Origin of the sequence: Siminovitchia fordii DSM 16014 = CIP 108821 (assembly GCF_000374565.1) — a bacterium.
GTDB classification, from domain to species: domain Bacteria; phylum Bacillota; class Bacilli; order Bacillales; family Bacillaceae_C; genus Siminovitchia; species Siminovitchia fordii.
The window spans coordinates 56,739-114,409 of sequence record NZ_KB894695.1; the positions used below are offsets into that span (position 1 = coordinate 56,739).

Annotated in this window: 52 protein-coding genes and 1 pseudogene (2 of these 53 cut by a window edge); 12 read left to right on the top strand and 41 right to left on the bottom strand. The window is 41.7% G+C overall.

From position 1 onward, the window contains the following. A protein-coding gene (locus tag C509_RS27245; RefSeq protein ID WP_018707698.1) for a tyrosine-type recombinase/integrase crosses the window boundary here: on the top strand, positions 1-232 show its 3' portion. Its footprint begins 5 nt before the window's first position; only the last 232 of its 237 coding nucleotides appear in the window; its start codon lies off the left edge, out of view; its stop codon occupies positions 230-232. Positions 233-314: 82 nt separating this feature from the next. Here C509_RS27245 and sufB read toward each other — a convergent pair whose 3' ends face one another. From sufB to C509_RS0114830, 16 genes are all read right to left on the bottom strand, one after another. Then, positions 315-1,715 carry a Fe-S cluster assembly protein SufB gene (gene sufB, locus C509_RS0114760; RefSeq protein WP_018707699.1) on the bottom strand — a complete coding sequence of 467 codons (1,401 nt, stop codon included), beginning with the start codon at positions 1,713-1,715 and terminating at the stop codon, positions 315-317. Positions 1,716-1,735: 20 nt separating this feature from the next. Then, on the bottom strand, positions 1,736-2,173 hold the full coding sequence (sufU, locus tag C509_RS0114765; RefSeq protein ID WP_018707700.1) for a Fe-S cluster assembly sulfur transfer protein SufU: 438 nt from the start codon (positions 2,171-2,173) through the stop codon (positions 1,736-1,738). Continuing rightward, a complete protein-coding gene (locus C509_RS0114770; protein WP_018707701.1) occupies positions 2,163-3,392 on the bottom strand; it encodes a cysteine desulfurase in 1,230 nt (409 codons plus the stop codon). The genes sufU and C509_RS0114770 overlap by 11 nt, the downstream gene beginning before the upstream one ends. Then, positions 3,392-4,702 carry a Fe-S cluster assembly protein SufD gene (gene sufD / locus C509_RS0114775; RefSeq protein ID WP_018707702.1) on the bottom strand — a complete coding sequence of 437 codons (1,311 nt, stop codon included), beginning with the start codon at positions 4,700-4,702 and terminating at the stop codon, positions 3,392-3,394. Before sufD ends, C509_RS0114770 begins: the two co-directional genes overlap by 1 nt. Positions 4,703-4,719: 17 nt before the next feature. Continuing rightward, on the bottom strand, positions 4,720-5,502 hold the full coding sequence (sufC, locus tag C509_RS0114780; RefSeq protein WP_018707703.1) for a Fe-S cluster assembly ATPase SufC: 783 nt from the start codon (positions 5,500-5,502) through the stop codon (positions 4,720-4,722). A gap of 506 nt (positions 5,503-6,008) precedes the next feature. Then, positions 6,009-6,167 carry a YuzK family famiily protein gene (locus C509_RS26535; RefSeq protein ID WP_169509219.1) on the bottom strand — a complete coding sequence of 53 codons (159 nt, stop codon included), beginning with the start codon at positions 6,165-6,167 and terminating at the stop codon, positions 6,009-6,011. Positions 6,168-6,292: 125 nt separating this feature from the next. Beyond that, entirely contained in the window at positions 6,293-6,616 is a 324-nt protein-coding gene (locus tag C509_RS0114785) for a thioredoxin family protein (RefSeq protein WP_018707704.1), read from the bottom strand. Between the two features lie 8 nt (positions 6,617-6,624). Beyond that, positions 6,625-6,978: a toprim domain-containing protein gene (locus C509_RS0114790; RefSeq protein ID WP_018707705.1), complete on the bottom strand. Its 354-nt coding sequence runs from the start codon at positions 6,976-6,978 to the stop codon at positions 6,625-6,627. A 270-nt stretch (positions 6,979-7,248) separates the two neighbouring features. Further along, positions 7,249-7,632 (bottom strand): glycine cleavage system protein GcvH, encoded by a 384-nt coding sequence (gene gcvH, locus C509_RS0114795; protein ID WP_018707706.1) that lies wholly within the window; start codon positions 7,630-7,632, stop codon positions 7,249-7,251. A gap of 70 nt (positions 7,633-7,702) precedes the next feature. Beyond that, positions 7,703-8,068, bottom strand: a complete 366-nt coding sequence (locus C509_RS0114800; protein WP_018707707.1) for an arsenate reductase family protein — start codon at positions 8,066-8,068, stop codon at positions 7,703-7,705. A gap of 85 nt (positions 8,069-8,153) precedes the next feature. Beyond that, on the bottom strand, positions 8,154-8,918 hold the full coding sequence (locus C509_RS0114805) for an OmpA family protein (protein ID WP_018707708.1): 765 nt from the start codon (positions 8,916-8,918) through the stop codon (positions 8,154-8,156). Beyond that, positions 8,899-9,792 carry a MotA/TolQ/ExbB proton channel family protein gene (locus tag C509_RS0114810; RefSeq protein ID WP_245542487.1) on the bottom strand — a complete coding sequence of 298 codons (894 nt, stop codon included), beginning with the start codon at positions 9,790-9,792 and terminating at the stop codon, positions 8,899-8,901. Before C509_RS0114810 ends, C509_RS0114805 begins: the two co-directional genes overlap by 20 nt. A gap of 232 nt (positions 9,793-10,024) precedes the next feature. Then, positions 10,025-11,809, bottom strand: a complete 1,785-nt coding sequence (locus C509_RS0114815; RefSeq protein WP_018707710.1) for an acyl-CoA dehydrogenase family protein — start codon at positions 11,807-11,809, stop codon at positions 10,025-10,027. Between the two features lie 25 nt (positions 11,810-11,834). Then, positions 11,835-13,010 carry an acetyl-CoA C-acetyltransferase gene (locus tag C509_RS0114820; RefSeq protein ID WP_018707711.1) on the bottom strand — a complete coding sequence of 392 codons (1,176 nt, stop codon included), beginning with the start codon at positions 13,008-13,010 and terminating at the stop codon, positions 11,835-11,837. Positions 13,011-13,041: 31 nt separating this feature from the next. Further along, positions 13,042-15,426, bottom strand: a complete 2,385-nt coding sequence (locus tag C509_RS0114825) for a 3-hydroxyacyl-CoA dehydrogenase/enoyl-CoA hydratase family protein (protein ID WP_018707712.1) — start codon at positions 15,424-15,426, stop codon at positions 13,042-13,044. Positions 15,427-15,582: 156 nt separating this feature from the next. Beyond that, a complete protein-coding gene (locus C509_RS0114830; RefSeq protein ID WP_018707713.1) occupies positions 15,583-16,500 on the bottom strand; it encodes a proline dehydrogenase family protein in 918 nt (305 codons plus the stop codon). 149 nt (positions 16,501-16,649) lie between these two features. Here C509_RS0114830 and C509_RS0114835 point away from each other — a divergent pair, with 149 nt between their 5' ends. Together C509_RS0114835 and C509_RS0114840 are read left to right on the top strand one after the other, a co-directional pair. Beyond that, positions 16,650-16,928 carry a hypothetical protein gene (locus C509_RS0114835; RefSeq protein WP_018707714.1) on the top strand — a complete coding sequence of 93 codons (279 nt, stop codon included), beginning with the start codon at positions 16,650-16,652 and terminating at the stop codon, positions 16,926-16,928. A gap of 227 nt (positions 16,929-17,155) precedes the next feature. Further along, a complete protein-coding gene (locus tag C509_RS0114840) occupies positions 17,156-17,500 on the top strand; it encodes a spore coat protein (RefSeq protein WP_026319881.1) in 345 nt (114 codons plus the stop codon). Positions 17,501-17,658: 158 nt separating this feature from the next. On the opposite strand, the gene C509_RS0114845 is transcribed toward C509_RS0114840, so the two are convergent. From C509_RS0114845 to C509_RS24035, 3 genes are all read right to left on the bottom strand, one after another. Beyond that, entirely contained in the window at positions 17,659-19,059 is a 1,401-nt protein-coding gene (locus tag C509_RS0114845) for a sodium:solute symporter family protein (RefSeq protein WP_018707716.1), read from the bottom strand. Positions 19,060-19,196: 137 nt separating this feature from the next. Continuing rightward, positions 19,197-20,153, bottom strand: a complete 957-nt coding sequence (gene speB, locus C509_RS0114850; RefSeq protein ID WP_018707717.1) for an agmatinase — start codon at positions 20,151-20,153, stop codon at positions 19,197-19,199. Positions 20,154-20,172: 19 nt separating this feature from the next. Beyond that, positions 20,173-21,210, bottom strand: a complete 1,038-nt coding sequence (locus C509_RS24035) for a D-2-hydroxyacid dehydrogenase (protein WP_018707718.1) — start codon at positions 21,208-21,210, stop codon at positions 20,173-20,175. A gap of 74 nt (positions 21,211-21,284) precedes the next feature. On the opposite strand from C509_RS24035, the gene C509_RS0114860 reads away from it, so the two are divergent. Then, positions 21,285-22,169, top strand: coding sequence for a LysR family transcriptional regulator (locus C509_RS0114860; RefSeq protein WP_018707719.1), 885 nt, complete (start codon positions 21,285-21,287; stop codon positions 22,167-22,169). Positions 22,170-22,376: 207 nt separating this feature from the next. On the opposite strand, the gene C509_RS0114865 is transcribed toward C509_RS0114860, so the two are convergent. From C509_RS0114865 to C509_RS0114930, 13 genes are all read right to left on the bottom strand, one after another. Beyond that, a complete protein-coding gene (locus tag C509_RS0114865) occupies positions 22,377-23,852 on the bottom strand; it encodes an aldehyde dehydrogenase family protein (RefSeq protein ID WP_026319882.1) in 1,476 nt (491 codons plus the stop codon). 14 nt (positions 23,853-23,866) lie between these two features. Beyond that, entirely contained in the window at positions 23,867-24,826 is a 960-nt protein-coding gene (gene speB, locus C509_RS0114870; RefSeq protein ID WP_018707721.1) for an agmatinase, read from the bottom strand. Between the two features lie 44 nt (positions 24,827-24,870). Then, positions 24,871-26,025, bottom strand: coding sequence for an iron-containing alcohol dehydrogenase (locus C509_RS0114875; protein ID WP_018707722.1), 1,155 nt, complete (start codon positions 26,023-26,025; stop codon positions 24,871-24,873). A 22-nt stretch (positions 26,026-26,047) separates the two neighbouring features. Beyond that, entirely contained in the window at positions 26,048-26,695 is a 648-nt protein-coding gene (locus C509_RS0114880; RefSeq protein ID WP_018707723.1) for a cyclase family protein, read from the bottom strand. Beyond that, positions 26,685-27,503 (bottom strand): carbon-nitrogen hydrolase family protein, encoded by an 819-nt coding sequence (locus C509_RS0114885; protein WP_018707724.1) that lies wholly within the window; start codon positions 27,501-27,503, stop codon positions 26,685-26,687. The genes C509_RS0114880 and C509_RS0114885 overlap by 11 nt, the downstream gene beginning before the upstream one ends. Further along, complete coding sequence (locus tag C509_RS0114890; RefSeq protein ID WP_018707725.1) at positions 27,500-28,858, bottom strand: purine-cytosine permease family protein; 1,359 nt, start codon at positions 28,856-28,858, stop codon at positions 27,500-27,502. Before C509_RS0114890 ends, C509_RS0114885 begins: the two co-directional genes overlap by 4 nt. Positions 28,859-29,650: 792 nt before the next feature. Beyond that, a complete protein-coding gene (locus tag C509_RS0114900; protein ID WP_018707727.1) occupies positions 29,651-30,667 on the bottom strand; it encodes a phenylacetaldoxime dehydratase family protein in 1,017 nt (338 codons plus the stop codon). A gap of 189 nt (positions 30,668-30,856) precedes the next feature. Beyond that, complete coding sequence (locus C509_RS24040) at positions 30,857-31,969, bottom strand: carbon-nitrogen hydrolase family protein (protein ID WP_018707728.1); 1,113 nt, start codon at positions 31,967-31,969, stop codon at positions 30,857-30,859. A gap of 79 nt (positions 31,970-32,048) precedes the next feature. Then, positions 32,049-33,470 carry a purine-cytosine permease family protein gene (locus tag C509_RS24045; RefSeq protein ID WP_018707729.1) on the bottom strand — a complete coding sequence of 474 codons (1,422 nt, stop codon included), beginning with the start codon at positions 33,468-33,470 and terminating at the stop codon, positions 32,049-32,051. A gap of 34 nt (positions 33,471-33,504) precedes the next feature. After that, positions 33,505-33,675: a hypothetical protein gene (locus C509_RS26170; protein WP_018707730.1), complete on the bottom strand. Its 171-nt coding sequence runs from the start codon at positions 33,673-33,675 to the stop codon at positions 33,505-33,507. Positions 33,676-33,749: 74 nt separating this feature from the next. Then, a complete protein-coding gene (locus C509_RS26175) occupies positions 33,750-33,896 on the bottom strand; it encodes a hypothetical protein (RefSeq protein ID WP_018707731.1) in 147 nt (48 codons plus the stop codon). Positions 33,897-34,288: 392 nt separating this feature from the next. Next, on the bottom strand, positions 34,289-35,464 hold the full coding sequence (locus C509_RS0114925; protein ID WP_018707732.1) for an FtsW/RodA/SpoVE family cell cycle protein: 1,176 nt from the start codon (positions 35,462-35,464) through the stop codon (positions 34,289-34,291). A 173-nt stretch (positions 35,465-35,637) separates the two neighbouring features. Then, positions 35,638-36,237, bottom strand: a complete 600-nt coding sequence (locus tag C509_RS0114930; protein ID WP_018707733.1) for a spore coat protein — start codon at positions 36,235-36,237, stop codon at positions 35,638-35,640. Between the two features lie 455 nt (positions 36,238-36,692). Between C509_RS0114930 and C509_RS26180 the strand changes: the two genes are divergently transcribed. Next, positions 36,693-36,842, top strand: coding sequence for a lmo0937 family membrane protein (locus C509_RS26180; RefSeq protein ID WP_018707734.1), 150 nt, complete (start codon positions 36,693-36,695; stop codon positions 36,840-36,842). 309 nt (positions 36,843-37,151) lie between these two features. On the opposite strand, the gene C509_RS0114940 is transcribed toward C509_RS26180, so the two are convergent. After that, the gene (locus C509_RS0114940) at positions 37,152-37,598 is read right to left on the bottom strand and encodes a GNAT family N-acetyltransferase (RefSeq protein WP_018707735.1); all 447 of its coding nucleotides are present in this window, start codon (positions 37,596-37,598) and stop codon (positions 37,152-37,154) included. A 495-nt stretch (positions 37,599-38,093) separates the two neighbouring features. On the opposite strand from C509_RS0114940, the gene C509_RS0114945 reads away from it, so the two are divergent. The 5 genes from C509_RS0114945 to opp4C all read left to right on the top strand — a co-directional run bounded on the left by C509_RS0114945 (position 38,094) and on the right by opp4C (position 43,794). After that, complete coding sequence (locus C509_RS0114945) at positions 38,094-39,077, top strand: ABC transporter ATP-binding protein (RefSeq protein ID WP_018707736.1); 984 nt, start codon at positions 38,094-38,096, stop codon at positions 39,075-39,077. Beyond that, entirely contained in the window at positions 39,074-40,093 is a 1,020-nt protein-coding gene (locus C509_RS0114950) for an ABC transporter ATP-binding protein (RefSeq protein ID WP_018707737.1), read from the top strand. Before C509_RS0114945 ends, C509_RS0114950 begins: the two co-directional genes overlap by 4 nt. A gap of 87 nt (positions 40,094-40,180) precedes the next feature. Further along, complete coding sequence (locus C509_RS0114955) at positions 40,181-41,842, top strand: peptide-binding protein (protein WP_026319884.1); 1,662 nt, start codon at positions 40,181-40,183, stop codon at positions 41,840-41,842. Between the two features lie 78 nt (positions 41,843-41,920). Then, a complete protein-coding gene (locus C509_RS0114960) occupies positions 41,921-42,871 on the top strand; it encodes an ABC transporter permease (RefSeq protein ID WP_018707739.1) in 951 nt (316 codons plus the stop codon). An 11-nt stretch (positions 42,872-42,882) separates the two neighbouring features. After that, positions 42,883-43,794 (top strand): oligopeptide ABC transporter permease, encoded by a 912-nt coding sequence (gene opp4C / locus C509_RS0114965; RefSeq protein WP_018707740.1) that lies wholly within the window; start codon positions 42,883-42,885, stop codon positions 43,792-43,794. Between the two features lie 103 nt (positions 43,795-43,897). On the opposite strand, the gene C509_RS27050 is transcribed toward opp4C, so the two are convergent. The 5 genes and pseudogenes from C509_RS27050 to C509_RS0114990 all read right to left on the bottom strand — a co-directional run bounded on the left by C509_RS27050 (position 43,898) and on the right by C509_RS0114990 (position 52,578). Further along, positions 43,898-46,582, bottom strand: coding sequence for a M14 family metallocarboxypeptidase (locus tag C509_RS27050; protein ID WP_018707741.1), 2,685 nt, complete (start codon positions 46,580-46,582; stop codon positions 43,898-43,900). A gap of 132 nt (positions 46,583-46,714) precedes the next feature. Beyond that, positions 46,715-47,281, bottom strand: coding sequence for a helical membrane plugin domain-containing protein (locus C509_RS0114975; protein WP_018707742.1), 567 nt, complete (start codon positions 47,279-47,281; stop codon positions 46,715-46,717). After that, positions 47,274-50,220 (bottom strand): annotated as a pseudogene (gene fdhF / locus C509_RS24860) (formate dehydrogenase subunit alpha). Before fdhF ends, C509_RS0114975 begins: the two are co-directional and overlap by 8 nt. A gap of 178 nt (positions 50,221-50,398) precedes the next feature. Then, positions 50,399-50,872, bottom strand: coding sequence for a CarD family transcriptional regulator (locus C509_RS0114985; RefSeq protein WP_018707743.1), 474 nt, complete (start codon positions 50,870-50,872; stop codon positions 50,399-50,401). A 131-nt stretch (positions 50,873-51,003) separates the two neighbouring features. Continuing rightward, on the bottom strand, positions 51,004-52,578 hold the full coding sequence (locus tag C509_RS0114990) for an alkaline phosphatase family protein (RefSeq protein WP_018707744.1): 1,575 nt from the start codon (positions 52,576-52,578) through the stop codon (positions 51,004-51,006). A gap of 682 nt (positions 52,579-53,260) precedes the next feature. Here C509_RS0114990 and C509_RS0115000 point away from each other — a divergent pair. Then, positions 53,261-53,989: an endonuclease/exonuclease/phosphatase family protein gene (locus C509_RS0115000; protein WP_018707746.1), complete on the top strand. Its 729-nt coding sequence runs from the start codon at positions 53,261-53,263 to the stop codon at positions 53,987-53,989. A gap of 28 nt (positions 53,990-54,017) precedes the next feature. On the opposite strand, the gene C509_RS0115005 is transcribed toward C509_RS0115000, so the two are convergent. The 3 genes from C509_RS0115005 to C509_RS0115015 all read right to left on the bottom strand — a co-directional run bounded on the left by C509_RS0115005 (position 54,018) and on the right by C509_RS0115015 (position 56,599). Then, entirely contained in the window at positions 54,018-54,944 is a 927-nt protein-coding gene (locus tag C509_RS0115005) for a lysylphosphatidylglycerol synthase domain-containing protein (protein ID WP_083934602.1), read from the bottom strand. 144 nt (positions 54,945-55,088) lie between these two features. Beyond that, on the bottom strand, positions 55,089-55,934 hold the full coding sequence (locus C509_RS0115010) for a metallophosphoesterase (protein WP_018707748.1): 846 nt from the start codon (positions 55,932-55,934) through the stop codon (positions 55,089-55,091). A 95-nt stretch (positions 55,935-56,029) separates the two neighbouring features. Next, entirely contained in the window at positions 56,030-56,599 is a 570-nt protein-coding gene (locus C509_RS0115015) for a YkoP family protein (RefSeq protein WP_018707749.1), read from the bottom strand. 143 nt (positions 56,600-56,742) lie between these two features. Between C509_RS0115015 and C509_RS0115020 the strand changes: the two genes are divergently transcribed. Beyond that, a protein-coding gene (locus C509_RS0115020; RefSeq protein WP_018707750.1) for an MGDG synthase family glycosyltransferase crosses the window boundary here: on the top strand, positions 56,743-57,671 show its 5' portion. Its footprint extends 193 nt past the window's final position; only the first 929 of its 1,122 coding nucleotides appear in the window; the start codon lies at positions 56,743-56,745; its stop codon lies off the right edge, out of view.

Here is a 57,671-nt window from a genome sequence, read left to right on the forward strand (position 1 = left end):
TCAATCCGGGACTATTGCAAAAAGGCAGGAGTGGAAATATAAGGGGACGCACGGATTCAGACATACCCATGCTGTTTTGCTGCTCGAGTCTGGTGCGAGCATCAAATTCATAGCAAACAAATTAGAGCACAAAACGATCAAGACGACGGCGGACACTTACTTGGACATTACCGAAAAAATAGAAGAAGACGAACTCAATAAGTTCGCCTCCTACACTCAAAGAAAAATCTAAACTGGCACAAAACTGGCACGTCGCGTTTATTAGATATTTTCTTTTAACAACAAAGCCTGTATTTACAAGGGTTTTGAAGCTATTAACCGATCGAACCTTCCATCTCGAACTTGATCAAACGGTTCATTTCAACCGCATATTCCATTGGAAGCTCTTTTGTAAATGGTTCAATGAAGCCCATGACGATCATTTCTACCGCTTCCTGCTCGCTGATTCCGCGGCTCATCAGGTAGAAGAGCTGCTCCTCAGAGACTTTGGAAACTTTCGCTTCATGCTCTAGTGAAATGTTGTCATTCAAAATTTCGTTGTAAGGAATTGTATCCGACGTGGATTTGTCATCCAAGATCATTGTGTCACATTCAATGTTTGAACGTGCACCGTCGGCTTTGCGGCCAAAGTGGACGATTCCACGATAAGTCACTTTTCCTCCATGTTGGGACATCGATTTGGAAACGATAGAGGAAGTTGTATTTGGAGCCAAGTGCATCATTTTTGCACCTGAGTCCTGATGCTGTCCTTTACCGGCCATGGCAATGGAAAGCGTCAACCCTCTCGCTCCTTCGCCTTTCAAAATGACAGCAGGATATTTCATCGTCAATTTTGATCCGAAGTTGCCGTCGATCCATTCCATTGTTGCCCGCTCATCGCAAACCGCACGCTTTGTTACGAGATTATATACGTTGTTTGCCCAGTTTTGGATCGTTGTATAGCGGCAGTAGGCATCTTTTTTGACGATGATTTCAACAACTGCACTATGGAGCGAGTTTGTTGTATAAGTTGGAGCTGTACAGCCTTCGACATAGTGTACATGTGCACCTTCGTCTACAATGATGAGCGTACGCTCAAATTGCCCCATGTTTTCAGAGTTGATTCTGAAGTATGCTTGGAGCGGCGTATCCACTTTTACCCCAGGTGGAACATAAATGAATGATCCACCGGACCAAACAGCTGAGTTCAATGCGGCAAATTTGTTGTCTGTAGGCGGAATGACTGTTGCCCAGTGCTCCTTGAATATTTCTTCATTTTCCTGCAGAGCGGAATCAGTATCTTTAAAGACGATTCCCATATTTTCAAGGTCTTCTTTCATGTTGTGGTAGACAACTTCGGATTCGTATTGTGCTGAAACCCCAGCGAGCCATTTTTGTTCAGCCTCAGGTATACCAAGCTTGTCAAAGGTCTGTTTAATTTCTTCCGGCACTTCATCCCATGAACGCTCTGTGTGCTCAGATGGCTTTACATAGTATCTGATTTCATCAAAGTTGAGGGAATTCAAATCCCCACCCCACTGCGGCATCGGCATCTTATAAAAATGCTCCAATGATTTCAGGCGGAAATCAAGCATCCATTGGGGTTCCTTTTTCATCTTTGAGATTTCCTCAACAATCTCACGTGTCAATCCGCGCTCTGAACGGTAAATGGAAACGTCTTTATCCCTAAAGCCATATTTATATTCCCCGCCAATTTGAGGTGCTTTTTTAGCCACTTATCCATTCCTCCATTCTTTTAATGTTGTTCCTTGATCCCTTTTTCCAACGCTTTCCATGCCAATGTAGCACATTTAATGCGTGCCGGAAACTTGGATACTCCCTGCAATGCTTCTATATCGCCTAGATCCAGATCCTCGTCATCAAAGTCTTTTCCTTGGATCATTTCCGAAAAAATTTCCGAAAGCTTTAAAGCTGTTTCCGTATCCTGTCCGATGACCGCTTGAGTCATCATGGAGGCAGATGCCATTGAAATAGAGCAGCCTTCGCCATCAAACTTGGCATCTGTCACTTTTCCGTCTTCCACATTCATCGTCAAATGGATCCTATCCCCACAGGTAGGGTTATTCATATCGACAGTTAAACTACCGTCTTCCAGGCTACCCTTATTTCGAGGATTTTTATAATGGTCCATGATCACTTGCCGATAGAGGGTGTCAAGATTATTAAAAGACATTAGTGAAATACTCCTTTGTTTTAACAAGGCCTTCAACAAGTCTGTCAATGTCTTGTTCGGTGTTATATATATAAAAGCTTGCCCTTGCTGTCGCGGATACATCCAGCCATTTCATGAGCGGCTGTGCACAATGATGCCCCGCACGAACAGCGATTCCTTCTGCATCAAGAACCGTTGCCACATCATGTGGATGAACATCCTCAATATTGAAGGTAATGACACCGGCACGCTTTTCAGCTTCCAGCGGTCCATAAATTGTCAGATTTTCAATTTCGGACATTTTTTCAAGAGCGTAGGCAGCCAGCTTATGTTCATGTTCCAGAATAGCTTCAGAACCGATTTCGTTTAAAAAGTCGATAGCGGCCCCAAGCCCGATAGCTCCAGCAATAATCGGCGTTCCCGCCTCAAATTTCCAAGGAAGTTCCTTCCATGTCGACTCATATAATCCGACGAAATCAATCATTTCACCGCCATATTCGATCGGTTCCATCTTTTCCAAATGCTCTTTCTTACCATATAATACTCCAATGCCTGTTGGAGCACACATTTTATGCCCGGACAAAGCGTAAAAATCGCAGTCAAGATCCCTGACGTCCACCTTCATATGTGGAGCGCCCTGGGCCCCGTCAACGACCATCACTGCCCCGTGGCTATGCGCAATGGCAGCCAACTCCTTGATCGGGTTGATGACACCAAGAACATTGGAAACATGGGATGTTGAAACGATTTTTGTCTTATCTGTAATTGTATTTTTAGCTTCATCCATGTTGATGGAGCCATCTTCACGCAATGGAATAAACTTGAGCTCTGCACCTTTTTCCTTTGCGAGTTGCTGCCAAGGAATGATGTTACTGTGGTGTTCCATATAAGTAATAACTATTTCGTCACCTTGGTTTACATTCGCCCGGCCGTAGCTTGCAGCGACCGTATTGATCGCTGTAGTGGTGCCACGGGTGAAAATGATTTCTTCTGTGGACGATGCATGGATGAATCGTCTTACCTTTTCCCTGGCTCCCTCATATTTATCCGTAGCTCTGGTTCCGAGAGTATGAACTCCCCGGTGAACATTGGAGTTGTATCCTCTATAATATTCATCGATGGCTTCAATGACCTGAACAGGTTTTTGTGAAGTCGCAGCACTGTCCAGGTATACGAGCGGATGTCCATTTACTTCCTGATCAAGGATGGGAAACTGTTTCCGTACGTCGCTCGCTCTCATTATCGCATTTTCCTTTCGATGATTTCTGTCAATTGGCTTTTAACAGCTTCGATAGGCAGCTTTTCTACGACAGGTGCTAGGAAACCATGTATGATAAGACGCTCCGCATCTTTTTTAGAAATACCGCGAGACATCATGTAAAAGAGTTGCATAGGGTCTACACGGCCGACAGATGCCGCATGTCCTGCCATTACATCGTCTTCGTCAATAAGCAAGATCGGATTTGCATCTCCTCTAGCTTTTTCACTTAACATTAATACGCGTGATTCCTGTTCGGCATTCGCTTTGGATGCGCCTTTTTCAATTTTCCCAACTCCGTTAAAAATGGAAGATGCCTCATCTTTCATGACACCGTGGTTTAAAATGAACCCTTCCGTATTCCTGCCAAAGTGAACGACGCTTGTCGTAAAGTTTTGTGTTTGTTTTCCTCTTCCGACGACTACTGTTTTAGCGTCCCCTTTTGAACCTTGTCCAATCAGATTTGTCGTATTCTCGGCAATCGTATTCCCATCGTTCATCATGCCAAGTGCCCAATCCAATTCTGCATCGCGTCCGGTAATGCCTCTGCGGTTCACATAAACAGTAGAACCCTTGGCAATTGTATCCACCGCGCCGTAAGCTACTTTGGCGTTCGCATTGGCAAACACCTCCGACACGATGTTGGCAATGCTATTCACTTCTTCATCCACAGACAAATAGTTCTCCACGTATGTGACAGAACTGTTGTCATCCGCAACGACAATGACATGATTGAACATCGCCGCTTCTTTATCATCAAATATATAAACAGCCTGAATTGGCTCTTTTACTTCCACATTTTTTGGAACATACAAGAATGCTCCACCGTTGACAAGTGCCGCATGAAAAGCGGTCAGCTTATGCTCATCAATTTTCACGACATCAGTCATGAAGTACTTTTTCACAAGGTCTCCATGTTCACGAAGAGCTGTAAACAGGTCAGTGAAAATGACCCCCTGCTTCTTCAACTCATCCGAAAGGGACAAATAAGCCGGTTTCTGATTATGTTGAATATACAAGTTCTGGTCAGCTTCATCCACATGTACAACTGTCTTGGCAACTTCCGGCAAATCAGCCAGTGTTTCAAACTTGCTGCCTTCTGCCTCGTGTTTGGAGAACTCGGTGAAATTCCAATTTGTGATCCTTGTCTTGTCCGGTTTTGGCATTGGCAGGTCTTCAGCCTTTTCCAATGCTTGGATCCTTAATTCTGCAAACCATTCCGGCTCATGGTTTTTACTCGAAAAAGAACGAATGTACTCTTGATCTATAGTCATTTTCGTATCAATTGTCATTTCAATCCCCCTACCACTTATGCTTCTTGGCCAACAGTCTCATCTTCGATTCCAAGCTCTTCCTTAACCCAGTCATAGCCTTCCGCTTCCAGTCGCTGCGCCAGTTCAGGGCCGCCTGATTTTACAATGCGACCTTGCATCATGACATGTACAAAATCCGGTGTGATATAGTTGAGAAGCCGTTGGTAGTGAGTGATTACGAGGCATCCAAAATCGCTGCCTCTCATTTCGTTGATTCCTTTAGAAACTATTTTTAATGCATCTATGTCAAGACCTGAGTCAATTTCATCCAGAATTGCAAATTTCGGTTTAAGCATTAGTAATTGAAGAATTTCATTACGCTTCTTTTCACCGCCTGAGAATCCTTCATTCAAATAGCGCTGTGCCATGTTCGGATCCATTTCAAGCAGTTCCATTTGCTTGTCCATTTGCTTGATAAATTTCATCAAGGAGATTTCTTTGCCTTCTTCGCGGCGTGCGTTGATAGCTGTCCTTAGAAACTCCGCATTCGTTACTCCGCTGATTTCACTTGGGTACTGCATAGCAGAGAACAACCCTGCACGGGCACGCTCATCCACTTCCATTTCAAGTACATCTTGTTCATCAAGTGTAATGCTTCCACTTGTCACTTGATATCTAGGATGTCCCATGATAGCTGAGGCTAAAGTGGACTTCCCTGTTCCATTGGGACCCATGACAGCGTGGATTTCTCCACCATTTATATTTATGTTTACACCCTTTAAGATCTCTTTATCGTCGATAGACACGTTAAGATCTTTTATTGTCAACGTTGAAGCCATCCTCATTACCTCCAAATATAGAAAATATTTGTTCTCTCTTTCTCATTTGTTTCTCAAATATCATCTTATCGCATTTTAAAATAATTATCAACAAGCGCACGCCTGGATTGAATTTTGCTTCATTTTATTTGAGAAAGTTCTCAAATACTTAAACAAAACCGCCTGTTCATCGATTTACAGGCCACCGTAAAGAGGGGCAATAGGGAAATAGGGGGTGAAAGAGGGCCATTGATATCATATCTTGACCAAAGCGCCCGCCTAAAGCTGGACACGAGGGGCTGACGAAATAAAGGAAAAGGGAGTAAGTGAATGCCTGCTTAACGGAGAAAAGTATCAAAGATGAAGACTTATCACCCATTTTGGATTAATCCCCTTTTCACTGATGGATATGGGCGGTTTCAAAACAACTAATCCTGGGGCTTCGGCGTCACTAGGATAACCTGCTCTTCCATCTAGATGATAAAAAGGCCGATCTGTATATTTTGAACAGATCGGCCTGATAATATTTATCTTCCAGACGAAAGGCTCCCACCTATGTTTGCTGCCACTATCCGCGACTCCACGTACTCTTCTTCACGTCTTTTTTCAATCTCGATTCTTTTTTCGCAATCACGCCTGTATGTTTCATAACCGATTCCGTGAGCTCCATGGAGTGCTTTTTCCATATCATTCGTGTACTGAATCTTTAGGGGATTAATAGAAAACCATTCCTTTCGTGTTTACATGACCGTCTTTTACGGCACATCTATCACTTTCCCTAAAGTATTCAGCATTAAACATGAATTTGAATTTATTGGCCTTTGTCTTTGCCAAGATATTTCTGGACAATTCCTAGCATATTGGGAACCGATCGGAATGCGTATACTTTCTCGGCTGGCATGCCATCCTGGAGGACTAATAGGCAAGGAACACTTTCAATTTTCAATTCGTTAGCCAACTCAGGCATATAATTCAAATCAGCTTTTGCAAATGACCCGCCAGTGATTTTTTCTACAATATCCAGCATCCGTCCTGCCACTTGGCAAGTTCCGCACAAGGGGGTATAAAAATATATAAAAGCAGATTTCTTTTTGGTGATCGTGTCATTTATATCTGTCTTATTCCATTCTTCCATCAGTAATTTCATCCTTTTTGAAGATACTGGGCGTGTACATCAATACGGGCCCTTAATAGGATTTGTGCGAGGTGTTCCAATGGGGCAGATGCCACTTCTTTAAATTTGCGGTCAATGTAAAGATTCCGGGCTAAGGGGAATTCGCGCTTTAATTGCTTTCGAAGTTTATCTCCGGAAGAATCGGAATCGACAAGAATAAATATGTCCCTTCCTTCCAGTTCCTCAATTAGTTCATCCAATTTTGACAACCCAATCGTTCCGTTTGTGCAAATAATGTCAATGGGCTCCCTTACTACCTTCATGACTTTTTTCTTATCGGACAAGCCCTCGACGATAATGGCTGTGTTTGATAGTGGATTCATAGTCTGCGACCCCGCTTTTTATCTTTTGAAAAAAATGCACCTTGGGAGTTAAATCCAAGGCGCATTTTATAATTTGTTTCTCTGGCTCCGGGCAACAGCAGCCACTTGACTTGTTAACGGAGCATTTTTGTCCAGCTTTAGGCGCCATTGACTAGCTAACTGAGCCTGACATAACCATAGGATGGGGCGACTTGCTGCGCCGTGCTTCCTTTATCCCTTCAGGAGCCGTCCAGTCCTATATGTCGCTGTTCGCGCACTTCACTTTTCTTTTTATTCCTCGCTGGTCATATTAACGTAGTCTTCCGCAGACATCAAGCTATCAAACTCAGCACGATCGGAAGGTTCGACAACAATCATCCATGCTTTTTCATATGGGGATTCGTTGACAAATTCAGGGCTGTCTTCCAGATCCTCGTTTACTTCAACGACCTTACCGCTGACCGGTGCATACAATTCGGAAACAGTTTTCACTGATTCAACGCTTCCAAAAGGCTCGTCCGCTGTAATTTCATCTCCAACTTCAGGAAGTTCAACGAATACGATATCTCCAAGCTCAGATTGAGCAAAATCGGTAATTCCGATCCGCACTTTTTCCCCTTCTTCTTTTACCCATTCATGTTCTTCTGAATAACGTAATTCTGCCGGTGTGTTCATACAGATCCCTCCATCTTCTTTTTCTCATTTAAATGTACATAAAGAGAATTTTGAAAGCAAGAAAACGCTCTTACTTCTCTTTATTCCATACTTCATCAAACGTTTCTTCTTTAAAACCCACGGTTACTTTCTCTCCATCCGTGACAATCGGACGCTTGATCAACATGCCGTCTGATGAGAGTATTTCAAGCAGTTCTTCTTCTGGGGCCTCTTTGATTTTGTCTTTTAATCCGAGTTCCCGATACTTTTTGCCACTTGTATTGAAGAACTTCTTCAATTCCAATCCACTTTTTTCATATAAATCATTCAACTTATCTTTTGATGGCCGTTCCTCTATGATATGTATCTCATTATAATCCACACCATGGTCATCCAGCCATTTCTTTGCTTTTCGGCAAGTTCCGCATCGCGGGTACAAATATACGTCAAGCGGCATTTAATCACCTTCCTTTCTGCAAAATCGTGCTACACTATAGTCCCTATATTCGACAGCTCTTGCAAAAAACCTTTAAAAAAATAATCTATTTGGAAATATTCTCTTTGGATATGATTAGAACGACGCGCCGGTTTTTGCTTCTTCCTTCATCCGTATCGTTTGAAGAAATTGGCTGGTGTTCACCATAACCTACAGCTTTGAATCGGTCGGGATCAAGGTTATGCTCCTCAGTCAAATAACGAATGACAACATTGGCCCTTGCCGTAGACAGGTCCCAGTTGGAGGGGAAGCGTTCCGTCGATATGGGGCGGTTATCTGTGTGTCCTTCAATTTCAATGATGTTTGAAACCTCAGCCAATAACGGTGCCATATCATCTAAAAAACGAACGGCTTCATCTATTAGATCTGCCTTTCCCGAAGGAAAAAGCATGATTTCCGGCAGTACGACTTCGATACCTTTTTCTGTCGGAGTTACTGTCATTTTATCTTCCAGATTATGTTTGCCTGCATAGTTTTTTATATAATCCAGGATCTCCTTGATATGTTTCTCCAGTTTTATCATCTCTTCCAACTGCTCTTCATATTCCTTTGGAACAGTCTTTTCATCTTTGGTTGAGTCTGTTTCATCATCTGAAGATGTTTCTTCCTCTCCACCTGCTCCTCCACCTCCGGATCCTTCAGGTTCCGAACTACGATTGTGATTTTGAAAGGAATTCGTAACTGATTCAAAATCAGTATCTGAATAGGAATACAATAGAACGAAGAGGATGAGTACGACCATCAATAAATCAGCAAAAGTGACCAACCATGGCTGACTGGTCCTCGGCACTTCAAACTTGTTTCTGTTCATGTGTGCCTTCTCCCTTATAATCATCAATGATAATAGGATCCTGCGTGCTTTCTGTCAGGAACATATGCAACTTATCTTTTAGGATCGTAGGGCCTTCATTGTTGCGTATGCTGATCAGCGCGTCAATGACGACCTCCTTCAAAAAAACTTCCTCTTCCGTCAGAAGAACCAACTTGTTGGCAATTGGAATGAATACAAGATTTGCCGTAAGAACCCCGTAAAATGTGGTGATCAAAGCTACGGCAATAGCCGGACCCAATTCACCGGGATTGTTAAGCTGCTGGAGCATCAAGACAAGCCCCACAATTGTTCCAATCATCCCCCAGGCCGGCGAAAGTTCCCCTGCTTTCGTGATTAACTGCTGACCTCGGGCATGCCTTTTTTCCATAGCCCGGATATCCATTTCCATTATTTTCCGTATCATAGCTTCCTCATATCCATCAATGACAAGACGGAGGCCTTTTTGAATAAAGGGATCAGCAGTCCTTTCCCTTTCCTTTTCAAGCCCTCTGATCATCCCGTCTACTCTCGAAGTTCTTGCCAGATGTACAAGTTTGTTGATGAAATCCTGAATTGGCACTTCCTTGCGCCTGAATGTCGTATGTAAAACTTTAAACATGCTGCCGACTTCTTTTACACCAAAACCAACGAACAAAGAGGCAAAAAGCCCTCCAAAAACTATGATAAAAGAGGAAAGGCTGATAAAGACTAAAAAGCTATCATGCCCCCCAGCAAGATAAATGGCCAAAAATATGACCGCAAAACCCAATATTATACCAATGGGTGTCATTATATCCTTCCTGAACACAGATGATGCACCTTCTTTCTGTAATAGGCCGACTGCCACTATTCTTAATATCGGTTTTTGGAACAAATCTTTAACAAGCGAACAGCACTGCGAAAATGGCAGGAAAAGCGGATGGAAAAAGATTATACTTATTCAATTATCGGAAGGCACCAAGCTTTAATCCAATGTTGGTGTAGACACTATTTTTTGGGGATTACTCGAGTTGCATCCTTTTCAGAGTCGTCCCCTTAATCCAAGTAAATTCACCGAAAACAAGAAAAAACGAGCAAGCCAATCCGGCTCACCCGTTCATCTTCAATTAAACGACATATCTTTCGGCTGAAATCAGTTTTTCGGCAGCCTCCCTTTTTTTCGCAATGACATTGATTGGCGTATGGCGTGTCAATCTGCGAAGAGCGGAGTTCATCATGCGAAAAGTATCTCCCTCTTCTATGGCCGCCAAGCTTTCCCTTGCAAGTTTCTCCACCTCCACAATTGAATCCTGACAGAAAATCTCTGTATAAAGCAGTTTCTGTTTGTTTTTTTCCAAACCATTGCGCTTTATGGCTTTTTCTGTTCTCAGGACCACAGACTCCATTGCATATGCAAGCGATACAATGTCAGCAATCCTGGACAAGATTTCCTGTTCATTTTCCAATGCTTTACCGTACTTCTGCGCTGCCAGCCCAGCAATCATGAGTGCTGCTTTTTTAGTCCCGCCTGTCAATTGTTTTTCCTGGGCGAGCGGTTCGTCGCCAGGCTCCTCCGGCATGAGCATCATCAGTTCTTCCTGAAGGCTTTGAGCTTTTTCAAGGAGCGGCAATTCTCCCTTGAATGCTTTACGCAAATAAGTTCCTGGGACAAGGAGCCGGTTAATTTCATTCGTTCCCTCGAAAATACGGTTGATTCTCGAATCGCGGTACGCTCTTTCTATCTCGTATTCTTCCATATAACCGTATCCGCCGTGGATTTGAACACCTTCATCCACCACAAGGTCGAGGACCTCTGATCCAAAGAATTTGTTCAACGAACATTCGATAGCATACTCAGCAATTGATTTGGACACTTCCGTGCCATTCTTAATCTCTTCCTCACTGAGCCGGCTCATCCTTTCTTCAAACAGGCCGACCGTCCGGTAGACGGAACTTTCGGCAGCATAAATTTGGGATCCCAAAGTCCCGAATTTTTCTTTTGTCAGATTAAATTGGGAAATCGGAGTCTTGAATTGTTTCCGCTGGTTGGCATATTCCAAAGTAATTTCAAGCGCCCGTTTGGATGCACCGACAGCACCGACCCCCAATTTATAACGGCCAATATTTAAAATATTAAAAGCGATCCGATGTCCCTTCCCAACTTCACCGAGCAGATTTTCAACCGGTACTTCGGCATCCTCTAAAATGAGGGTACGGGTCGACGAACTCTTGATTCCCATTTTCTTTTCCTCAGGACCGGTTGATACTCCTTGAAATTCCCTTTCGACAATAAAAGCTGAGAAATGCTCCCCTTCCACTTTTGCATAAACGATGAATATATCCGCAAATGCCGAGTTGGTAATCCATTGCTTTTCACCGTTTAAAACGTAATGGGTTCCGGCTTCATTCATCCTAGCTGTCGTTTTCGCCCCAAGTGCATCCGACCCCGAACCCGGCTCTGTCAAAGCATAAGCGGCAAGCAGTTCTCCGGTTGCCAAAGAAGGTAAATATTTTTGCTTCTGCTCATGGGTCCCGAATAAAACAATAGGAAGGGATCCGATTCCAACATGCGCTCCGTGGGAAATTGAAAAGCCTCCAGCTTTTGCCATCTTTTCTGCAATTAAGGCAGAACTGACTTTATCCAAAGCGAGGCCTCCATACTCCTCTGGTACATCGGCACCCAAAAGTCCAAGCTCTCCTGCTTCTTTTAACAGTTCTACAGAGCGGTCAAATTCATGATTTTCCAGATGTTCCACCTGTGGCATCACTTCGTTCGTTACGAATTCATCCGTTGTTTTCGCAATCATTTTTTGTTCATCAGTGTAATCTTCCGGTGTGAACATTTGATCGGCAGAAATATCCTCGATTAAAAATGCCCCGCCTTTAATCAGTTTTTCCGTTTCTTTAGACATTTCACATGCCTCCCATTCATTTTGATCATATAAGTTCAAACACACCTGCTGCTCCCATTCCTCCGCCAATACACATGGTCACGATTCCAAACTGTACTTGCCTCCTTCTCATTTCATGAGCGAGTGTCAACGTCAGTTTCGCGCCAGTACAGCCGAGTGGATGGCCAAGAGCTATGGCTCCTCCGTTTACATTGACAATCTCTTCATCAAGCCCTAATTCCCGTATGACCTGGATCGATTGGGAAGCAAACGCCTCATTAAGCTCAAACAATCCGATATCCGACAATTCCAACCCGGCTATCTCCAACGCTTTTGGAATAGCCCCAACCGGTCCCACTCCCATGATTTCCGGAGCCACTCCTGCAACTGCAAATGATCGGAATTTCAGCATCGGCTCAAGCCCTATAGAGTATGCTTTCTCTCGCTCCATCACCATTACCGCCGCCGATCCGTCGCTCGTTTGCGAGGAGTTTCCTGCAGTGACAGAACCCGTGACAGAGAACACAGGGCGAAGTTTTGACAGTACTTCAATATTCGTATCTGGACGGACACCCTCATCCTGGGAAAATTGTATATGATTCTCTTTCACTTTATGATCAGGTCCAATTGTTCTTACAACAACATCGACCGGAACGATTTCATCTTTAAATTTTCCTTCCGCAATTGCCTTGGCCGCTTTTTGGTGGCTCCTGACCGCAAAAGCATCCTGGTCTTCCCTGGATACTCCGAATCTTCTTGCGACTTCCTCAGCTGTATGCCCCATACTCATATAATATTCAGGAGCCGATTCCACAAGCTGTAAATTGGGCCTGACGACATGCCCTGTCATCGGTACAAGGCTCATCGATTCAGCTCCCCCCGCAATGATCGTATCCGCCGATCCGACCATGATTCTTTCTGCAGCATACGCAATGGACTGGAGACCTGAGGAACAAAACCGATTGATAGTAATCCCTGGAACATCATCCGGAAGACCTGCAAGCCCTCCGATATTCCGTGCCATATTCAATCCCTGTTCAGCTTCCGGAACAGCGCAGCCAATAATGATATCATCTATATTTCCTTCATAATCTCCTGCCCGCTTTAATGTTTCTTTCACAACCAGCGCCCCAAGATCATCCGGACGCATATGAGCGAGCGTCCCTTTATTCGCTTTACCGACCGGCGTCCTGGCACCAGCCACGATGACCGCTTCACGCATAATGATCCCCTCATTTCCTAGTAAACTTTGATCAGTTTCTCAATGGCTTTCCTTTGACAAGCATATGCTGCATACGCTGCTGTGATTTAGGCTCGGTCGCAAGGCTCAGGAAAGCTTCCCTTTCAAGGTCGAGTAAATATTGCTCATCAACCTCAGTTCCAAATGGCACTTTTCCGCCTGCAATCACATACGCCAATTTTTTTGCTATTTTCATATCATGTTCAGAAATATATCCTGACAATTTCATAGCTTCTGCTCCCAGGAGCAATGCCGCGTACCCTGTTTCTCCTGTAACCGGAATTTTTTCTCTCACAGGTGGTTTATAGCCTCGTTCATACAAGGCCAAAACAGCTTGTTTCGCATCATAAATGAGGTGGTCTCCATTAATGGATATGCCGTCCGCATGACTCAAAAAGTTGTTTTCCTCCGCTTCTTCTGCGGAAGTGGACACCTTAGCCATGGCAACCGTTTCAAACACTTTATTTGCGACTTGCTGCAAATCAAACTCCACTCCATCAGCCATATTCTTTAACGTTTTAATATATAGCTCTTTATTTCCTCCACCTCCTGGAATGAGCCCGACGCCCGTTTCTACAAGCCCCATATAGGTCTCCGTGGAAGCCTGTATATAAGCCGAAGGCAGGCAAACCTCCGCTCCCCCGCCAAGGGTCATGCCAAATGGTGCAGCCACAATCGGTTTTTCGCTGTATTTAATTTTCATCATCGCCTGCTGAAATTGGCGGACGACCATATCGGCCTCGAAAATATCTTCTTCTTGGGCTGCCATTAAAATCAAGGCAATATTCGCTCCCACACAGAAGTTTTTGCCCTGATTCCCGATGACGAGACCTTTGTAATTCTTTTCTGTTTCTTCAATCGCATAATTGAGCATCTGAATAATATCAAAGCCTATTGCATTGTTTTTGGAATGAAATTCGAGAAGTACAACACCATCCCCGATATCTATAAAACTGGCTCCAGTATTTTTCTTTAGTACTTTTCCTTGTTTCTTCAAAAGGTTTAAATCTATCACTTTAGGATTTTTGGGAAGTTCTTTATAGTCGCCGTTCGAATAAAAATATTCAGTTCCGTCTTTTTCTTTATAAAAAGAAGTACAACCGTTTTCAATCATTTCCTCCACCCAGTCAGGAACCTTGATTCCTTCCTGCTCCATCTTGGCTACAGAATCCTCCACTCCTATGGCATCCCAAGTTTCAAAAGGTCCGAGCTCCCAGCCGAATCCCCATTTCATTGCCCGATCAATCGCAACGATATCATCCGCGATTTCTCCGAGGAGTTCTGCGGATATCGCCAGCACAGGAGCTGTCATATTCCAGAGCAGCTTTCCTGCAGGGTCATCCGAATACATAAGCGCTTTCATTTTCCGTTTTGTTCCCTTTTCCTGTTTTGCCATTTCGAGCCCTGGCGTTTTAAATTTCTTCCGCGGTTCATATTCGAAAGTCTCCGGATTGAGCTGAAGGATCTCCTTCTCTTTTTTGATATAAAAACCCTGTCCGGTTTTACTTCCAAGCCAGCCTTTCTCAAGCATTCTGTTCATAAAATCAGGAACCTCGAATACTTCCTTTTCTTCACCCTCAACTAATTCATACACGTTATTGGCCACATGAATGAAAGTATCAAGACCGACAACATCAAGTGTCCTGAACGTCGCGCTTTTTGGTCTTCCGATCAGGGTCCCTGTGATAGAGTCCACCTCTCCGATGCTGTATCTGCCTTTCAACATTTCCCTTACAGCAACCAAAAGGCCGTACGTCCCGATCCGGTTTGCAATGAAGTTAGGAGTATCCTTGGCGATGACAACACCTTTGCCCAACACATCTTCACCGAACGTTTTCATAAACCTGAGCACTTTGGGGTCCGTCTTTTTTGTAGGAATGACTTCCAATAACTTCAAATAGCGAGGCGGATTGAAAAAGTGGGTTCCCAGAAAATGTTTCTGGAAATCTTCTGACCGTCCTTCGGACATTGCTTCCACAGAAATTCCTGAAGTGTTGGAACTGATGATCGAACCTTCTTTCCTATATTGATCAACCTGTTCGAACACTTTCTTTTTCACTTCAAGATTTTCCACGACGACTTCAATGATCCAATCAACATCCACGAGCTTTTCCAGGTCATCTTCCAAGTTTCCTGCTGTGATCAAGTTCAGGTTTTTCTTACTTGTAAGCGGAGCCGGTTTTTGCTTCAGAAGTTTTTTCAAAGCCCCTTCCGTGTTTCGATTTCGCACTTTTTTGTCGTTCAGTGTCAGGCCCATCGCCTTCTCCTTTTCAGTGAGATCCTTTGGAACGATATCCAAAAGAAGGGTAGGAATCCCGACGTTGGCCAAGTGTGCAGCGATCCCGGAGCCCATGACTCCTGAACCAAGGACTGCCGCCTTTCGAATTCGAAATGACAATGCAATTTCCTCCTTCACAACTTTGAATGAACACTCATTCATTTTATTTTTAAAAAAAATCTCATGAATGAAATGAGTCTCGTTAACTAATAATATAACTGAATTATAAAATTTGCGCAATCATTTCTAATTAAAAATTCAAAAAATATAGTTGTATTATTTTTTAAGCATTCCTTTCAAAACAAAGGAGACATTTGCCGGACGCTCTGCAAGCCGTCGCATGAAATAGCCATACCAATCGGTTCCATACGGAACATAGACCCGCATCGTATACCCTTCTTTTGCAAGCTCGAGCTGGCGTTCAGTCCGAATTCCATATAACATTTGAAATTCAAACTGGTCATTGGGTATCTCGTTTTCTTTCACGAACTGCTTTGTGAATTCGATGATCGCATCGTCATGGGTGGCCACTGCCGTATAATGTCCATGTAAAAGATGCATTCGAATGATTTTCTTATAATTCTCATCGACATCCGGTTTGTTAGGAAAAGCCACTTGGGGAGACTCCTTATATGCGCCTTTGACGAGACGTAGACTGGGGGCGTACTCATCCAGGTCCTTCATATCCTGAATCGCTCGGAAAAGATACGCTTGAATGACAGTTCCAATATTGTCGTACTCACTCCTGAATTGTTTGAAAATCCGAAGGGTCTTTTCACACCGTTCATAGTCTTCCATGTCAATAGTGACAAATACATGATTCTCTTTTGCCTTTTCCATGATTCTTTTCATGTTGGCCATGACAATATCATTGGAAAGATCCATGCCCGTGGAAGTCAGCTTAAGAGATACTTGTGAATCGAGCTTTTCTCGTCCGATAACTTCAATTGCCTTAATGCAATTGTTTACCATCTTGTCCGCTTCCCTTTCGTTGTCTACAAATTCCCCCAAATAGTCAACTGTGGCTTTCAACCCCTTTCTATTCAGATCTTTGATAACTGCAACTGCCTGTTCTATTGTTTCACCAGCGACAAATCTGGCTGCCCCGAAGCGGAGACCGTACTTTTTTGCCGACCTTGTAAGGATTTTATTCCTTGATAGAAACAAAAAGAAATTGCGCATTACATTTTCCATTACATATGCCTCCTAAAAACCTGACTAAATGTAATCGTTTTTTACATCTAGTTATTATTTGGTTTTTATTATTTAGCAATCACTTGTCTTATGAATAAAAATTCGTTATGCACACAAGCTATTTTTGTATAGTTCAAGGAGGGAATAATATGAACAACCAGCAAATGAACCCGCAACAAATGCCAAACCAGCAGCAGCCGATCATGCAGCAGCCGCCGCACGTCATTACAACAAAAGATCTGTCTTATATTAATGATATGTTGGCATGGAACCTACTGGCAATGAAAAAGGCACACTTTTTTGCAGAACAGTGCCAGGACCAATCAATTAAAATGGAAATTCAAAAATGCGGACAAATGCATCAGCGGCATTACGAAATGCTGCTTGCCCATTTACAGGAAAAACAGCAGAACAACCAAATCATGTGAATGAAGAAAAGCGCAGAGCGCCCGTTTAGCGCCGTACAAACTGGGGCACTCCGCAATGAGATAAAGGAAACACGGCTACGGAGGAGCTGATGTTGACTTATCGTAGTGTAGGAGTGCGAAGTTTGCTAGTCGCTGAGCGCTGGAGCTGGACAAAGCAACAACACTTTTATATGAATAACCATGAAAAATTTATACTTTCTTTAACTTTGAAAGGAGATCGTTATTACATGAATAACCAAAATCAATCGGGACAGAAGATCCAAAACCCTTCCATGCAAGTTCCAAAGACACCACAGATGAACGACCGGGATTTTATAAATGACATGCTGGCAACGGAAAAATACATGACTAACAGCTATGCGGTCGCTCTTCACGAGGCAAGCCATCAACATCTGTATGACGATCTGCTTACAATATTCAATGAAACGCAACATGCCCAGCGCAGCTTGTTTGAACACATGTTCAAAAACGGCTGGTATTCCTTTGATGCAGAAAGCGAGAAGAAGATCCAGCAATCTTACCAGCAGCACGCCGGATATTCCAACCAGTTCCCTTATGGCGGAACGCAGTAAGACAGATAAAGCAGATCCTGAAGGATCTGCTTTATCTGTCTTAGTCCAAGTGGATTGCACGGACCCAATGTCACGAATATTGATATGGACAATGTACGAGGTTTATCTTTAATTGTATGAATTTATTTCCTATGGGATTGCGCACCTCCAGCTAAATGTTATCCGACCCTTACACTCGCTTCTCCCTTCGCTTTTTTTGACGGTATAAAGGAAAGCAGTACGATTGAGACAAAGCTCACTGCTAACCCGTAAATAATCGGGTCTGTTGCAGTAATTCCCTGAATGCCTAACCCGGCAAGGATCACTGCGGCACTTAGAATGATAGAGTAAAAAGCTGCACGGGCATTGACTTTCTTTGTAAACAATCCAAATATGACCGGGAAGAATAAAGCACCTGATAATACGGCATAGGCTACATCTAATGCAACAAGTATGTCCTGAATCCAAATGGCGCATATGATTGAAAAAATACCAATCCCCACTGTGGTCAGCCTGGAAATAAGCATGAACTGTTTATCATTTATATCGGGTTTGAAGAACCTTTTAACTACATCATTTGAAATCAAGGTAGAGCAAGCTATGATTGTCCCCGAGGCTGTGGACATGACGGCTGAAGCCACACTCGCCAATACAATTCCCAGGATACCCGGGGGCAAAGTAACCATAGCCATCTCAGCAAAAACATTTTGCGTATCACCGATGTTCGGCAACAGGATAAAAGCACACATACCAATGACTGCCAGAGCGATGGCATATATGCAGGCATAGATCCCAGCTGACACCGTACCATATTTTGATATTTTAGGAGTTCTTGCCGTAAATAGCCTCTGCCATATATCCTGTCCAACCATCAGTCCGAGTGTAAACAGGATAAAATATTGAAAAATACGGTCGCCGCCAATATTTGCCAGATTGAAAAAAGCTGGAGGCAAATCCGTATTCAATGTCCCCAAGCCGCCTGCCTTGGAGAGACTGAGCGGCAGCATAAGGAAGAATACCCCTACAGTCATCACAATAAACTGCACAATATCCGTCATTGTAACAGACCACATGCCTCCCAAAGTGGTATATAAAAAAACGATTCCTCCGCCGATAATGATGCAGAGGGGCAAATTCCACCCCAACCATACATTGAGCAGGGAGCCGATCCCGATCATCTGCACAACAGTCAACATCAATGTATATATGGCTGCAACATTCGCACTGACCAGTCTCGTTTCCTTATTGTAGCGTTTCTCAAGCATTTCACTGATTGTCAGTACTTTAAAACGGGATATTTTCTTAGATAAAAAGATTCCCAGACAAACAACTCCAGTACCTATTGCAACAACCATCCATATTCCCGACAATCCGAACTCGTACCCCAGTTTGGCCGTTCCCATTGTCGAGGCTCCACCGAGTATGACGGCAGCCAAGCAACCAAGATACATAAAGAAATTCAAATTGCGGCCAGCCACCATGTACTCCTCCGAGTTGGTCGCCCGCCTGGCTCCATAGATTCCGACACCCGCTATTAAGGTAAAATACAGAATAATGATAATGATATCAAGCTTTCCCATACCGATCCCCTTTTCTAAAATTTGTAAACGTTTACAAACATGACGTTTTATAAAATATAGTATCGAACCCGCTCTAATCGTTTCAATAGCCGGCTTCTATGGATAGGCGAAACCCGGTAACCGAACCGGGTCTCCTACTAAACATCCAGGACTGCCTCTTTCTTATTCAAAGCGGCCAAACACAACATTTCAAACATGACGTTTGCTGCCAGCGCAGAAGTGATGTCGGCATGATCATATGCCGGAAGGACTTCAACAACGTCAAATCCGATAAATGTTATATCAGTCAATTGCCGTAAAATTTGAAAGACTTCCCTTGGGTATATGCCTCCAACTTCCGGAGTACCAGTACCCGGAGCAAATGCCGGATCAATGAAATCTACATCAAAAGAGAGGAAAACTTTACGCCCTTTCACTCTGTTTTTAATGACTGAAATGAGCCCAGGTATTCCCATTTCAATCAATTCATCAGTCGTGACCACTTCGAACCCCAGTTTTCTTGATTCATCATATTCGTGAACACTGTTCATCGATCCTCGCATCCCTATTTGTATAGAACTGAAGGGATCGATCAACCCCTCTTCGACCGCCCTTCTAAAGGGGGTGCCATGCGTATATTTTTGTCCGAAGTAACTGTCCACCGTATCTGTATGAGCATCAAAATGAAGCAGGGAGACTGGTCCATAGGCTTGAGCGGCGGCACGCAATTCTCCTAATGAAATCGAATGGTCCCCTCCCATTACGATAGGTACGATCCCTTTTTGATACATAGGAGCCAATCCATCGACCATATTCTCATATGTTTCATGGATAAATCCGGGAACAACTGGAATATCTCCGTAATCCACAACAGAAACATAGTCAAAAATGTTTATCTTATGATAATTGGACGAACAGCGGACAAGGGATGAAAAGTTTCTAATCGCCTGTGGCCCGAGTCTTGCACCCGTTCGGAATGTCTGCCCAGTATCAAAAGGGACACCGACGACTGCCACGTCCACCTGGTCCAATGTTTTTACATGCGGCAGCCTCATAAATGTACTTATACCGCTAAAACGTGGTTCTTTAAATGTGGGATCTTGTCTATATGTCATCAATCAGCTCTCCTCTCTCCTACACTTGAAAATTTACCTTGTTGACCATATTTTTCAGATCATTATCCTGATAGTATTTAAAATTATCTAAAAAAATGTTAAGGGCGCGCTCCATATACATTTCCGTCCTTGCTGAAGCATGTGGTGTGACCAGTACATTTTCCATTGCCCAAAATGGATGGCATGATTCCAATGGCTCCTCTTCAAATACATCGAGCGCAGCTCCGCTTATTTTCCCTGTTCTTAACGACTCCAACAAATCCTTTTCAACTGCCACATCTCCCCTGCCTGCATTGATAAAAATCACACCATCTTTCATATGGCTGATGGTTCCCCTGTCTATTAAGTGTTTTGTTTCATCTGTAGAAGGCAGAACGCTGCATATATAATCAAATGCCGGAAGAATCTCTTTCAATTTGTGGACTTTATATATTTGATCAAACTCATCCGAATGGTTTCCGCTCCGATTCACTCCAATCACGCTCATTCCAAGAGCCTTCGCTTTTTTGGCAATCTCGCGGCCAATGTAACCGGTTCCCAATATCCCTAAAGTTTTTCCGTAAATTTCTGACATGCCCATGGAATATGACCAGGCCCTCTGCTTTTGAAGCTTACGGAATTCTTCTATTTTTTTAGCAAAATAGAGGATGGAACACACAACATATTCGCTTATCGGAATGGCATGAATCCCTTTGGAGGATGTAACATGGATCTTTCTGCTCCGAATCGCTTCCTGCGGCAGTTGTTCCGTTCCGCTGCTGAGTACATGAATCCACTTTAAATGAATAAGCTGACTGATGTCCTCTGCCGTGATAGCATCATCAAAGTTTCCGTAAGTGATAAGAATTTCGGCCTTGCTTTTGTCTTTTTGATTAAGTTTTGATATTTTATTTTGGACCACTTCGCTTTTCGTCTGATTCGCTATTGCTCTCTGTAATTCACATGAAATATCAGATGTCGTGAAAACAATCACTGTATCCCCCCTTATTTTAAAAGTAGCATGGGAAATTGGCGTTGTGAAATCGACAAAGCCTATCGAAAGCATAGCAAGTTTCAATACTTTAACCTCTTAAAGACAGAAAACTATGATAAAATATTGCTATGTATGTAAGTGAGACGGGAGTGGGCTGAATGGAATTGAGAAATTTGAAGACATTTCAAGTAGTAGCGGAGTGTTTGAATTTTACAAAGGCAGCAGAAATGCTGAATTTTACCCAGCCTACTGTTACAGCCCAGATTCAATCCCTTGAAAAAGAGCTAAATCAATTGCTGTTCTTCCGCGTGGGCCGGAAAAATCATTTAACACCTGCCGGCAAACTGTTAAAAAAATACACAGATCAGCTTTTTCTGATTGTGGATGAAGTGGAATCAACTTTTTTAGAGCTTGGAAAGCCCCAAGGCTATCTTGAAATTGCGGCTTCTGAATACTATTGCACCCATTTTTTCCCCTTTATTGTTTCAGAGTTTTTAAAAACCTTTCCGGATGTACAGATCAATTTGGTTTCCTGCAACAGCGAAGAAGTAATTAAAGGAATTGAATCTAATACTATTGATTTGGGTGTAATTGCTGGAGAAATATCGAAGAGCGGGATAGAAAATATCATTTTGGATGAAGAGGAACTATTATTAGTTGTTTTAAAAGAAATATACAATCACTATTCTTTTGATGACATAGTAAGCCAATTTCCTTTTATAAAATATAGAATTGGCGGTAATTATAAAGCACTCATTGATCAATTCATTGATCAGGCTGATTTTTCTCCGAAAAAAACGATTGAAATTGGAAGTGAGGAAGCAATCAAGCGCGCTATTTTAAACGGAACTGGCTACGGCCTGGTTTCCAGCAATCTGATTAGGAGGGAAATTACAGATGGAAAAGTAATGCATCTTCCATTGACCGACCAACAAATCAGTTTTAAAACCTCTCTTATTTATTTGAAGAAAAAAGAGGAAAAGGAAATTCTGAAATCATTCAGTGAAGTGATTGAATCATTATGGTCAAAAGCTGATGAGTAAGAAAGCGTAAGCGCACCTCAATCAATAAAAATATGCTGAACTCGATGCCTTGTGACAGAAAACTCGCTCGGTAATAATGTTTTTACTTCTTAATACGAGAAGCGTACGATCATTTGAACAATAAAAATCAGGTGAAGGAACATGAATTGTTGATATGATCCTCTTCACCTGTTTTATTTTAGGGACTTTAGATATTCCCCTTCTTCACTAACCTTTGAACCAGCCTGCCATGCCAGGATTCAAATTGATATTAATCTGTTTGACCTCCTGGAAATCCTCCAACCCATATGTTCCTAGGCCTCTCCCGATTCCGCTCTGTTTATATCCGCCCCATGGCGCTTCCACAAATGCCGGATGGTAGGTGTTGATCCACGTAATGCCTGCGCGAAGCTTTTTGATGACACGTAAAGCACGAGCGCCGTCATTCGTAAAGACACCGCCTGCCAGGCCGAAATCTACATCGTTGGCCAGTTCAATGGCTTCTTTTTCATCCTTGAATTTTTGGATCGTCACAACAGGTCCGAAGATTTCTTCCTGTACAATCCGCATGTCCTGCGTTACATCTGTAAATACAGTCGGCTCAATAAAGAATCCTTTATCCAAGCCTCTTTCCGTTATTCGTTTGCCGCCGGCAGCTAGGACAGCGCCCTCTTCCTGGCCGATCTTAATATAGTTCAATATATTATTCATCTGGCTTTCGCTGACAATGGCGCCCATTTCAACGTCCTCTTCGTTTCCTGGTCCTACTTTGATCTTTTTGGCACGTTCAACAAAGCGATCGACGAAACGATCATATAATCCCTCTTGAACAAGAATGCGGCTTCCTGCCACACATACTTGTCCAGCGCCAAAGAATATTCCGAACAAAGCCTGGTCCACAGCAATTTCCAAATCTACATCATCGAATATGATATTAGGAGATTTCCCGCCTAATTCAAGAGAGATTTTCTTTATATTCCCCGTTGCTGCCTGCATGATTTTCCTTCCGGTTTGAGTACTTCCTGTGAAAGAAATGGCATCCACATCATGGCTTTCTGCGATGGTCTGTCCGATTACTCCTCCCTCTCCCAAAACCATGTTGGCGACACCGGCCGGAATTCCGACCTCCTCCATGATTTCAAACACTTTGACTGCTGTTACAGGAGTGATTTCCGCAGGTTTAAACACAATCGTGTTACCAGCCGCCAGAGCAGGGGCAATTTTCCAGACACTCATGAGCATAGGAAAATTCCAAGGGACAACAAGTCCTGCAACACCAACAGGCTCACGTACTACCATTGAATGAATGTTTGGATCAGGCACATCAAATGTTTCACCCGCAGGCTTTGTTATCAATCCCGCATAGTACCGGAAGCAAACCGCCGCATCTTCTATATCAAATTCGGCTTCCCCCCGAGTCTTTCCGTTATCCAACACTTCCAATTCAACGAGTTCTTTATGACGTTCTTCCAATTTATCAGCTATTTTATAAAGATAACTTGCCCGTTCCGCTGCAGGGAGGTCCGACCAAATACCGCTGTCAAAAGCATCTCTTGCCGCTTGAATGGCTGCTTCCGCATCTTCCAATGTTCCTTCTGCTGCCTGGGCAATCACTTCCCCGTTGGCTGGGTTGATAATATCACGGATAGCCTTGCTGCTTGATTCTCTCCATTCACCATTAATGTACATCTTTAATTTCATCAAGTTTGACCCTTCTTTCATTTATTCTTCAGATGGCGTCTTTTTTTCAATGCTATAAGTGTGATCATCTCGTAAATGACGGACGATGCGAGAACAGCAGTGATTTCGTTCGCATCATATGAAGGAAGTACTTCCACCAGATCAAAACCGACAACATCCAAGCCGTCCAGTCCGCGTACGTATTCCAATGCCTCATAACTCGTTGGCCCCCCGACTTCAGGTGTACCTGTACCCGGTGCATAGGCCGGATCAACGAAGTCGATGTCATAGGTAACGAATACTGGACAGTCTTTCACACGCTCATGGATTCTTTTCATAACATTTTCGAATCCTATTTTACGTACTTCCTTCATCGGGATGACTTCAAAGCCGAGATCTCTTGCATCTTGAATATCGCCCGGTCCGTAAAGCGGTCCCCTCATGCCGACCTGGATGGAGTGGTCCATATCGAGCAGCCCCTCTTCAGCTGCACGTCTGAATGGGGTGCCATGCATGTATTTTTCACCGTAATAATGCTCCCACGTATCCCCATGGGAATCGAAATGTACGAGCGCTATTTTGCCATATTTTTTATGGAAAGCGCGCAAGTTTCCTAATGAAATAGAATGGTCCCCACCCATGATGACCGGAATGACATTTTTATCAAGAAGAGGTGTCAGCTCCTCAACCATATTGTCGTACGTACGAAGCGCATTTCCCGGAATAACGTTGATATCTCCGTAATCAACACCTGAACAATATTCGAATATATCAATATCCATATCGGGATTGTATGGACGAAGAAGGACGGAAAAATCACGAATATGTTGAGGACCGAATCGCTGTCCTGTCCGGTTGGATGCTGCCGTATCAAAAGGTACGCCAAGAACGGCAAAGTCTATGTCATCTGTTGTTTTCACTTGTTCCAGTCTCATAAAAGTTCTATTCCCTACAAAGCGAGGTGATTGTGATGAATCTTTCGGTTTATATTTTGGCATCAATAGTCCCCCTTAGCATCTTAGATGTCAAGCCTATAGCAAATTTATTCGCTAAATGCTTCTTCAATAATTTCCAAATATTCCTCTTCAGACATTTCTTTAGCATTACTTTCGTCCATTGGAGTTTCTTTCGCTACTTTCGCTAAATGTTTAAAGTCTTCTGGTGTCACTCTTTCCAATTCATTAAACTTCGGCAGATTTAAACTTTTCCTCAATTCCATGATGATATTGAATCCTTCTAGGGCCGCCTCTTCTTCGGATGAGAAATTCTTCTCAGCTCCTAATAAATAGGCTATTTCCGCATGCCTGGACGGATCAGCTTTAATATTACGCTTGAAAACAAAAGGTAAAAAGATGCTATTTAAAACGCCATGTGGCAAATCGTAATAACCGCCTATCGCTTCGGAGAGACAGTGTACACTCCCTACATTGGAATTGTTAAAGGCGATTCCTGCCATCATGCTTGCATTCAACATCGCTTGACCCGCTTGCTGATTCTTTGAATCACTAACTAGATCCTCAATATTTTCCTTAATCATTACGATAGCCTTATATGCTAAGGCATCTGTCATTGGTGAGGCAAAACGGGAAGTATAAGCTTCTATCGCATGGGTCATGGCATCCATTCCAGTACTCGCGGTAACAGAAGGCGGAAGGGTTCTTATTAAATCAGAATCTAGCAATGCCATTTTTGGTGCTACTTTAGGGTCAACTATCCCCATCTTAAAGTTCCTTGCTGTATCTGTGATAACCGCAATCCATGTCACTTCACTGCCGGTGCCTACCGTTGTAGGAATACAAATTAAAGGAGTGATTTCCCTTTGAAGTGTAAAATCACCTTCCCAATCCTTTATACTGCCTTCATGAGTCAGTAAAACACCTACACCCTTAGCAAAATCCATTACACTTCCACCACCAACAGCAATAAGACCATCTACGGAGTCCTCCAACGCACGAGTGGCAACAGTTTCAACTTCTGTATTTTTCGGATTCGGATTGACATGATCATAAATGGTGATACTAAGGCCTTCCTGTTTTAAACTATTATAAATTCCCTCCAACAGGCCGGCTTTAACAATTGCCTGATCTGTCACAATCAGTACATTTTTTGCACCATATTCTTTTAAATAAAATCCGGCCTTCTTAGCTACACCCGGTTCAGATAATACATTTGTTTGCATCGTAAATTGAAAGTTCATTTATATACAGCTCCTTTTAATGTTAACAATCTATTGCAATGGCCCTCACAGGCGACCCATCCCCGTTTGTAACTTTTAGGGGAAGCGCAATAATCAGCGGGTTGTCAAAGGTGATCTGATCAAAATTAGTAAAGTTCTCTCCGATAATTCCATTTACTGCTGTTATCGCCTCATGAGCCGGGAATTCTTCGCCAGTCGGCGGATCAACATTCAAAGCGTCTATTAAAAAGGTACGGACGCCAAGATCAAGCATCTTTACTACGACTTCAATATCCAGGTAAGGATGATTGAAATATTCATCTTCTCCTAAATACCTTGTCCAGCCAGTGTGGATTAACGCCACTTTTCCCGGTCCAAGCTTATTGAGATAAGGGGCTGCATCTTCGAGCGTGATGGCCTCCCCGTGATCTTTATGGGTGGCGGGAATCAAAACGCCTTCTCCAATAAAGTTTTCCAACGGAAGCCGCTCAATTGTTTTTCCCTCTCCCCTGATATGAAAAGGAGCATCCACGTGCGTCCCTGTATGGGAACCTATATCTAGATAAGCAGTATTGTAGCCATGCTTCTCGATTGTCGTTGCCGGCCGTATATTCGGTTCGGGGTCCCCGGGAAATACAGGGAGATTGTTATCCAACGGTAAGGATAGATCCACTATCTTTTTAATTTTCATGGCGTTCCCCCCTCCATTGAACCGAATACAAATCTGACCGTTCATCTGATCTCATAGAATAGAAGTTTTCTTTAAGCTCCTGCCTTTTTCCAAGATTTATCTCCGCTGTAGCGAAACTGCTTGCTTCTGTCTTGATGCCGCTTATCGTATCTCCATCCGGCCCATAAACGGCAGATCTACCGAAAAATTGAATATCGCCTTCTCCGCTGGTAAAATTGCATGTCGCCAAATAAACGGTATTATCCATTGCCCGTGCCGACGCCATCCGCTCGTACGGCCCCTCATAAGGACTCTCCCAAGCGCTTGGTGCGAGAATGATATCCGCCCCCTGCTTTTCAAGTAAACGGGCCAGTTCTGGAAAGGCCATATCCCAGCAGATCATAAAGCCGAAAGTGCCAAGCTCGGTTTTTACTGTAACTAGCTTGTTACCCGGTGAAAAAAGGTGCTTTTCCAAAGGCGTCAAATGCATTTTCTGATAAGTTGCCAAAAGGTCGCCTTCCGGATTAATCAAATTCAATGAATTAAATAGTTTGCCATCTTTTTTTTCAATAAAACCGTAACATATATACAGTTCGAACTTTTTCGCCAAACCGGACAGGAAACTGAAAGAAGGACCGTCTGCGGACTCCGCTTTGGCCCTCACATGATCTTCGGAAAATATATAGCCGGCAGCAGCAGCTTCCGGAAACAAAATGAGCTTTGTTTCCGGATGCTTTTGCATACAGTCAATGATATGGGATTCCATTAAAGGTAAATTGCCTCCACAATTAAAATCATCCTGTACAACGGTTAGTTTCCAATTTGTCATACCGCTTTCTCACCTTCCAGCTTTTCTATTGAACTCGAACGCATCACTTTTGCGAGTACAACATAAAGGATTCCTGATACAAAGAACGTCAGAACAGTGGATCCAATCGCCAGCGGACTTACATATGTGAAGTAGAGGGCGAAAGCAGCGCTCAATACATAGGCAACATATGCAGCAGGATGAACACCTTTTACATAGCGGTATAAGCCTTTGTTATCAAGAGCAATATCTTCTGCGTCATAGCGTCTCTTTTTCACAATATAATAGTCTGCCAAAACAATGGCGAAAATAGGAATATATAGTGTTGCGATGAAAAGGACAAAATCAAAGAAGTGCGTCATTAACCTCTCCTTGAGCAAAGCACCAGATACTGTAATGATCCCCAGTACAATTGCCGTCTTCCAAAAGGACGTTTTCGGAAACACATTCAAAAATGACATGTTGGCACTATATAGGGCCATCGCATTCGTCGATACGACTGACAGAAATACAACTATCGCAGCAATCAATCCGAATCCGTGAGCCGCAAGCAATACTACTGGATCATAGGTTTGCTCCATTCCAAGCGCCAGACTGAAACCGCCAACGGCTGCCCCTAGGCCGAATGCAACCATCGAAGCCAGTACATATCCTAGATAAGTGGCGATCATTCCTCCTGTTTCCGACTTAGCGCTCCGGTTATAGTCACATACTGAAGACATCCAGGAAAAAGCGGTTGCAATGACGATGTCGAAAGCGATGATAAACGTCGTTTCTGGGTTTTCCGATAATTGAAGTTGGATCAAAGCATGAACATCATATGCCGTGAACAATTTATAAAATACCATGAATGACAATATGAGCATGGCTGTAGAAATGAAACGCTGTGCAGTATCAATTCCGCGTATCCCGTAAATCGTAATCAGAACAACAATTGCCTGGGTTAAAATTGTAAATAAATTGATATTGCTATACCCTGTTAAATAATTTACGGCATAATCAAAACTCATCCCAGCCATATAAGCTTGAATCCAGCTCCAGCCAACAAGAATGATCGTATTTGCAGCAGCTGGCAGTATTGAACCTTTCTGTCCAAAAGCAGCCCGGGTGATAACCATCGTAGGCAGCCCTGTATTGGTTCCGACCCTTCCCATGAGCGCAATTGGAATGGCACCAATGGCCGAGCCTAGAAAAATAACCTTTAATGCATCCATAAAGGAAATGTCTGGTAGTAACAACATTCCAGTTAATATCGTTGTAATAACAAAGTTAGCTGCTACCCAAATTGAAAAAACACCAAAAAACCCTACTGTGCGCTGCTGCATTGACAGCGGGCGTATATTATCATTGCCTAGTGTGGCTTGTAATCGAGCCATCTTAATTTCCCCCTCTTGGTTGTTTCTGTATTTTTTCTCTATCTATATTCATAACTGATGCAAAAAACATGCCAACTAAAAAACCACTTGAATAGAAGGCGTTTTCATCGTTTTAATTCACAATTGAATCGAACAGGGAATTTTTAATGCATAAATGGATTTTAATTTGAATTTGAATCGTTTGTTTTCATACCCACCCGGCCCCATATTGATCCCTTACTTTATTTTACGTAGTGGAGGACTCCACCAAAAATTATCGCAGGAATGGATACTGATAATAATGAAAAACAGCGGAATCTTCAAATGTAATTGGATTTAAAATGAAAAACCAGTGCCATTGCAATTACAAGGGCTGCAATTACCGGCTAATTAAAACATAGCCAATAGTAATAAGGTTTTCCGGAATATGTTAAATAAAGGCTGCGAATATCAAGTCGCCTACTATGCAGAATAAATAATCCACGAGGAACCCGTACAACGGCCCAAAGAAGATTCCACACTGGACAGTCCCTTTTTAACTCTATAGATGATGATAAATATACCTACATACAACATGACTGTTACAAACCGTTGATTTCCGTTACAGGCGGACGCTTTCCGTGGGTGTGGCGCTTCTCCCTTGCGGGGTCTCAAGGTTCACGTTATTCCCGCAAGACCCGGAAAAAGCTTCTTCGAATAAGCATCCCACGAAGGAAATGCGAAGCATTTTCGGGGAGTCGCCGCCTTCCACTACAATCAACTAAGTGCTCTCTTCCTCTTCAATATAAGCCGATGTAATAAAATTAACTCATTCTATAATTTTTTATGGGTAAATGAAGACAGTAGTCCTGTGTCAGGCTGACAATAACAATAATAAGTTTCGACATCTTCACTTTTCAGAACACTCACTTCATGCCACAGGCTGATATCTGATTTCCCTTCTTGCATTTTTAAGATTTTAAAATAAGTACCGTATATAGAAAGATGAGTTGGATGGGAAGCAGCCCATTTTTCAAGAGCTGATAGGGATTTAAAATACGCGAGAACAGAGGTGATTTGCAATTCATCTTTGTTTGGGCTCATTTCAGTTACTTTTTTAATGTCAATACACGAATCTAGTATGTCAGAGAGAAACTTTATTCCGGTATCTAATACAGGCTCCATTACTTCCGCATAAATTTGCCTCTCTTCTTCTGAAACGTTGGATAAGTTTTGCACGGTTCTGATAAAACAAATATAGTCCGGAACAGTTATAGACAATTTCTTAGAGCTTGTTTCATCTCCGTATATTTTTTTCTGTTTGTTTATTTCTTGGGAAAGAAGCTGATCATACGCCGATGCTGGAATTCGGTCGCGCATAGCGCCCCAATACTCATGTACTTCAGATAGTTGCATCTTTAAAAAGTTAGATACCCCTTCCTTCCCACTATTTCCGGAATGACTAGATTCAAAATATTCTACAGGGATCTTTAGCATTTCATACCAAAAGCCGGTAACGCGGGAGCTACATTGTTTATATCCATCTTCCTCTATCCATTTTTTCACTATTAGGGAGTCCTTCCATTGAATATAATCTTCCACATGTAACCAATACACCAAGAAGAGAATGTTTGTGTAATTATTTGATTGGGTATGCCAGGCTATATCTATATGAGAAGGTCCGTACTTTCCTTTAAATACTTCTTGAACACTCTTAAGATCAACACCTTCTAATTCGAGGTTCTTTCCTTGCAGCGAAAATTGTCCAAAGACAAACCGATCGACACCTTCTGGAAACACGGTAATATATGAATCATTTAACGTTTTATGATTCTTGGGCATGTTTTTCATTGGTATGCCCCCCCTCTCTTCGACATATTTTTTACCTGAGTCTTTGTCAAAGTATGTTACCTACTTTTACATCAAAGGCATTCCAATTCAAACTAAATCATAAAAAAGAATCCTTTATAATGGCGGCAAGGTGGTTCCTGCCCAAATCCAATATAAAGGATATCAGCCATGAAAAAGATGGTAAGTTAATTACCTCTCATTGCGTAATTTACTTGTAATTTCCAATAAGTGGGCCTTTATTTCTTGCAATGTTCCTTCATCGTCCGTTGCCCTCGTTGTCTTAATCGTGTCTACCAAATGTCTGTATTCAGTATTGTTATAAGCAAGTTGTACCAAATCAGGGCGTGAATAATGCCCTAAAAGATCAAAGCCATTTTTTGCAGCTTTTATCATTGTTCCATCTAATTCTGCAACGATAAGGGCTTCTTTATCATAAACCGGTTCAACGATGTAGCAACCAAACGGATCAACGATCGAACTGCCGCCATTGGCCCAATCCCAGTTGGTTTTTTCTTTATAAGGGAAGTCATCCGGTACTTCATCAGCCGGCTGGTAACCACACGCACTAATGACAAAAGTTTGCGCTTCAAATGCGTGGGCTCTGATCGCCGGTTCAATATCGCTAGTATTATAAGACTGAGGATTTTTTGATTCTTGATCTACATAAGTCATTTCATCTGTTGGGAGTCCGCTCCATGTACCCGGCCAATTAGCAATGTGAATTTCTTCTCCCTGCAAGGCCATTAGTGCCCTAATCAATATCATATGGTTTTCCCAGCAAACTAAACCGCCAATACGTCCAATATCCGTATCGTATACTTTGAGATTGTCTCCGCCTCCTCCCATGCCGTGAAAACATCTTTCTTGGTTGGTTGGAACTACTTTTCTATGCCTTCCATATAAACTCCCTTTTTTATCAAAATACAGCATCGTATTGTAAAGTGTACGGGAACCCACAGCATCATCCAGCTCCGTACACCCCATGTTAAGATGAATATTTGCTTGACGGGCTGCCTCTCCCAATAAAGCGGTATCTTCCGTCCCAACAACAACTGACTCCTCTTGAAACTTCACATGGACATCAAACCAATCAGTAGACGGATCGTTATATCCCTGTTGCCAGTATGGAAATGCCGGAATAAAAGATTCCGGGAAAACAATAAGGTCTGCTCCTTCTTTGCCTGCCTTATGAATGTAATCTATTGCCTTTTCAATTGTCCTTTTTTTATCCAAAAAAACAGGTGAAACCTGGGCTATTGCTACAGTAATTTTATCTTTTCCCCCAAATATTGCCTTCCCCATTTTGTAACTCCTTTTAATATCGTTAATAATTGTTATATAAGCTCAACAGTAAAATCTCTTTAAACCTCGATTTTTAACCTTATGCACTTCTTTCGCCTTTCTCCCTTTTTTCAGGTATATCATAACCACCCATTCCTTTCGGAATAACAAAAAGCTTTGTGATCACGTAATATAGGATGCCCGCCAAAAGCATTGCTGGCAATGTAGCAGAAGCGTAATCGAAGAAGATTGAACCTTCAAAACTGATTGGATCGAGTATTAAAAAGTATACGAATACCGAGACAGCTACCGATATGATTGGGGTTATATTGTATCCACCAACAAAGTCATATGGCCTTCCAGATGTATCTAAATAGAGGGCTCTCATATTTATTTTCTGTTTGCGTAAGATATAGTAGTCCACAAACATGATAGCCGATAGCGGCCCGAACACTGTTCCACACGCTGCTAAAAACAGGCTAAAGTTCCCATATATCGCGTCAGGGAAGAAGGCAAATACAGCTGTACAGGCTAAAAATATAAATGTTAGTCTTTTCCAATCCATGACTCTAAAAAACTTTATCTGTTTTAAAGCTAAACAAGTAGAGTAGACAAGAGATGTCATGGAGGTAACATTTGCAAATGCAATAAAGACCAAAGCAATCAAACCTAGTATCGGTCCACCTATCGGAATCATCCATGCAGTTGGATCACTATCCCCGACAGCAAGCCCAGCCAAAAGTCCAATCATTGTGCCTAAAACGGCGCAAATATTAATTCCAATCATATTTGGCCATAAGGAAGCCCGCTCTGATTTTGTTAAACGTGCCAACCCCCCCATGATGGGCCACCAGGAAAACCCTGAACCGAGACCAAGCTCAAATGCAACGATATAGTTGTGTAAATCGTTTGGAAAAGGTGATGTTGGTTCCAATGCTAACATTTCACCAAAGCTGTATTTCTGAGACAGCATGTAAAACATAACGATTAACATGGTTACCAACAAAGGGGCTACAATCCGGTTTAACCAATTGATGGAGTTGGAACCCTTTGAAACAATTAACCAGCTTATCAATATAGCCAATAGCGAGAAAACGATAACAACTTTGTTAGAGACAGGTGGCGTATTCGTTACTGCTCCATAAACATTACTGCTTGCTTTCCCGAACATTACGGCCAATGTTGCCACCCATCCAAATTCTACAATTACCATTAAAATCACAGGAATCTTGGTGCCTTTTTTTCCAAATATACTTCGTAAAAATACGTACTGGTCAATCCCAAACCTGCTTGATGGAATCGCGTTTGATAAAGCCACAAGAAGAACGGAAACGGTGTTTCCCGCTAACGTGGCAATGAACCCCATTTTTAAACCAACGAATAGCGATAATGTACCCCCAATCAAAAAGCTCCATGTCGCAATGGCCAGTCCAATATTCACCATTGAAAAATCAAAGCTTCCCCAGGTCCTTTCTTTGGGAAGGAGTGGCAATAGATCGCTTTGTCCATTAGATTTTCCCATTAGATAACACACCTCTTTCATGATTAGTCATTCTTTATAAACTCCTACCGAAAATTAATAATAAAATGGATAAAATACTAAACACCCATACCAAAATATAGTCAATCCGTCTTAGCCTTTTATCAGGTGTGTCGGTTTGTCTTATTATCTCAATTCTCTTTTCCAATTCTTCCACAAATTCCTGATCGAACTCAGAAGTTTTCATATTTTTACCCCTCCGGAATCTAAAATTCCCATTTAAATGTATATTTAGATTATTCCTATTAACCGTTTTCAAGGTCATTCTTTAGTAATCAATGTGATCATTTCATAAATAAAAGCCAATGGTAACACTGCTGTTTTTTCGTCTTCTCGTAAACGCCTATTCTCAACAAAGATGGATGATTTTTCTGGTTTTATTTTGGCATCGTTTTCATCCACTTTCATAAAATGCCTGTCATTTCTCTTGTAACCCTTTTTAAAAGGAGCGATATTTTATTAAGATATCCGACAACCTATTTAAGGTTAGTAGAAATCTCACACCATCCCATTATCCAACATCAATGAGTTCAATTCATATAGATTCCCCCTTAAATGAAACGATACAAACCTGTTCGCTCACCTAACTGCACAGTCAATCTTTTTTTAATTTAAAACAATAGTTGCAAATAACATGCCAATTAGAAAAGCACTTAAACAACCATTATGTTGATATATGTCGAAAAAAGTTGATTTATTTTTGAATTAAGAGCTGTAAATACTGATTTACAATTGCATCGCGATCCACATTTGCATTATTGTCTTAAAAATAAAGACGGCCCGCATTGCGGACCGCCTCTTTAATCATTCGATGAAAACATATATTTTTTAAAATGGTAGCGTATTGACATGATAATCCCGATTGCCAGCATATTCGAAAGCAGCGAGCTTCCACCATAGCTGATGAATGGAAGCGGGATCCCTGTAATCGGCAAAAGTCCGATTGTCATACCAATGTTCTGAAAAACGTGAAAGGCAATCATCGAGATCACACCCACGCATATGTAGGAATAGAATGGATTCTTAGTATCCAGCCCAACTCTTGTAATCTGATAAATAAGAAGGAAAAAGAGACTGATAATGATGCTTCCGCCGATAAAACCGAACTCTTCACCGAGTGTACTGAAAATAAAGTCGGAATGGCTTTCCGGCATGTATACTTCCCTGTTTCCAAAACCTTTTCCGCTCGTCATTCCCGAACCGATCGCTAAAAGCGATTTTACAAGCTGGAACCCTTCATTCGACTGATACGTGTATGGGTCAAGCCATGAATAAATCCGTTTGAACTGATACTGCTTTACGCCAAGGAACTTTAAATACTGCGGCATTTTGATCGCTATATAGAGGACCGTTCCACCAAGCAGGGAAACACCTGTAAAGATTGGGACAAGCAGTTTCCAAGTGATTCCGGATACGAGAACCATCCCAAGGAAGATGGCCAAAAAGACCAGTGATGTTCCAAGGTCAGGCTGTTTTAAAATGAATGCTACCGGAACTGCTGTTGCCAACCCTAACTTTAATAAAAGCCAAAAGTCCGTTTTTGTCGTTTTATGGATGAATTTCACATGGTGATCCGTCGCAATTCTTGCCAATACCAAAATGGTAAATACTTTCATGAACTCTGACGGCTGAATGGCACCGGCGCCGGGTATGAAAAACCAGCTTTGTGCGCCGTTTACCTTTCTTGTAAAATCAATATTTTCAGGCGCAAGGAATAAAATGATAAGCATGACAAGGCCTATACCATATAAATACCAGGAAATCTTCCTAAGCTGTTCCGAGTCAAACTGCATGACAACAGCGGCCACTATCCCGCCAATCGTATACCACATGACCTGCTGCAGGACGAAGTTTGTTTTGTATTGCCCTGTTGTCTGAGCACTGAATATAATGACCAAACTCGCTATCATCATTAGCATTATCGTTAAAATGATCCCGTAATCAATTTTTGGGATTTGTCTTCTCTGTGAGGTCATTCCATTATCTCCTCTTTACAAAAAATCACACTGTAACCATCTTAACATTATACTGAATGATGGATGATTTAAAAAGGATCAAATTTTGTCTAATTCTTATAAAGACAAAAAACTGCTCCCATTTAACGTGTTTGCCCAAATAAAAAGGCAGTCGCTCGGACTGCCTCCTTCCATTACTGTAAAAAGGTTGGTGGTTGCTCCTGCTGTCCTCCGAATAGGGGAGGCTGCGGTACAATTTGATACATGCTGCTCACCATTTGGATATCATCCTGCGGTGCCGGGGATAGCGGATAATAGCCTTTTTGAGTCATATATTGCCATACATCGTATGAATGTCTGCTGCTGTTCAGAAAAGCATTCTCCAGGAATGTCCTCAACTCGGGAGTTGAACATTCCAGTACGGCGCTTGCATAATTTTTGGCCGCGGCCTTCTGATTGAGCAAATAAGCCAAGGCTATTTCTCGGTCTGTATGAGTTGTTGCGTCCGTTCTTGGGGCTGATGCGCTGACTACTTGCGGAGGTGCCGTGTAATTATCCAATTTTCTAGCCAAATCATCCGGCTGGAATTTTGTAATATCGGGAGTAGAGGCACTTTGGACAAACTCTACCTTTAAATTGTAGTCTGCGATGTGTTTAGGGTAATGCCTTTCAAGCATTGATTTCAATTCCGGATCTTGCGCTTGATTAATAAACGCCCCCATACAAGTGACCGTATTATAACAGCTTGCAATCAATTCAGTCAGATCACGAAATTCATGTGCTGCCAATTGCATTTTTTTCACCTCCATTTGTCTGCTCTTATTTTTGTTTAATGTGGCAGATTTATTCCCATTTAAAAAAATATGAAGTTGAATATCTTTTGCAAAAGGCAAACGGACTTATATCTATTTAAAATCGGCAGTAAACTGCCATCCTCTTTGGTCCATTGCCTTTTAAAATAAATGATCCAACTCTTTTGCGAGCTGAGAATATACAGGGATTTATCTATATATTTGTTTCAAAATCGTAGTTATCTTGAGGTGAATGATGGACCAATCCTCCGGTAATGAGGGATTTATGTTTTTCCCATATAAAAAGGAATTACGTATGGTCCCTTTATTTTTCCTTTCCCGCTTATGCAAAACTTACCAGCCACATCCTTCTTTTACCAAAATGCGAATGGTTTTAATTCCCTGTCACCGGGTAAACATAAGACAAGCGAGCTTTACCACGAAGGGAAGTGAAACCGATGCTTTGGACAATCATTGGAATCTTGCTTGTCTTATGGATTCTTGGCCTAATAGTTAAAGTCGGCGGCGCACTCATTCACATTCTACTTGTTGCAGCTGTCATCATTTTTATCATCAATTTAGTTACCGGAAGAAAAAAAACAGGGTAATCAAAAGCTACAAGGTCCTGCCCAAACCCCTTGACGAGCCCTGGAATAAAGCGATTTTTCAGGGAAGAGCAACGGAATTTTGGCTTTAAGAGGATGCGTTATAGACTGTCATGGAGTGGCTTCGGCAAAATATATAAAGATAGACGCTACTGAATAAGACATAGTTGCCTCAAGCAGCGTTTGGTTTAATCCTTGCGTTCGATGGCTAGGACCTCTTCCCCCTGCGAAACTGGGCGAATTTATAAACAAATCATTTTTGTCAAGAGAATCAAAGACCGCTCCAAATATAGGAGCGGTGTCTTTATATACCTATTCCATTCTCAACAGCATATCCGCATGCGGGATCCCCTCATCCAAATATACTTCCGAAATCGTTGTAAATCCGAGAGAACCATAAAAAGGAAGCAAATATTCCTGAGCTTGCAGCTTGACGGACTTTTCTTTCAACTCTTCACGAATAAACTCAAGAGCCCTTGTCATCAATTCAGTGGCCAGTCCACGTCCTCTATATGATTCCTTCACCAATACTCTTCCTATCGATAGTTCCTCATGAGCTGTTCCAGATGGTAATATCCGCGCATAAGCCAGAATCTCATTTTCATTACAGGCATATAAATGGTATGAAACCTGATCAAAATCATCAAGCTCCCTGTATGCACATTGTTGTTCCACAACAAAAACATCCACACGCTCCCGCAATATGCTATAAAGTTCATTGGTTGTCAATTCATTAAATGTTTTTAATTTCCACTCCATTTAAAGCATCCCTCTTAATGTCATTTTTCTTGAGATGATTATAGCATGATTCATTTTTGTTTTGCTCAGCAATGTTTAACAACGGTATTTGGGCGACAATAGTGTAGTTCTTGATGTTGACAATTAAGAGCGTTTAATGACGGATCAGTATCATAGATATTCATTTTCCCGCTCTTCAATATTTTGTTTGAATGGTGTTAAACAGAAAAAGGATCTAGCTCTTTTTATGGGTACTATATATACTTAGGGAAAATACAGTAGAATTTAGAAACCATCATAATTTTGCTTTAAAAAGCATATTTTACTATGACGGATGAACGCAAGTTCAAATTCATGATGACATCCTTCAACAGTCCTATGAATAGACCATATGGCTCATGTACTCAAATAGAAAGCTTGATATAGTATTATTAGTTTCTTCTTATAGTTATAATTACCTGAATACCGAAAATTTTTTCCACTGCAACCATGTACCCAAGGACGGTGATTTTTAAAATGACAGCATTACTTGATGTAAGAAATCTAAAAACTCATTTCTTTACGAATAAAAAAGTAATCCCGGCAGTGGACGGAGTGGACATCAAGATTAATAAAGGAGAAACCGTTGCGCTAGTCGGAGAGTCCGGATCAGGAAAAAGCATCACTTCCCTTTCCATTATGAAATTAGTTCCAAGCCCTCCAGGTGAAATTGTAGACGGCCAAATATTTTTTAATGGAGCTGACTTGGTAGCGCTTCCAGAAAATGAAATGTACCGTATTCGAGGAAATGATATATCTATGATTTTTCAGGAGCCGATGACGTCATTAAACCCCGTTCTGACGATTGGGGAGCAAATTACGGAAGTGTTGGTTTACCACAAAAAACTCTCCAAAAGGGAAGCCGACAAAAAAGCCATTGACCTTTTGAAAATGGTGGGCTTTTCACGTGCAAAAGAAATGCTTGATGAATATCCACACAGGCTTTCGGGCGGAATGAGGCAGCGCGTCATGATTGCCATTGCCATGAGCTGCAATCCGAAGTTGCTTATTGCCGATGAACCTACAACCGCATTGGATGTGACCATCCAAGCTCAAATTCTCGACTTGATGAAAGATCTGAGCAAACAGTTTCATACCTCCATTCTTTTAATCACCCATGACCTTGGTATAGTTTCGGAAATAGCCGACAAGGTGCTCGTCATGTACTGTGGACAAGTTGTTGAGGAGGCTTTGGTGGATGACTTGTTCAATGAACCTTTGCATCCATATACTGTCGGCCTGATGAAGTCAATCCCATCCATTGATGACGATGACGAAAAACTTGTGCCTATACAAGGAAACGTCCCCTCCCCTGATCATTATCCAAAAGGGTGCCGATTTGCCTCCCGTTGCCCGCATGCGTATGACCGTTGCCTCCAGGAAGTCCCCGACTTGATGAAAGTCGGAAACTTACGGTCCGTGCGCTGCTTTTTATACGAAGAAGAGGAGGCTACATCATGACGACAAGCTTTAAAAAGCAGAAGCAGCTGAATAAAAAAGAAACGGAATACATGCTGGAAGCTATTGGCTTAGCCAAACACTTTCCAATCAAATCAGGTGTCTTTCAAAGGACCACTGGGCAAATCAAGGCAGTCGATGGCATTTCCCTCTTTGTAAAAAAAGGGGAAACATTAGGGATTGTCGGTGAATCGGGCTGCGGTAAGTCGACAGCAGGGCGGACATTCATCCGGTTATATGAACCTACAGCAGGAAAAATCCTCTTTAAAGGTATGGACATTTCCCATCTGCCGGAAAGTACCCTGGGCCGCACGGTCAGAAAAAATATTCAAATGATTTTTCAAGATCCATACGCTTCAATAAACCCGCGGAAAACGCTAAAATCGATTTTAAGCGAGCCGCTGATCACCCATAAATTATATGACCGGAAAGGCCGTGAGGAAAAAATATCTGATCTGTTGCAAAAGGTTGGATTCAACCCTTCCTTTATTAACCGGTATCCGCATGAGTTTTCCGGCGGACAGCGCCAGCGGATCGGGATCGCCCGCGCCCTTGCCCTTAATCCGGAGCTGATCATTGCGGACGAAGCTGTATCTGCATTGGATGTATCCATTCAGGCACAGATCATCAATTTAATGGAAAATTTGCAGGAAGAGTTCGGTCTTACTTATATTTTTATATCTCATGATCTGAGTGTTGTCCGCCACATAAGTGATCGGGTAGCGGTTATGTATCTTGGAAAAATCATGGAATTTGCAAGAAAAAAAGATTTATATGAGAACCCGCTTCATCCTTATACTCAGGCCCTGCTATCTGCTGTTCCTATCCCTAGAAAACGTGGAGTAGAGAAGCGGGAAAGGATCGTTTTAAAGGGAGATTTGCCAAGCCCAGCCAATCCTCCTTCCGGCTGTGTATTCCACACCCGCTGTCCGGCGGTGATGGATGTATGCCGGAAAATCACACCCGAATTCAAAGAGATGAAAAAGGAACATTTTGTTGCTTGCCATTTATATGAGTGACGGCAATCTCCAACGCTTTGAAAGGGGTGATTCATGATAGAGTGATCTCCTGTTCATTTGAATACCAAAATATATTTAAAAGGGGGCATGACAATGAGAAAACCGGCTTGGCTAATATTGTGTATGATGCTTGTTCTATCATTGTTTCTAGCTGCATGCAGCGGCGGTGGTAAAACATCTACGGATGGAGACAAATCAGCGGAAGATGATAAAACGGCCGAGAATAAAGAACCTGTAGACGGCGGTGACCTCGTCATGGGATATTCCGGGTCACCCACTCTCTTTAACTCGCTGTATTCGGATGATAATGTGAGCGGAGATGTCGAAGATTTGATTTTCGAGGGCCTTGTCGGCTCAAACAAAGAAGACTTCACTCCCAATACAGATGAGCTGGCCGAAAGCGTCGAAGAATCCGAGGATGGGTTGACGTATACGGTCAAGTTGAAAGAAGGCGTCAAGTTCCACGACGGGGAAGATTTGACTGCCGATGACGTTGTTTTCACATACAATATACCACTGCATGAAGATTATGACGGACCTCGAAAGTCTAATTTCGAAGCATTGGAAAGTGTTGAAAAAGTTGACGACTTAACGGTTAAATTCCACATGAAAAAAGTCGACGCGCAATTCCATGCGGTCGGCCTGAGCTTTAAAATTTTACCGGAACATATTTTGAAAGACGTCCCAGTAGCTGAACTTGGTGACCATGAATTCAACACAAAAAATCCGATCGGTTCGGGGCCATTCAAATTTGTAGAATGGAAAGACGGAGAATATTTGAAAGTCGAAGCTTTCGATGACTACTACCAGGGCCGCCCGCATTTGGATTCCATTACATTGAAATTTGTCCCTGATGCCAATGCGATGCTAACACAGCTCCAAAACCGCGACATTGACTTTTGGGACGGAGTTCCACCTTCAGACATTGAAACGGTCAAATCGTTCCAGGATGATATCGGCATCAAAGTGGAAGAAGGATTGGCCCTTCAATATAATTTCTTCGCTCCCAACTTGAGAAATGATTTGTTTAAAGAGAAGGAAGTACGGCAAGCGATCACCCATGCGATTGACCGAGAGACAATCGTAAATGAAATCGTGGAAGGCCACGGGGAAGTGGCCCATGTTCCAGAAAGCCCATTGAGCTGGGCATATAATGAGGATGTGCCGCATTTTGACTATGATCCGGAAAAAGCGAAGAAAATGCTTGCGGATGCTGGTTGGAAGCCAGGAAGTGATGGCATTCTTGAAAAAGACGGCAAGAGATTCTCATTCGAAGTGAAAACAAACCAAGGGAATAAAGAAAGAGAAGATATTGTTGTATTATTGCAGGAGCAGTTGAAGGAAGTGGGCATTGAAGCGAAGCCGAAGGTTGTGGAGTTCAGCTCACTGATTGCGGATATTGATCCGGGCGTCTGGAATTTTGACGCAATCGTTCTTGGCTGGTCACTTGCTACAGATCCAGATCCAAGCGCGATTTACCACACGAAAGAAATTGAGAAGGGGCTCAACTTTACAGGCTATTCGAATCCAGAACTTGATCAATTGATGGATGAACAGCTTCAAGAATTAGACCAGGAAAAACGGAAAAAACAACTCGGTGACATTCAGGCTAAGCTTGCAGAAGAGCAGCCGTACACTTACCTTTATTATCCGACTGAATTCCGTGCTATGCCTGCTGAATTGGAAGGCTACGAATTCCACGCAAAAAATAGGATTTACAAGCCTCACCAATGGTGGCTGAACAAATAATAACCTGCTCAAAGATATGGGAAATGGATGCCCATTTCCCTATCTTTGTATGATTAGACAGCGGAAGGAGCATAGCGAATGATTTCATATATTATTCGACGGGTCCTCATGGCCATACCTTTATTGCTCGGGATCACTATTCTATCATTTGCAATTATCAAAGCCGCTCCCGGAGGACCGACATCTTTGTTGATGGATCCAAACGGTAAGCCGGAGGACAAGGCAAAACTTGAAGAAAAATACGGTTTGAATGACCCTGTCTATGTTCAATATGGAAAATGGCTGGGAAATATGGTTAAGGGGGACTTCGGTACGTCTCTGATTCGTAGAGGTATGCCAGTTAGTGAAATGATTTTAAACAGGCTTCCAAACACCCTGTTGCTTATGGTAACCTCCACAATATTAGCATTCCTCATTGCCGTGCCACTCGGTATTTTTTCCGCTATGAGACCTTATACGAAGCTGGACTATACAGTCACAGTGGGTTCTTTTCTTGGAGTAGCCACACCAAATTTCTGGCTTGGAATCATGCTGATTATTTTTTTCGGTGTACAACTTGGGTGGTTTCCTACAGGCGGGGTCGCAACGCTTAACGCCCCTTTCAGCATATGGGACAGGCTCCACCATCTGATTTTGCCTGCCTTTGTTCTGGCTGCAGCAGATATGGCTGCTTTGACCCGCTACACACGTTCCAGTATGATGGATGTCTTGCAGCAAGATTATATCCGGACGGCCAAATCGAAAGGATTTAAAGAGCAAACAGTCGTGTTAAAGCACGGACTACGCAACGGGCTGATTCCCATTATCACTATGTTCGGACTGATGCTCCCGAATTTTATCGCAGGAGCGGCCATCACCGAAACGGTTTTCAGCTGGCCGGGCATCGGGAGATTGTTTATTGAATCCGCTTTTACTCGTGATTATCCTGTTATCATGGCAGTGACAGTCTTGACAGCTGTATTTGTAGTGATCGGAAACTTATTGGCGGATATTTTATATGCCATTTTTGATCCACGGATTGAGTATTAGGGGGGATTTATATGTTACAGACGAACTTTGAACCGACAAAGAACAATTTGAATATGAACCCCGTAATAAAAGATAAACCGGAAACACTCACCAAAATTTTCATTCGTAAGTTTATCAAAAACAAATTGGCCGTATTTGGCGCGATAGTCCTTTTTTTAATTATATTTTCCGCGATGCTCGCTCCCTGGATTGCCCCATATGATCCTGGAGCGACCAGTCTTGCCAATAAGCTGGCGCCTCCCAACTTAGATAATTGGCTCGGTACTGATCGATTTGGGCGTGACATTTTTTCCCGCATTTTATATGGAGGAAGAATTTCTCTTCTTGTAGGTTTTGGTTCGGTGGCAGGAGCACTAATCATCGGAACAACTATTGGCGCTATCGCCGGCTATTACGGCGGCCTGGTTGATGCCATATTGATGAGACTCGTCGATGTGATGATCTCTATTCCTACGATATTCTTGCTGATCACCATCGTAACGATCTTTCAGCCAAGCGTAGACAAACTCATCCTTGTATTTGCCATCACATCATGGACCACGACTGCTAGAATCGTACGGGGAGAATTTTTAACACTAAGAACTAGGGAGTTTGTACTCGCCTCAAGGACGATTGGAACAAAGCCAATTAAAATCATCTTTGGCCATATATTGCCGAATGCCATGGGCCCCATTATTGTTACAGCTACCTTGCTTGTCGGTACTGTCATCTTGACAGAAGCTGCATTAAGCTATTTGGGTCTCGGCGTTCAGCCGCCTACACCTAGCTGGGGGAATATGCTGGAAGACGCACAGAATTTTACAGTTCTGTTGAAAGCACCCTGGTACCCTGCTTTTCCCGGACTGTTAATCTTAATTACGGTTTTGTGCTTTAACTTTGTAGGAGACGGTTTAAGGGACGCCATGGATCCGAAGGGAGAATAAGAAGAGCGAAGGTGCCTTTTATCGATGTACACCCTTGCCAATATCCACTAAAAAACTGTTCCTTTCATGCTTTTCAAGCTTATGAGCGGAACAGTTTTTTACATTATTTTTTCTTTTTTGTTCTTGCCTTATAAAGTTTTGCACTCTCTTGAGCAACGTAGAGACCAACAGCTTGATTTTCTTTCCATGCCCCCGAGAATTCGGAAACAGGAGGATTTGTTTCAATTACATATCTAGAAATTTCCGGAGTAAAACCGGGACGCTTTCGCTTCTGGATAAACCAGTCAGTGAAGCCCCCGCCCGAAGGGTTCGGTCCGGGATAGATCAATCTATAGCCTGTCATTTTTCCGATTGTCTTTGCATAAGCGTGGTCCCGTTTATAACCTGCTCCCTTTTGTTTATAATTCCAGTAGAGAATTTTTCCGCTGCTATGGTAGGCTACCGCAATTTCAGGCCTGGTTTCAGCCTCCAGTTTCAATACAGCTTTTACTTCCGATGCAGTTGCCGGTGCCTTCCCTTTGTAATTTTTATAGCTTGGGCGGCCAGGATTGCCTTTTATTGTTTTCCACCCGGCATCATATTGGCGATTCAAATCCACTCCCTTGCCATTAGCCTTCCAACGTTTAAAGTTCGTACTTCCGTTATTCATGACAATGAATGAGGCGTGGGTACTTTTTGGAAATGCTTTTAGCCCTTGCTGCTGTAAAGTAACCCCATCCGGGTTGACCATTGGTACGAACCAGATTGTAGTTTCATTTAATATTTTCCTAACATCATAACCTTTAATCTTCTTTTTTTTATGGTAGGCTTTTGAATATTCCTCAAGCATATACATGTTCAAATTTGTTGTCAGCCATTCCCTGGCGTGATGGGACCCGTTAATGAAGGTTGTCGGCTTCCCCTTTCCAAGTGAAACGGCATAGATATTCCGGCCATACTCCGACTTTCCTACAACTTTGTATTTGATTAAGTCGGGATAGGCTTTTTGAAGGCTTTTAATATCAGCCGCCATTTGATTATATGAATATACTTTCTTTGGATTTACAAAAGAGATATCCGTAGCCTTCCCCACGTCCTTGGCATGAATATAACCTGTACGAGACTTTCCTTTAACCACTACAGTTGCCTTATACCAGCTTGAGTTATGATAATAGTAGTTTAATTGATGGCCTTTTTTATATTTTTTTAATTTCGAAGACTTCCTGTCAGGCTTGCTGTATATATAGGTAGAGGCATTTTTTGCAAAGCCTTTAAGGACTGGTGGTTTTTCCCCAACATCATTTTTATGGATATATCCTGTTCGTGGTTTTCCACCAATTTTGACTGTAGCAGTGTACCAGCTTGAATTATAAGAACGGTATTTTAACGATTGCCCTTTTCTATAGGTCTTTAACTTTTTTCCGTTTTTGCTCGTACTTCCGTATACAAAACTGGAGTCTTTAAGTGCGTAGCCCGTCAACAAAGGCGGTTTTTCAGTTACATCATTTTTATGGATATATCCAGTTTTGTCTTTTCCGCCTATTTTAACAGTTGCAGTATACCAGTTGGAGTCAAAAGGACGGTATTTTAGGATATCTCCTTTTTTGTATGTTTTTAATTTGGAGCCGCTTTTGTTTCTGCTTCCGAATACATAAGTCGGACTTTTAAATGCGTATCCACTTAGAAGAGGCGGATTATTGTTTACATCATTTTTATGGATAAATCCTGTTTGATTCTTCCCGTTTATCACCACATCAACTTGGAACCAATCGGTATTATACGCACGGTATTGAAGGATGGAACCTTTTTTATATTTTTTTAATTTAGTAGATTTTTTATCGGTACGACTATGCACATAAACAGGATCAAACAATGCGTACCCCTTTAATTTTGTTTTAAGATCCCCAACATCGGCGGTCTGCACATATCCTGTTTGTGATTTTCCATCCACCTGAACAGTCATTTCATTCCAACCGTCAGTAAAAGTCTTATAACTCAGAATCGCTCCGTATTCATAGCTTTTTAAAACCTTTGAACCTGTTGAAGCTGTTGAATACACATGCACGGGACTTTTTATCGCAACGCCTTTTAGTTTTTTCTGCGGGACAACAGCAGTTTCAATATCATCTATACGGATAAAGCCCGGTTGGGTCTTCCCATTGATCGTAACATCCGTTATATGCCAGTTACTGTCAAATTTACGATAGGTTAAAATATCACCTTTATTATACGACTTTAGTATTTGGGATTTATTTGGATTTATGTATACATTTGTCTTTTTTGCAATAACGACACCATTAAATACGTCTTCCGTAGCAGAAGGACCCGAAAAAGTCTCTGGTGCCTCCTTCATCATTCCTGGAGTACTTACTTGTTTTTCTTCCTCTTTTGTACTGACACTTTCCCTGATTAAGGATTTTTGATCATTTTCCAAGTCAAATTCCGGTTCCAGACGCAACTGCCGAAATTCCTGAGCGTTATCACTGGGGATAATATGCAAATTTTGCACATACCCCGTCCATTCAACCTGTCCCTCTGATGATTCTTGGAAATAACGAATCAATGATACATTTTCTTCAGTCTCGATAAGCTCTACCAGTGTGTCGTCCGGAATATTCACCAACACCTCGTCAGATAAACTTTCCTTAAACATCTCTATCTCAAGATCAGGTTCCTGTGAAAATAAAACAACCTCTTCCTTTTCTCTCTGCCCACTTGCTTCTTGGGCGAAGGTTGATTGCGGTAAAAGCTGAAAGATTACCACAAATATAATAAAATAAATGATTATGCCTTTAAATCGCCAGAACAAATGCAATTCCCCCGTCGTTCGGATTTTTTTTGGATCTTATGAAAGCCGTATTATTATTATCGTAAAAACTCGGTACTTGTTTAATAAAAAACAAATAACCTGAATCATCTAAATGAAAAAAGCCGAGGGTTTTTACCCACGGCTTTTTGCTTTCTCCGGCTCCTGCGTCTCTCCGGAGTTTACGGAAGGCTCTACAGAGGAAGGTTCGTTTTTTTCCAGGTCACTGATATCTGTCCCCATGCCTCTTAAAAATTCCAGAATCAGGGTGATTGAACGGTTGACTTCAGGATCCTTTAATGCACGCGCCATGCCAAGATAGCTTGTTTTTTCAGTTTCTTTATCTTCCACCTCCGCAACCCTTGCGATCCCCGCATTTATTTTTAATAAAATCGGTTCTAATTGAGTTACGTTAATCATGCCGATTGTCCCCATAAGCAAGAGAAGGTTTTTAATGGAATTTTTATTATCGGGCATGTTCGCTAAGTTGACCGCAATGTCCAATACCTTATCCCCTTGTCCCAGCAACCCTTTGACCATATCGAGAATCCCTCTGTTTTTCAGGTAGCTGATAATTTCCAAAACTTCCAACATGGAGTCCTTATTGGCCAGAAGGGCATCTTCTATTTCCATTAAATCTCTCTTCTTTTGAACTTCCTCACTAACCGGCTTGAATTGAATGTTTTTGATCGGTTCAGCCATTCGTCTTCAGCCCCTTCCTTTTTACGAGATCTCCAGGGAAGACATAGTCGCCTCTTGACCATTTTCTCTCGACCTCGACTCCTTTTTGGGGATTTGGATTTCCAAAGCGATGATTGATTCTTGGAAGCGGATCGTCCCCCTTCTCTTCGACTATTTCCATTTTTACCATGATATCTTTATATGCAGGGGTATCCGTATCCTTATCGGCGAAGCTGCTCGTCAACAAGTTGACGGCCGCATTCCCTGCATCATTCATCGGCAGATACACTTCCTTCCCTTTCACGCGGTTTGTTACATGACATTTTACGACTGCCTGGCCATACGGGGATATAAGCCTTACGAGTGCTCCGCTAACCACTCTTCTTTCTTTCGCGAGTTCAGGGGAAATTTCCAGGAAAACACTTGGTGTTTTGGATGAAATCCCCTTGGAGCGGTAGGTGAGATTCCCTTCGTGGAAATGTTCCAGCAAGCGCCCGTTATTAAGATGGATGTCATATTTTTCCTCGTATTCAAGCGGTGTTGTCCATTTGACCGGGAACAATCTCGCCTTTTTATCAGGGAACGGGAAACCGTCTTTGAATAGCAACGGTGTATCCGTACCGTCTTCTTTGACAGGCCACTGGAGCGTATTGTACCCTTCGAGCAAGTGATATCTTACGCCCTTAAACAATGGGGCAAGTTTTGCCGCTTCCTCCATGATTTCACTCGGATGTTCATATCGCCAATCGGCACCAAGCCATGATGATTTGCCAGTCGGGCTTTGAATCTCCAAGTGGTTCAAACACCTGATAAAGTCGTTGAAAACGCCGTTCAGTGTTTGTAAAAGTCCCTTCTTTTTCAAGGCTTGGAGAAGCAGGCAAGATGACATCGGCATATTCAGCTGTTTTTGAAAAGAAAATATCCTGAACAACAAAGAAATCAAGTTTTTCGAATCCTGCCCGCACATAATTGACATTGGAGTCAACAAGAGCCATTTCTTCTCCCTTGATATAGAGGGCTCTCAATGTGCCATCATGCATGGCATCAACCATGTCATGGTTGTTTAATCCCGGATGCTCAGGGACTTCCGTACCCCAGGCTTCTGTATATTTCGCACGCACCTTCGGATCAGACACTTTTTCATACCCCGGGAATCTGTCAGGCATGCTGCCGAAGTCACTGGCCCCCTGTACATTGTTATGTCCGCGAAGCGGATAGGAGCCGGTTCCAGGCCGTCCATAATTTCCAGTTACAAGCAAAAGATTGGAGATCGCTGTACTTGTATCACTCCCTCCCATTTGCTGCGTAACGCCCATCGCCCAAAGCACCGCGAGGCTTTCTGAATCATGAATCATTTCAGCAATCTGTATTAGATGATCTTTGGAGATCCCAGTCACTTCTTCCGCATATTCCAATGTATAATCTTTCAGACTTTTATAGTATTCATCAAAGCCATTCACTTTTTCATCGATAAAGCTCTTATCTGCCCAGCCTTGATCAATAATATATTTTGTCACGGCTGACAACCAGACGAGGTCTGAGGAAGGTGCCGGTTGGATGAACAGATCAGCCCTTTGGGCCATTTCATGTTCTCTGAGATCTGAAACTACAAGCTTTTGTCCTTTTAGTTTATGGGAGCGTTTGACCCTTGTGGCCAATACAGGATGTGATTCTGCTGTGTTTGATCCGATGATCAACACCATTTCGGCTTGCTCTATATCCATGATGGAGCCGGAGTCTCCCCCATAGCCCACTGTCCGGAACAATCCCATCGTTGCAGGGGACTGGCAGTACCGCGAGCAGTTATCAATATTGTTCGTTCCAATCACTCCCCTTGCCAGTTTCTGCATTAAATAGGATTCTTCATTTGTACATTTGGAAGAACTGATAAAACCGAGCGCATGGGGGCCTGATTCCTCCTTGATGGCTGTCATTTTTTCGGCAATCAAGCTCAAGGCCTCATCCCACTCCGCTTCGCGGAATACTTCTCCTTCACGGATGAGCGGCTTCGTCAGACGCTCTTCACTGTTCACAAAATCCCATCCGAACTTTCCTTTGACACATGTGGAAATCCCGTTAGCCGGCGCTTCCACATTTGGCTCCACTTTTAAAATTTTCCTGCCTTTTGTCCAAATGTCGAAGCTGCAGCCTACACCGCAATAAGTACAGACTGTTTTCGTTTTTTTGATCCGTTCTTCTCTCATGGCTGCTTCCATATCGGAAATGGCAAGAATGGAACCATATCCCGTTTCTATATCCTTTGTCAGGTCAATCATTGGACGCAGAGTTTCACGCTTGAGTCCGGTCAAATATCCTGCTTCACCAAGCATCCCTTTTTCCATCATGGCATTGCAGGGACAGACAGTTGAACAATGCCCACATGAAACGCAGGATGACTCATTGATGGGAACATCATTGTCCCAGATCACTCGCGGCTGCTCCCTTTCCCAATCAATCGAAAGTGTTTCTGTCACCTGAACGTTTTGACACGCCTCCACGCAGCGGCCACATAAAATGCATTGATCAGGATCATAGCGGTAAAAGGGATGTGAGTTGTCCACTTCGTAAGGTTTTGGCTCAAAGGGGATACTTTGATGGTTGATTTTCATCGCTTTAACGGTGTTATGTATCTCACAATTGCCATTATTGTAATCACAGACGGTACAATACAGCTCATGATTATGCAAAATTCGATCCATTGCAATGACTTGCGCTTCTTTGACTTCCTTCGTTCCCGTCTCAATTACATCCCCACTGCTAATCTCCGTGGAGCAAGACCGGACGAATTCCCCATTCACCTTGACAATACATGTATCACACGTTTCAATTGCACCCAAGCTTGGGTGAAAACAAACATCAGGAACAGAAACATCAAGCGCTTTCATTGTTTCCATAACGGTCCCTGTTCCCTTGACCTTTATCCGTTCACCATCAATCATTACCATATATTCTGATGCCAATTCCAACTCTCCCTTCCTAATCATTTGAAAGTTCTGATTATAACAGAGTCTACCATTATAACGTGTATTTTTCAAAGATAGAGTTAAACGATCATATATAGACTTACCCTATTTAAACAGACAGCAAACAACCTTCTAAAAAAGGGATCCCTCCCCGATTTATGCGGAAAAAGATCCCTTAGCTCGGCAGTTCCAATAAATCTTCTGCCTGGCTCTCACTTATATCTTTAATCAAAGCCAATTCGCTTACAATCAATCGTTTTGCGTTATTGAGCATCTGTTTTTCACTGGTGTTGAGAGGTTTTTCCTCATTCCGATACTGAAGATCACTCACTACTTCAAGGCCTGCTTCAAACTCGCCCGACTTGATTTTCTCCATGTTTGAAGTAAATCTTTGTTTCCATGGGAGTTGGGAGCCCTGCTCAGCATAATAATACCCCTGAAGCATCTTCTTTGCTGCCTGTCGGTCTACAATTGAGCGCAGACCAGCTTGTGATGCTTTTTTCATAGGAAGCATCACATCCATATGGCTGCTGGGAATAGTGATTAAACAATAGCTTTCCATTTCTCCACGAAAATCTTTCTCTTCAATGGCTGTCACAATACCTGCTCCGTGCATTGGATAAAAAACTTTATCGCCTACTTGGAACATATTGTTCCACCTCCAAATTTATTAACATGTTCATTATATCACATTTTAATAAATTTGTAAAATATTTTATTTTAACATCTATTTTAATCACAGTCAATATTTTTTATGAAAAAAATGTAGTTTTTTTAGTTTTACTCCCCTTTTTTTGCGAGCTTCATAATCCATGGATATAGATCAACAATCCGCAAATGTTTTGGCTTCGTTTCTGTCCCCGTTACAATCATTGGTATCAATGAATCCTGTTTGTGCATTGATCCGTGCGCCGCTCCTCCAGGATGAACAGGTGTTCCATCTCCAGCAAACTCAAACCCGGGCTTTGCGTCAACAACGAGGTAATTACCGGAATGGGAATGTAATGAACTGTGTAAACGCGCTAGTGCGTCCGGGTAGGTGCCGTATTCAATTTGATGATTGGTCAGTGAAAGATCCAAAATTGAATAATCCCCATTCACCAACCATGACTGACCGTATTGATCCTTAAAATCCCCATTTGGGCGAAAAGTTAATTTTTCTTTATGTCCACTTGCTGCTACATGCACATTTGGACCACTTTTCCAGGCTATCCAATTCATTCGATCGTCTTGCTGAAGATGGCTCGCGATTTCTTCCAGTTTTATATTTGGGTCCAAATTATATATGAAAGCCATTCTTTCATTATGTCCAATGACAATTTGATCATCGCCTTTTACCGGTTCTGCGATGTTGTAAATTTTATAATGAGATTCCAGCATCTCATTTAAATGGATGAAGGAATTAGTTTTGTCTTGCCCGACATTGGCTTGTCCACTATCTCCCATCACGATCCAAATGGCAGACTGCAGTGCTTCTTCCCAAGATTCATATGCATTCAATACCTCCTGAATTTGCTTATCGGTTTTTTCAATGCTGTCTATATGATTCATGGGGCCTTTTTCGTGAACATTTTTATCAAGATCAGGGAAATAGGCAATAGTAAAAGCGGGAAGCTTTCCATTTTGAATTAAATATTTTAATTCCTGGGCTGTAAATTTGTCATTAAATCCATACCTTTCCCAAAGCTGGGTGTTCTGATTGTTTACCGGGCTAAACTGCGCCAGTGCTCCATAGGAAAATAATGCCGGTGTTTCAATTTGCAGACTTTCAGGCATCATGTCCAGCTTTGATAGCAATTTCGACAGCTTTAATTGCTGTTTTTCATTTCCCCGATAGACAAGTGCATTTATAGACGCACTTTCCAATCCTTTTATCGCTAATATTTCATGTATTGTCTTTACATCACGGCTTAAATGGGAGTGATTTAAATGATAAAAACTATCCTCAATCACATGTTTAATTCCCAGTTTAAGAACTTCTTCTTTAGCACTTCCATAATTTACGAGCCGCTTTTCCTTTTCATCATACCAAACAAGCCCTGGGATCCGGTGCTTGTCTGAATATGTCCCGGTTAAAAGGGAGCTGTCAATCGTTACTGACATCGTTGGATAACTGCTGATAATGTTTGGATAATAGTGGCCCTGGTCGGTTAAATATTTTAACGCTGGTGCTCGGCCTTCTTTGATTGCATTCTGTAGAGGCTCGGCCATTAAAGAATCAATAATCAATAAAATGACGGGATTTTCTGTTTTGGTGACATGTTTCTGTTCCAATGATTGATTTGCAGGTCTAAAGCCTCTTATCAAGAAGATAATCGCCAACACAACAATGATGATGATTAAAACATATAACATTTTCTTCATCCTTTACTCTTTCCTTTTCTTAAGATGTCATATTTACCTGATTGTTTATTATCCTCGATATAATAATCACAGGAAAAAAGTGTTATCGGTGGAGAGGAAAACAACTTGGAAGGAGAGCAGCCTTTTTGAGAAAAAAATTCAATACAATTGGCTGTAAGGGTTTTTGGTACAACTTCTTAAAGTATTGTGATGCTGATCAATCCCTTGATTTCAACGGCAAGATTATTTGCAATAAACAGGAGTGATCTCTGTTCATTTTCATAAATTAGTAAAGCCAATTTGACTTTATCATCATACCTTTACCTTTCTTTGAGCAGTTTAATACTATACATATGAAATTTCTCAAGTACATCATTCATGACGTGTTGCTGTCCGATCATTTAAAACATGGTCCGTCCTTTATATCTGGTTCTTCTTTCTGTAATTCCGTTGATACCGCAACTTGACTGAGGAAATATTGTCTACTATTGATTCCGTATGCTTATTCCCATGAGAAAAGTTTGCTCAAATTTCACTCATATTATTTTGTATACAAGATGTATAAATATCAGTGGAAAATTAAGGATATGAATGCATTGCGGTAATATCTTCACAAACTATCCAAAGAGATGTTTAGCTTTTTTATAAGCAGCCTGGAGAGACCATTAAATCTTTATGAGAGGAGTAAATTTCGGTGATTAAAGTCATGACCTTTAATATCCATCACGGTAAGGGGGTGGATAAACAAACAGATCTTTATAGAATTGCTGAAGTAATTGATAAATGTAATGCTGATATCATTGGTCTTAATGAGGTTGACAGGCACTTTTCCAAACGTAGTTTTTACGAAGATCAAGCGGCTTGGCTTTCAGATCAATTGAAAATGGATGTTGCTTTCAGTCCGTCTATATCTATTTCATCTAAACATTCAGCAGAAATACGTGAATTTGGGAATGCCCTCTTATCCCGATTTCCAATTGTCAAAAAGAATGATCATTTATTTAATAATATATATGGAATGATCGAAGGAAGATCTTTGTTGGATGCAACCATACGGATAAACGACCAACCTATACAAATCAATGTCACTCACCTAAGTCTTAACCCTTTTCTACATAAAAAGCAAACGGACTTTATCGTAAGTCATCACCAAAAGACATCTAATCCAACTATTTTATTGGGAGATTGGAATATGAAACCTGGATCTAAAGGGTGGAGAAAATTAATCGGTAAGTTTCAAGATGCCTGGGCTATTGGGGGAAAGGGAGCAGGCTGCACTTATCCTTCACTTCGGCCTAGATTAAGGTTGGATTATATATTTGCCAGTCATGATTTTCAGATAGTAGACGCCAAGGTGATAACAGAATTACCTCTAGCCTCCGATCATTTGCCTGTAACAGCAACACTATATGTTAAAGAATAAACTTCACATTCAGCCAAACCTTGATTATCTATCCTAGATTATCTCGTCTTTCCCAATATACTTTGGCAAATAAAACACCTGCAATGATGAAAGGTAAGAATAAATAACAGATTCGATACAGCATTAAAAGGACCATCACTTTTTCATCCTGGATTCCCAGGATATCAGTCCCCCAAATAAAGACAAGGTCAAACGAGCCCAGTCCTCCGGGAATCATACTGATAATGCCTGCACAGCTTGCAACAATAAAAACGGGGAATAAATCATGGAAACTTATATGTATATGCAGCATCCTGGCAAGAAACCAAATGACAAAGAATATGGCTCCCCACTCCCAAAAAGAAACCAAAACCAATTGGGCGCGTACTTTTATACTCATGTCTGTGCTGTTTTGATTCTTATGAATGATAAATAATAGAACCGGAAGATAAAGTGAAACCCCGATTACTGCCAAATAAAGCCATTTTGTATCCACAAGCAGTGGAATGTTCCTATATCCTGCAAGAATGATCCACGATAGCAAAGAAATCCCTGTTAAATAAAATAACGAAACGGAAGCAATCGTCGTTAACACAGTTTTCTTTCGCAACTTCCGGGAACGATAAAAGTATGTACGGATCACTAATCCGATCAATCCGCCGAAGCCGAACACATTTGAAAAAGTATTGGCTATCAGGGACTGTTTCACAAGCTTTCCTTTTGATATGTTAATCCCCAACAATTTGACCATGATCCCGTCATAAAAAAACATGGGTATGAATGCAGCGGCAACAATCAATAAAGTTACAACCATATCTATGGTTTGAATTTGGGCCAACTCTCTTTGAAGCAGCCCGTAATTTAGATCCCTAGCAAATTTTTCAATCTCAAACCCTGCCAGTACTAACAAAGCTAGCGGGAAAACAATCTTAAGAAATGAAACCATCCTGTTTATCATTAATTTTTGCATCTCCATCCCACGCTTGCTAAAAAAGCCTATACTGTCAACTTTTGTTTCCTTTTAGAATTATCCTGATCCTAATAGTTAAAAGCACTACTGCGATTATACCAAGTGATCTAAGAAGTAGATAATCATACAGACTAAAAAAAGCCGGATAAATTATCCGACTTTAACACCATCTAACGTATGAGGCAAACGGATGTTGTGGATGGTAATTTCAGGACGGCTGCCTATCCTGATATTTACACCTGTTTGTCCAAGACCTTCACTTATATAGAATTGCTTTTCTTTATATTTCTGTAGACCTTTTATCATATTCATCTTAACCAGTTTTCCCATTTTCACAAGATGATATGGCTTTGGCCAGTGAATTTGGCCGCCATGAAAATGGCCCGAAAGCAGATAATCAAAATGATAGTTATGCATGGACAAAACTATATTTGGATCATGTGTAATGACCAGATTATAACCTTCTTGTAAACCATCATAAGATTCCATCAGATTACTTCGTTTAGTACTGAAATCATCAATACCAATTATATTTAAAGGGACTCCGTCTATGTCAATATTGTGATTTTCGTTTTGCAATAATTTTACACCGTTAAGGATCAACAGGTTTTTTAATTGACCCAAATCATCTTTCCGTAAAACATAATCATGATTGCCAAGCACGGCATAAATACCATATCCAGGCTCTAGTTTTTTTAAGACATGCAAGTATGGAAGGAGTTTGGGTATACTTTTTTTCCTGTCCATAAAATCACCAGTTAGAGCAATCAAATCAATCGGCTGCGATCTGATACTCTCATAAAGTTGTTCCGGAGATATTGAGATATTTTCGAGGTGCAAGTCCGATATATGCAAAATCCGTAGAGGTTCAGGGTTTTTCTTTAAATCATTTTTACAATCTATATCAATGTGATTAATGACAACGGATCGGGTATTCTTATTGCCTATATATATGAAAGTACATAATGCGATCAATATAATGATAGCAGCAGTCATTTATTTCCCCTCCTCCTGTCAATTATAAATGGAAGGAGGAGGGATTTTAACCTGTAATATATGGATGGAATGCCAAATGGCCATATACAGGCTGGTTATATTTTGGAGCCTCCATATTTTTGTAAAAGAATAGCTTTTGACATAATCAAATACATGGGTTCAGGAAGTTTCTTATTCCTTCGGTTATTTGAAGAAAGGAAATAAATGGGCATAAGAGCTGTTTGCTTAAATTTTTTATATAAAAGGCTTTTAATGGGGTGCGGTTCAAATCCTAATTTTTCACAACCTCTATAAAGTGTCGTGATTCCAATTAATCCCTTTATTTCTTTAATTTCGTTACACAAATGAATAAAATCCACAACACCCGGGAGTGCATCCTTTACTTTTGAATAAATGACCTTCCCTCTTCTTAAATCACTTTTGTACTGCATAATTTCACTCAATAATTTGACATTGTGTAAATGTACTTTCACAAGAACGTCATTCTTACAAATCACCGTTCCATCCGATAAAGTAATATCTCTTCCCTTATATCTAGTTAATCGAACGCGCATAATCGTCTTTTTGCCACATCGCTTTTTAATATGGTGTAATCGTGTGAATTGGAAGTATATCGGATCTATCACTTTCCATCCTGCAATGCAAAACTGTTTCATTCTTTTCATTCAAAATATTCCCCTTAAGATGATGATATTGTATGGAGGTCATTTTTTATTTTGGTTAAAAAGAAAGCAAATATTAATGGAAATTCAAGGTGTGGATGATATAACTTTTATTTCGCAAACTATCCTAAAAGGAGGGGGAGTTCATGCACAAAATTTTATTTTTTCCATTCCTGCAAATCCCTTCAGGTCATCATCATGTTGCTGATAGTATTAAGGTTCAATTGGAACAGACAGCAGACATTTTTCATTGTGAGAAAATCGATATTTTATCATATGGCTACGGGAACCTTGAGGGTTTGATCTCCACTATTTACTTACACTGGATTCATAAACTTCCAAAAGTATATAGCGCTATTTATCGGCTTTCTGCAGTAGAACGTTCGAAGCTGAATAAACGCTTTAGAATGTATGAAGTTCTGTTCATAAAATTGTTTAGGAATTTATTACAAGAAAAAAAACCAGATTTGGTTATTTGCACCCATGCCCTTCCTTCTTACATGATTGCACGCCTAAAAAAATTACAGCTATGGACAGGAAAAATGATTAATGTCTATACTGATTATTTCATTAATAACCTATGGGGAATTGAAGAAATTGATTATCACTTTGTACCAAGTAAGAAAATTAAAGACCAACTTGTGGAACAAGGAATAAGCGCAAAGCGTATCATTATAACCGGTATCCCAGTCCATCCCGTCTTCAATATGGAAAAACATGAGATAAAAAATGACCAGATATATACAGCGTTAATCAGTGGTGGAAACATGGGAGCTGGATCAATGTTGCAACTGCTTAACCGGTTAAAGCCGGCAGGACAGATACTTTACAACGTATTATGCGGAAAAAATGACAAACTTCATCATCATATCAAGAGCCTGAATAATCCGCTCATACAACCGATTCCTTATATATCATCAAAAGAAGAAATGAATCGATTGTATGATGCTACTGATATGATTATTACTAAGCCAGGTGGAGTGACAATTAGCGAAAGTCTAAACAAAAAACTTCCTATTTTTGTATATGATGTTTTGCCTGGTCAAGAAGAACAGAACTTGAACTTTTTAAAAAA

Excerpts from the sequence above, each read along its gene's own strand:
- C509_RS0114830 (WP_018707713.1), bottom strand. The coding sequence starts at position 16,500 with ATGGAAAATGTAATGCGCAATTTCTTTTTGTTTCTATCAAGGAATAAA.
- C509_RS0114990 (WP_018707744.1), bottom strand. The coding sequence starts at position 52,578 with ATGTTATATGTTTTAATCATCATCATTGTTGTGTTGGCGATTATCTTC.
- sufU (WP_018707700.1), bottom strand. The coding sequence starts at position 2,173 with ATGTCTTTTAATAATCTTGACACCCTCTATCGGCAAGTGATCATGGAC.
- C509_RS0114900 (WP_018707727.1), bottom strand. The coding sequence starts at position 30,667 with ATGAAAAACATGCCCAAGAATCATAAAACGTTAAATGATTCATATATT.
- speB (WP_018707717.1), bottom strand. The coding sequence starts at position 20,153 with ATGACATATAGACAAGATCCCACATTTAAAGAACCACGTTTTAGCGGT.
- C509_RS0114945 (WP_018707736.1), top strand. The coding sequence starts at position 38,094 with ATGACAGCATTACTTGATGTAAGAAATCTAAAAACTCATTTCTTTACG.
- C509_RS0114820 (WP_018707711.1), bottom strand. The coding sequence starts at position 13,010 with ATGCGTGAAGCGGTCATCGTGGCTGGTGCCAGGACGCCGGTCGGTAAA.
- sufC (WP_018707703.1), bottom strand. The coding sequence starts at position 5,502 with ATGGCTTCAACGTTGACAATAAAAGATCTTAACGTGTCTATCGACGAT.
- C509_RS26180 (WP_018707734.1), top strand. The coding sequence starts at position 36,693 with ATGCTTTGGACAATCATTGGAATCTTGCTTGTCTTATGGATTCTTGGC.
- C509_RS0114890 (WP_018707725.1), bottom strand. The coding sequence starts at position 28,858 with ATGGCTCGATTACAAGCCACACTAGGCAATGATAATATACGCCCGCTG.
- C509_RS26175 (WP_018707731.1), bottom strand. The coding sequence starts at position 33,896 with ATGAAAGTGGATGAAAACGATGCCAAAATAAAACCAGAAAAATCATCC.
- C509_RS0114985 (WP_018707743.1), bottom strand. The coding sequence starts at position 50,872 with ATGTTCCAAGTAGGCGATAAAGTTTTTTATCCAATGCACGGAGCAGGT.
- gcvH (WP_018707706.1), bottom strand. The coding sequence starts at position 7,632 with ATGAACACACCGGCAGAATTACGTTATTCAGAAGAACATGAATGGGTA.
- C509_RS0114815 (WP_018707710.1), bottom strand. The coding sequence starts at position 11,809 with ATGTCTAAAGAAACGGAAAAACTGATTAAAGGCGGGGCATTTTTAATC.
- C509_RS0114785 (WP_018707704.1), bottom strand. The coding sequence starts at position 6,616 with ATGGAAGAATGGAATAAGACAGATATAAATGACACGATCACCAAAAAG.
- C509_RS0114840 (WP_026319881.1), top strand. The coding sequence starts at position 17,156 with ATGAATAACCAAAATCAATCGGGACAGAAGATCCAAAACCCTTCCATG.
- C509_RS0115005 (WP_083934602.1), bottom strand. The coding sequence starts at position 54,944 with ATGGAGATGCAAAAATTAATGATAAACAGGATGGTTTCATTTCTTAAG.
- C509_RS0114955 (WP_026319884.1), top strand. The coding sequence starts at position 40,181 with ATGACAATGAGAAAACCGGCTTGGCTAATATTGTGTATGATGCTTGTT.
- C509_RS0115015 (WP_018707749.1), bottom strand. The coding sequence starts at position 56,599 with ATGAAAAGAATGAAACAGTTTTGCATTGCAGGATGGAAAGTGATAGAT.
- C509_RS0114975 (WP_018707742.1), bottom strand. The coding sequence starts at position 47,281 with ATGGCTGAACCGATCAAAAACATTCAATTCAAGCCGGTTAGTGAGGAA.
- C509_RS0114860 (WP_018707719.1), top strand. The coding sequence starts at position 21,285 with ATGGAATTGAGAAATTTGAAGACATTTCAAGTAGTAGCGGAGTGTTTG.
- C509_RS0114880 (WP_018707723.1), bottom strand. The coding sequence starts at position 26,695 with ATGAAAATTAAAAAGATAGTGGATCTATCCTTACCGTTGGATAACAAT.
- opp4C (WP_018707740.1), top strand. The coding sequence starts at position 42,883 with ATGTTACAGACGAACTTTGAACCGACAAAGAACAATTTGAATATGAAC.
- sufD (WP_018707702.1), bottom strand. The coding sequence starts at position 4,702 with ATGACAATTGATACGAAAATGACTATAGATCAAGAGTACATTCGTTCT.
- speB (WP_018707721.1), bottom strand. The coding sequence starts at position 24,826 with ATGCCAAAATATAAACCGAAAGATTCATCACAATCACCTCGCTTTGTA.
- C509_RS26535 (WP_169509219.1), bottom strand. The coding sequence starts at position 6,167 with ATGGAAAAAGCACTCCATGGAGCTCACGGAATCGGTTATGAAACATAC.
- C509_RS24045 (WP_018707729.1), bottom strand. The coding sequence starts at position 33,470 with ATGGGAAAATCTAATGGACAAAGCGATCTATTGCCACTCCTTCCCAAA.
- C509_RS0114845 (WP_018707716.1), bottom strand. The coding sequence starts at position 19,059 with ATGGGAAAGCTTGATATCATTATCATTATTCTGTATTTTACCTTAATA.
- C509_RS0114875 (WP_018707722.1), bottom strand. The coding sequence starts at position 26,025 with ATGAACTTTCAATTTACGATGCAAACAAATGTATTATCTGAACCGGGT.
- C509_RS0114940 (WP_018707735.1), bottom strand. The coding sequence starts at position 37,598 with ATGGAGTGGAAATTAAAAACATTTAATGAATTGACAACCAATGAACTT.
- C509_RS0114930 (WP_018707733.1), bottom strand. The coding sequence starts at position 36,237 with ATGCAATTGGCAGCACATGAATTTCGTGATCTGACTGAATTGATTGCA.
- C509_RS0114800 (WP_018707707.1), bottom strand. The coding sequence starts at position 8,068 with ATGCCGCTTGACGTATATTTGTACCCGCGATGCGGAACTTGCCGAAAA.
- C509_RS0114925 (WP_018707732.1), bottom strand. The coding sequence starts at position 35,464 with ATGACCTCACAGAGAAGACAAATCCCAAAAATTGATTACGGGATCATT.
- C509_RS0114770 (WP_018707701.1), bottom strand. The coding sequence starts at position 3,392 with ATGAGAGCGAGCGACGTACGGAAACAGTTTCCCATCCTTGATCAGGAA.
- C509_RS26170 (WP_018707730.1), bottom strand. The coding sequence starts at position 33,675 with ATGAAAACTTCTGAGTTCGATCAGGAATTTGTGGAAGAATTGGAAAAG.
- C509_RS0114960 (WP_018707739.1), top strand. The coding sequence starts at position 41,921 with ATGATTTCATATATTATTCGACGGGTCCTCATGGCCATACCTTTATTG.
- C509_RS24040 (WP_018707728.1), bottom strand. The coding sequence starts at position 31,969 with ATGGGGAAGGCAATATTTGGGGGAAAAGATAAAATTACTGTAGCAATA.
- C509_RS0114835 (WP_018707714.1), top strand. The coding sequence starts at position 16,650 with ATGAACAACCAGCAAATGAACCCGCAACAAATGCCAAACCAGCAGCAG.
- C509_RS0114885 (WP_018707724.1), bottom strand. The coding sequence starts at position 27,503 with ATGACAAATTGGAAACTAACCGTTGTACAGGATGATTTTAATTGTGGA.
- C509_RS0114805 (WP_018707708.1), bottom strand. The coding sequence starts at position 8,918 with ATGAACAGAAACAAGTTTGAAGTGCCGAGGACCAGTCAGCCATGGTTG.
- C509_RS0114790 (WP_018707705.1), bottom strand. The coding sequence starts at position 6,978 with ATGAATCCACTATCAAACACAGCCATTATCGTCGAGGGCTTGTCCGAT.
- C509_RS0114950 (WP_018707737.1), top strand. The coding sequence starts at position 39,074 with ATGACGACAAGCTTTAAAAAGCAGAAGCAGCTGAATAAAAAAGAAACG.
- C509_RS0115010 (WP_018707748.1), bottom strand. The coding sequence starts at position 55,934 with ATGACTGCTGCTATCATTATATTGATCGCATTATGTACTTTCATATAT.